The following is a 57,359-nucleotide window of genomic DNA, read 5'->3' on the forward strand; positions in this document are numbered from 1 at the left end:
GTCGGCGACAGCTTCCGGCCGAACCCGGCCTCCGCCGTGCACGCGTTCTGTCATGCGATCCCGGACCGCTGGCATCAGATGAGCGTGGTGCTGTCGGCGGCGAGCTGTTTGCGCTGGGTCTGCAAGCTCACGTCGACCGACGAGCCGACGCTGCTCGCCGAAATCGAGGCGCTGCCCGCCGAAGCCTTGACCAGCGCGCCGCTCTTTTTGCCGTATCTGTCGGGCGAGCGCACGCCGCACAACGACCCCTACGCGCAAGGCGTGTTCTTCGGCATGACTCACGCGACCGACCGCGCGCTGCTCGGCTACGCGGTGCTCGAAGGCGTGACGCTCGCGCTGACCGACGGCCTCGACGCGCTGCGCGCGGCCGGCACCGAAGCGAAGGTGCTGTCGCTGCTCGGCGGCGGCGCACGCAGCGATTACTGGGCCCAGTTGCTCGCCGATGCGCTCGACACCGTCACCGTCAAGCATGGCGGCGGCGAGACCGGCGCGGCGCTCGGCGCGGCGCGTCTCGGCTGGCTCGCGGCAGGCGGCGAGCCGGCCACCGTGCTGACCAAGCCGCCCGTCGAAAAGGAGTTCACGCCGAATCCGCGCCGCCACGCGGAATTGCGCACGCGCCTCGAAGCGTATCGCGCGCTGTATCGCCACGTACGGCCGCTGTTCGATCCCGCCCGCGCCCCGCTCGCCTGAGCGTCATCCGCGGCCGGCCTGCGCGACAGACGCGCCGCCGGCCGCTATCATCGGCACACTTCAAGCGAAATCTCATCGTGCCCAGGTCCACAGAAAAACTCGATCTCGCCACGCGCGCCGCGTGGCTTTACTACATCGCGGGCAATACCCAGAACGAAATCGCCGAGAAGCTGCAGGTGTCGCGGCCGGTCGCGCAGCGGCTCGTCGCATTCGCGGTCGAAAAGAACCTGATCCGCGTGCGGGTCGATCACAAGCTCGCCGATTGTCTGTCGCTCGCCGATCAGTTGTCGAAGCGCTACGGCCTCAGCATGTGCGAGGTCGTGCCGATCGACGGCGATACCTCCGAGGAACTCGACCGCAAGCTCGCGGTGGCCGGCGCGCAGGTGATGGAGCGTTATCTGACCGCGGAAAAGCCGATGGTCGTCGCGGTCAGCAGTGGCCGCACGCTGAAGGCCGCGGTCGATCAGATCGCGCAGCTAGACCGTCCGCAGCACCGGTTGGTATCGATGGTCGGCGCGATCGCGCAGGACGGCTCCTCGAACCGCTACGACGTCGCACTGCACATTTCTGAAAAGACCGGTGGCAAGTATTTTCTGTTGCCGGCTCCGCTGCTCGCCGACAGTGAGGCCGAGCGCGCGCAGTGGTGCAATCACCGGCTTTATCGGATCGTCGAGTCGCTGTCCGCGCAGGCGGATGTGGCATTCGTCGGCATCGGCAACATCGGCATGACCTGTCCGTTGCACGAGGACGGTTTCATCACGGAAGGCGAGGTGAAGGAACTGATGCACAACGGCGCGGTCGCCGAAATGCTGGGCCTGCCGATCGATGCGGCCGGCGCGTCCGTCGAATCGCCGACCGGCCGGCGCGTGACGAGCATCGCGCTCGACGCGCCGCCGCGCCGGCCGACTATTGGGTTTGCGGGCGGACAGCGCAAGCGTGAGGCGTTGATTGCTGTGCTTAAAGGTGGGTGGTTGTCGGGGCTGGTGACGGATGAGTTGTGTGCGCGGGCGGCGTTGGAGGCGTGAGTTTCGGATGCGTGGCGGTCGCGCTCTATCGCGTCAATGCCCGCAAGCACCTCTAGCGTTTGCCGGTCACACAAACGCCCCGCTCGATGATGGAAGCGTGACCGGAATGACGGACCGCCAAGCCGAATGTATCAAGAATTTTTAATTTCCACACCTATGAAAATCAATCTTTCCGCTATTTTTATAAAAATCTGGCTTGCTCACCCATTTATATTCTCTTGTGTTGTTAGTGTAAAATCCGATCCAATTTAAAACGAGATCACGCTCACTCTTGATTTTTATATAACCGATTCGCCTAATTCTGGAGAAATTATCCCAATCGAGACCCATACCACCTCGCCCCAGATCTAGCGGAGATTCGAAGTAGACGTTAATAATTTCATCCTCTTTAATATTTTCTTTCAAGACAGAGTTAATGACAATCTGATTTGAATTGATAGTAAATTCTGCCTGAAGATCACCATCCATCTTTATGCCCTCCAGATTGTTGCAGTCGGCGACCATCTCCCTTTTAGCTTACCGGCGGAATCGAGTGATTTTGAGTAAAAAGTCACCTCCCGGGCTGCGCAACAAGGACCCAAAAAGGCAATTACCCAAGAAGACACAAAGGAGAAAAAAAGCAATTTTTTTATCATTTTAATAAGGTGCTAACGCAGCCGCCCGCGATGTAAAGCCGTGACATCTAAGTCCCGCCCATTTCGTCCGAAATCATTTCAAGCTCGCTTGCCCTATCAAACACCGAACGCAACATGAAATCGAGGCTCGTTCCCCGCGTAGTACCGAAAGAACCTGACACATGTTCGGCGAGAAAATTATAGTTGTCATCACGCCACGTGATTCATTCGTGCTGCACCTTGTCCAAATATGTTTTATCCTCGGGTGCGAGTTTTTGGACTACATTCGCATAAGCGATATTCAGTCACTTCTTTTGCACCGCAGCGGCGACGCAATCAGTTTGTGCATCACTATTGGATGCTACTTTTTTAGTGCATCGTTCAAATTGCGGTGAATAAGTTCGCTCTGCCGCATTGACGACAGATAATAGCATCATCACACAAATGCAGAAGATTTTTAAATTTTGCATATATCATCAATCTTCATGCTTGATGGAAATGAATATATCTCAGAGTTGATTCGTTGACGGCATAAATTCCACGATTAGCCGAATAATCATAAGATGACTGAATTCCATCCGATATTCCCCCTTGAAATTGGATGCCCACTGGTGCAGCAATTGACGCCCGCTCTTTGGCGGCCGCATATTGTGCGTCGTCCACAGTGCCAACGCCGCTTTTTACAAATGCCGCAATTGCACCCCTAGCCTTGTTGATAAAATACTCTCAGAGGACGCTATTAGAAAGCACTCCAGCTAGTTAGTTGGTGCTCGGCACGTATTTTTCCCCGTCAAAAAAGTAACGCTTACGAACGCTCTCCTCGGCAGTTCCGAAATCGACGTAAATGCCAACAAGGCCTCCGCGTGACTTCCCAGCAATCGCCACACTATAGCCACCAGTCGAAAGCATGAGTGACGGATTGCCTGTTGACGGTCTTTTCACTAGCCATATGGGACCTAGTGCCGCCCCCCATCCACAAGCCTCACTAGTCGTGACAAACCATGTAGATACCGAACTACCCGATGACAGCGGAATTTTTTTCCCTTGCAGTTTACAATTCAGCGACCTATAGGGTCTGAAGGAGATGTCTGATTCGATGGCTGAGCGAATTACTTCTGGGACCGGTCCAAGGTCTTGACTCTCCACGGATACAAGAGGTTCGGAAGCGGATGCAAAACAGGTTGCACAGACCATCGCAAGAATTATCAGCATTGCTTTCATTGGCTACCCCAGTCCACCACGTTAGAACATATGTTATTCAAGATAAGATCAAATACTGGCATAACCTTGGCCTCCGAAATTTCCTTTCCGCCATAAGCCAGACTGGGGCCATCATGGTGATACGCGTATGTCATCACAAAAACATTTCTCTCAATGGCCCCGCCAGTAATCGCAAGTCGCTTATTTTCCAAATAATGCCTCACCATCGCATCGGCACCTTGTTCTGCATCGAAACGCTGACTATTTGTATCGATTCCATACGAGCTTGCTGTTTGGTCAACAAATTGACCCAAACCTGAAGCGGAAGTCGTTCCCGCGGCGGCATCTGGATTGAAGCCAGATTCGTGACGAGTCATTGCCAAAATCATCGCAATATCGTCCCTGCTCAAGTGATACTGACGACCTTTTTGAACCAAAAGATTTATGACCTTAATTTGAGAGATTTTTGACGCATCGCCGCCCCTTCGGCTATTACCGGCAATTCGACCCGGCGAGGTATCAATTGGGAGTCGATAGTGACTCCAACTCACGATTTGACTATCTTTATACGCGGGCGCCGGGTGAGGCACCCAAATCGCATCATAGTTGATACAACCACATGATTGCGTATTGATAAAATTCCCCACCAACCCAATCGGATTGATGTGATACACATCCGATCCGGGGAAGCCGGGCACGCCCGCGGCCACCTCGTCCCACCACACAAGCTTCGCGATGCGCTTCTTCTCCTCCTCATGCTCGGGCCTGTGCCCGGTGCGCTGCTCGATGGCACGGACAAGCGCCTGCCACTTCGCCGGATTGGCCCATTCACTTTCGTGTTTCGCGATGAGACGCGATGCGCGAAACGCGGCCCATGGAAATCCGGAATGCTGGGGGCTTGATCCCGCGCTGCAAAGCTCGTCTGCCGCGTAAAGACCGTCACCGCCCGGATACAGGACGCGGTAGATTGCGGCCATCAGTGGGCTTAGCTTGCCAAGTGAACCCGCATCGGATACATCGATGCCGAGTGCATAGTCCACATAGTCGCCCGTGTTTGCAAAAATGGTGTGCGTCGGATCATGGTCCTCGTCGTGACACTCGAAGTCGATCCAGCTTTGCGAAAACTCCCGCGTCACGCGACCGCCCTCGAAGCTCTGCTCACGTACCCATCCGCGAATAGAGTTGCCTCGCACATCCGCGCTGTCTACCTTCCACCAGCGCCGTTTCGTCCCGTCGCTACCGGGGTCTTTTTCCATGAACCTGTGACCGTCATCCTGCGGCAGCGCGGCAAATCGATAAGCCTGGACCACATCGGTCTGTTTCGGGTCCTTGCCGGATTGCCCATTGGCATGGTCATGGTAGAGGGTCGTTCCACGCTCCACGCGCAGAATGGTGGGCTCCGGTGGCAGGCCCAGCTCGCTCCACCGGTCCTCGTGCGCACAGTTGGCCCGAACCCAGTCACGTCCGGACTTGATGAACCGCCTGATGCCCCCGTCGCAGAACACCTCGATGTGCGCCATCCGCGTTCCGCTCGTACACGCGTTCAGCGAGTCATAGCGGCCAGGGTGCCCGATCAGGTCACCGGCCTTGACGGGAAATCCACCGGCTGTCCCCTGCGGATCGCCCGCGCTCCACGTCCGGTTCGTCGTGACAATCACCCGGTCGAACATCGAATCCGGAATGCCCTCTTTCACGACCGGCCCGCCATTCTGCGCGCCCAGGCAAATCCATCCGTCCACCGCCGCGGACGTTGCGACATAGCCGCCCGCCTCGGGCGCATACAGCGTTGCTCCGTGCAGCTCCGTTAGCTGGCCCCACGTTGCACCATGCACCGTTTCAGTCTTGCCGATGCTGACACTTGCTCCCTGCGGCAGGATGCCAACGATGGAGCCGTTCGGCGTCCTGCGCACAGGCAGACCCACCTGTGACGGATCCGCAATCTGCCCACTGCGACCCGGCCGCGGCCTGTCCTGCGCAAACTGCGTCACCTGCCACTGCCGCGACCAGTACGCCGGTTTCTGCCGCTTCGGGAAATTGTCATAGTCAGCGTTGGACATCAGGTGCATGTACAGGCTGTAGAACGTCAGCTGCGTGCCGCGCGGAAACTCCATGTCGTGCCGCACCAGGGCAAAGCCCGTGCTGTACGGAGCCTGAAGCGGCACGTTACTGCCGTCCACGCTTGCTTCGCTGACCGGATAGTCCTGGTTGGCGCGATACGCGATCAGCACACCATCCGCGATGCAGCGTAGTCCGGCGTCGAGGTCGAGCGCCTGTCCCGCGCCCGCCTCGGTGATGTGGATGCCGCCGTGCCACATGCCCTTGCGGCTGACGAGATACGCGCCGGACGACTCGTTCCCGGCGAGAAGCCGGTAGATGTCGTGCTCGTCGGTGAAACGGGTGGATGCACTGGCATTGCCTTGCGCCTTGCGCAGAAACGGAAAGGCAAAGGCCAGTTGCTTGAGGGCGGGAGGTTGCGGCGTCTGTGGGCGATGAGGTGCTGGATTGTTCGTCATTGGCTCGGTGCACTCCTGAAAGGATTCGGGCACACCACACTATGACGGGCCGGCTGACAGCGTCGATTAGCCAAACTCTGAAATTGTTCGAACAATTGTCAAGCGGAGAAGTTCGCTTGAGGTTCGCCAAGTTCACACAACTGTTCGTAAATAGGACCGCTATGGACGATTCGGCGGCCAATACGGGGCCGCAGCAACTGCTATCGCTGATCGACAGTCAGACCGCACGGTGGCACAACATCAGATAATTCCAATGTGACACAGCAAGGATGCACGGACGTGCACGGACATATATGGCACACGCCTATAGCGCACGCCGACCATCGCAATCGCGAAGAGCGGCGCCCACGCGCCGCTTTTCCATTCATCAAGCCGCCAACACCTCAACGATCTTGCGCTGAAACGCCTTCCCTTCGCTATCGAACAGATGGCAATGCTCCGGTGTCGCGCCAAGCTTCTGCGTATTGCCCTTCACATGCCTCTCGAGCGGCGGAATCCTCGCGATCAAACCGTCCGGCGCGACGCTCGACTCCGCGTACAGATACGCGGCATCGCCGAGCGATTCGACCGTCATCGTGCGTGCCTCGATACCGTCCTCGGTCGCGCTGACGTGCAGGTGCTCGGGGCGGATGCCGACCGTCACCTTGTCGCCCTGCTTCGCCGCGCCGGGCTCGACCGACACGCGCTGCGTCTCGCCGGTCTCGTAACGCACCGTGACGCCGTCGCGCGACACCGACTGCACGACGCCTTCCATGAAGTTCATCTTCGGCGAGCCGATGAAGCCGGCGACAAAGCGGTTCGCGGGCGCGTGATACAGCATCGTCGGGCTGCCGACCTGCTCCAGATTGCCCGCCGACAGCACGACGATCTTGTCGGCCAGAGTCATCGCCTCGACCTGGTCGTGCGTCACGTAAATCATCGTCGTCTTCAGCTCATCGTGCAGGCGCGCGAACTCGAGACGCATCTTCACGCGCAGCGCGGCGTCGAGATTCGACAACGGCTCGTCGAACAGGAACACCTTCGGCTTGCGCGTGATCGCGCGGCCGATCGCGACGCGCTGCCGCTGCCCGCCCGACAACTGCTTAGGCTTGCGATCGAGCAGATGGTCGATATGCAGAATCTTCGCCGCGTTGCGCACGGCCGCGTCGATCTCCGGCTTCTTCGCGCCGGCGAGCTTCAGGCCGAACGCCATGTTGTCGTACAGCGTCATGTGCGGATACAGCGCGTACGACTGGAACACCATCGCGATGCCGCGCTTGGCCGGCGGCACGTCGTTCATGCGTACCGCGTCGATGTTCAGATCGCCGCCCGTGATGTCCTCGAGGCCCGCGATCATCCGCATCAGGGTCGATTTGCCGCAACCGCTCGGCCCGACGAACACGACGAACTCGCCATCGGCGATGTCGAGATTGATGTCGCGCATCACTTCGTTGTCGTCGTAGGCCTTTCTGATGTTGCGCAAGGTTACGCTTGCCATGATGTGTCTCCGTGTAATGCTGTTCGATGCTGCTCGTCACTTCATTCTGCTACCTGATGCCGTGTCGTGTCGCGTTCGTTCGCGCTCTCATCGCGCCGCGGCCGTCGCGGACAGTGTCCATTGCGCGACGAGGTCGGGCAACTGCCGCATGTCGTCGAACACGTGACGCGCGCCCGCCGCGCGCAGACGGTCGATCTGCGCATCGCTCGCATGACCGCCGCCGATGAACCCCAGCACCGCCATGCCCGCCGTGGCCGCCGCCGTGACACCCGTCACGCTGTCCTCGACGACGAGGCACGCGGCGGGCGCAATCCCGAAGCCTTGCGCCGCCGCCAGATACACGTCCGGTGCAGGCTTCGGATTCGGCACCGCGTCGGCGCAGAACAGCCGCTCGCCGAAGAAACGCTTCAGGCCCGTGCGCGCCAGCACCGTCTCGACGTACGGCCGGAAGCTATTGCTCGCGCAGCCTTTGACGAGCGGCACCTGGGTCAGTGCCATCTCGATGCCGTCGACCGCGGGCGCCTCGATCGCCGCCGCTTCGACCGCGCGGCGGATCGCGTCGATATCGTCGACGCCGAGTTGCTGCCCGAGCTGCGTCGCGGTGTCCTGCAACACGCGCTCGATGCGCAGCCCGAGCAGCGGCAGCACGACCGGCTCGACGTCGACGCCGGGCCAGCGCGCCTCGAGTTCTCGCACCAGCATACGCGCAGCCACCGCTTCGCTGTCGATCAGCACGCCGTCGCAATCGCAGATCAACGCATATCGCGCGATGCCCGGACCCGCCGTCGGGTCCGCCATCACTTGACCGCCCCGAACGTGAGGCCGCGTACCAGCTGCTTCTGCGACAGCCAGCCGACGATCAGGATCGGCGCGACCGCCAGCAACGAAGCAGCCGACAACTTCGCCCAGAACAACCCTTCAGGACTCGAATACGATGCGATGAACACGGTCAATGGCGCGGCGTTCGAGCTCGACAGGTTGATGCTCCAGAACGCCTCGTTCCACGCCAGGATCACGAGCAGCAGCGCGGTCGACGCGAGTCCGGGCAGCGCCATCGGCATCAGCAGATAGACGATCTCCTGCCATGTCGCCGCGCCGTCGATACGCCCGGCTTCGAGAATGTCGCGCGGAATCTCAGCGAAGTACGTGAACGCCATCCACACGGCGATCGGCAGATTGATCAGCGTGTAGACGATGATCAGACCCGACACCGTATCGAGCAGGCCGCTGTTTTTCCACAGCAGATAGATCGGCACGAGCACGCCGACCGACGGCATCATCTTCGTCGACAGCATCCACAGCAGCACTTTCTGCGTGCGGTGCGTCGGGAAGAACGCCATCGCGTATGCACACGGCACCGCGAGGATCAGGCACAACAGCGTGACGCCGACCGAGATCAACACCGAGTTCCACGCGAATGCGAAGTAGTTGCTGCGCGCGAACACCTCGCGGAAGCTGTCGAGCGTCGGCATGAAAAACAGCGACGACGCGTAGGCCTGCTGCTCGGTCTTGAACGCGGTGATCGTCATCCAGAAGATCGGGAAGAACAGCAGCAACGCGACGAGCCACGCGATGACGCCGGGAATACCGCGGCGAATCGTATCGAACGGCGATTTGGTCGGCACCGCGACGGGTTGCGTCGTCGATGCCGCAGTGGAGGCAACGTGACTCATTTTTCGTACTCCCCTTTCAGGTTCTTCGCGAGCATCCGCACGAGGAAGAACGACACGATGTTGGCCAGCACGACCGCGAGAATACCGCCCGCCGATGCGAGACCGACGTCGAACTGTTGCAGGCCGAGCGAGAAGATCAGGTACGACAGCGTGGTGGTCGCGTTGCCGGGACCGCCGCCCGTGGTCGTGTAGATCTCGGCGAAGATCGACAGCAGGAAAATCGTCTCCATCATCACGACCACCGCGATCGCGCGTCTCAAATGCGGCAGTGTGATGTAGAAGAACATCGAGAACGGACCCGCACCGTCGATCTTCGCGGCTTCCTTCTGCTCCTGGTCGAGCGACTGGATCGCCGTGAACAGGATCAGGAACGCGAACGGCAGCCACTGCCACGCGACGATCATGATCACCGCGGTCAGCGGATAGTCGGCGAACCAGTCGATCGGCTGCATGCCGAGCGCACGCATGCCCTGCGCGACGAGGCCGTACACCGGGTGCAGGATCATGTTCTTCCAGATCAGCGCGCTGACGGTGGGCATCACGAAGAACGGTCCGATCGCGAGCAGGCGCGCGATGCCCTGCCCGTAGAACTTGCGATCGAACAGGATCGCCATCAGCACCCCGCCGACCACGGTGATCACGAGCACCCACACGATCAGCTCGATCGTGTGCGCAATCGACGGACCGAACGACGGATCGGTGGCGAGATAGCGGTAGTTGTCGAAACCGGCGAAACCGCGCAGATCGGGATTCAGCAGGTTGTAGTGCGAGAACGAGAACCAGATCGTCATCGCGAGCGGAATGACCATCCACAGCACGAGAACGCTGACCGACGGCGCCACGAGCCAGCGGGCCGAATTGGCCTTACGCTCCTCGCGTTCTTTTTCTGTCTGCGGATGGGCGTGCATCAAAGGTAGGCGCAAAGGACGCATGATGGACCACCTGTTCGGTAATGCGCGGAGCGTTCGCCCGAGCCGCGTGCGTGCGACGCGGCGTGCCGTGCTGAATGGCACACGGCACGCGCCGCATCGCGTACGGCGCAGACCAACGGCCGCCCTGCTTCACGAGCCGCATCGGTCGATGCGGCGGGCCTGCCGGGTTACTTCTGCGGATTCACTGCTCGCAGTTACTTCTGGTAACCCGCCTGCTTGACCGCGCGATCCGCGGCCGCGTTGCCGGCCGCGAGCGCCTGGTCGACCGTCATCTGACCGGCGATCGCGCCGGAGATGCTCTGCCCGACCACCGTGCCGAACGACTGGAACTCAGGAATTCCGACGAACTGCACACCGGTGTACGGGACCGGCTTCGAGGTCGGATGATCCGGGTCGGCGGTCTGGATCGCCTTCAGCACGAAGTCGCCGAACGGCGCGGCCTGCTTGTACTCGGGGCGCGCGTAGGTGGACTGGCGCGTGCCCGGGGGCACCGAGGCCCAGCCCTCGTCCTTCGCGACCATTTCAATGTACTCCTTCGAGGTCGCCCACTCGATGAACTTCTTCGCCGAATCGGCCTGCTTCGACGACTTCGGAATCGCCAGCGCCCACGCCCACAGCCAGTGCGAGCCCTTCGGCGTGACCGCGACCGGCGCCGCGGCGAAGCCGACCTTGTCGGCGATCTGCGACTGCTGCTTGTTGTACAGCATGCCGGCCGCGACCGTCGCGTCGATCCACATCGCGCATTTGCCGGACGACATCAGCGTCAGGTTTTCATTGAAGCCGTTCGAGCTGGCTCCCGGAGGGCCGTCCTTCTTCAGCAGATCGACATAGAACGTCATCGCCTTCTTCCATTCCGGCGAAGTCAGCTGCGCGTTCCACTTCTCGTCGAACCAGCGGCCGCCGAAGGTGTTCACGACCGTCGTGCCGTACGCCATGTTCTCGCCCCAGCCCGCCTTGCCGCGCAGGCAGATGCCGTATTGCTCCTTGGACTTGTCGGTGAGCTTGTCGGCGAATTGCGCGATCTGGTCATAGGTCGGCTGGTCGGGCATCTTCAGGCCGGCCTTGTCGAACAGATCCTTGCGGTAATAGGTCATCGAGCTTTCGACATAGAACGGCAGCGCGTACAGCTGGCCGTTCGCGGACAGGCCGTCGCGGGCCGTCTTGACGACGTCGTTCAGGTCGTAGTTCGCGGGCAGGTTCGTGATCGGCGCGAGCCAGCCGCGCTTGCCCCATTGCGGCGTTTCGTACGCACCAATTGTCATCACGTCGAACTGGCCGCTGCCGGTCGTGATGTCGGTCGTCGCGCGCTGGCGCAGCACGTTTTCCTCGAGGATCACCCAGTTCAGCTTGATGTCCGGATTCGCTTTTTCGAACGCCGGCGACAGCTTCTTCAGCTCGATCATGTCCGGATTGTTCAGCGTCGCGATCGTCACCGTCGCCGCCGATGCGCTCAGCGCAAAGCAGGTGGCCGCGCCGGCACCGGCCGCCTTCAGCGCGAATTTGAAAGCTGGTTTCATGGTTGTCTCCTTTCTCATACGTTATGTGATGCTGCGTTCGTTTGACGGAATGACGCGCCGGGCAGAGCAGCCAACGTGCCCGCTTACTGCTCTTGGCTCAGCTCATCCAGTTGCCGCCGTCGACGTTCAGCGTCTGCGCGGTGATGTAGTCGGCATCGGCAGACGCGAGGAACAGCGCGGCGCCGGTCAGGTCGTCGGGCACGCCCATGCGGCCGAGCGGCACGGCCTCGCCGACGAGGCGCTTCTTCTCGCCGAGCGGCCGGTTCTCGTAGCGTGCGAACAGCGCGTCGACCTCGTTCCACATCGGCGTGTCGACGACGCCCGGCGCGATGCCGTTTACATTGATCTTATGCGGCGCGAGCGCGAGCGCCGCGGACTGCGTATAGCTCAACACCGCCGCCTTGGTCGCGCAGTAATGCGACACGAGCGCCTCGCCGCGCCGGCCGGCCTGCGACGACATGTTGATGATCTTGCCGCCGCGGCCCTGCTCGACCATCTGCCGCGCGACCGCCTGCATCAGGAAGAACATGCCCTTCACGTTGACCGCGAACAGGCGGTCGAACACGTCCCAGGATTCGTCGAGGAGCGGGCGCATGTCGAACAGCGCCGCGTTGTTGAAAAGGATGTCGATCTGGCCGAAGCAGCCGAGCGTGCTCGTGACGATGCGCTCGATGTCCTCGCGGCGCCGGACGTCGGCGCTGACGCTCAACACGCGCTCGCCGTAGGTGCCGCGCAGCGCGCCGCCGATGCTGTCGGTCGGCTTCACGTCGACCAGCACGCAGCGCGCGCCTTCGTCGAGATAGCGCAGAGCTACCGCTTCACCGATACCGCTGGCCGCGCCCGTCAGAATGGCGACCTTGTCCTTCAATCGTGCCACTGCCTGTCTCCGGTTCGTTTTTACATTTTGGCGCGTAGTGAGCGAACGCTCGTTTTGCGATCAATTGCTCGGCTAGTGATCGAATGATCGGATACGGGCCGGGTCATGTCAAGGCACGCGGACGAATTTCGATGGTGCAGCGCGGCAGGCTTCCCACGACGCGAGGATTCGCGCCACTGACAAAAAATCGCGATACGTTATATCATTTCGACCTCGCCGCCTGCCGGGGGCTGCCACGCCAGGAGATCCACGCCGATGACTACTTCGCTCGCCGAACAGCACGCCATGCGGCTCGCGCATGCGGATGCGCACGCCGCGGCGCAGGGGCTCGCGCTGACACCGCTGCGTCGCCAGGTGTATGCGGCGATCGTCGCGAGCGAGCGGCCGGTCGGCGCGTACGAATTGCTCGACGCGCTCGCGCCCGAGCGCGGTCGCATGCCGCCTACCACCGTCTATCGCGCGCTCGATTTCCTCGTCGCGCATGGCTTCGTGCATCGGATCGAATCGAAGAACGCGTTCGTCGCCTGCTGCGAAATCGGCGTGCCGCATCGCAGCCAGTTCCTGATGTGCGACGGCTGCGGCGCGACCGTCGAGATTCCCGGCGCCGAACTCGCCGACCGCCTGTCGCACAGCGCGCCCGCGCATGGCTTCGAGGTGCATCGCCAGGTGATCGAGCTGAGCGGCCTGTGCGGGCTATGTGCGCGAGCGGCGAAGCCTGGCGGCGCCGGCGGCTCGCCAGGCGCTTCGTCGTAATCAGGCGCGCGGCGCCGCGCAGAGCTCAACGCTGTATTCGGCCTTGCCACCCCGAGTGGCTCATTCAAACTCTCAAGCAGCAGGAAACAACGATGAAAACGATCCGCTTGATGTTGTCGAGTGCGCAGCGCGTGCTGAAGCGTTCGATGTCTGTTCGCAACCATCTGTGCACCTGTCTGCTGGCGCTCGCGGCGCTCGGCTTCGGCCATGGCGCGTTCGCCGCCGACGCGAAAATCCCGGTCGTCGCCGCGGAAAACTTTTATGGCGACGTGGTGCGGCAACTCGGCGGCGATCGTGTCGACGTCACCAGCATCCTCAACAACCCGGACCAGGACCCGCATCTGTTCGAAGCCAGCCCAGCCACCGCACGCGCGTTGCAGCACGCGAGCCTGATCGTCTATAGCGGCGCCGACTACGATCCGTGGATGGCGAAGCTGCTGGCCGCGTCGAAAGGCACGCAGCGCACCGTGATCGTCGTGGCTGACCTCGTCGGCAAAAAAGGCGGCGACAATCCGCACCTGTGGTACGACCCGGCGACGATGCCAAAAGTCGCGCGCGCGGTCAGCGACGCGCTCAGCGCTGCTGACCCGGCGCACAAGTCGGCGTACGATGCGAACCTCGCGAAGTTTCTCGATTCGCTGAAGCCGATCGACGCCAAGGTCGCCGAGCTGCACGGCCGCTATGCAGGCCTGCCGGTCACGGCGACGGAGCCGGTGTTCGGCTATATGTCGGACGCGATCGGCCTGAACATGCGCAACCAGCGCTTCCAGCTCGCCGCGATGAACGACACCGAAGCGAGCGCGGCCGATATCGCCGCGTTCGAGCGCGATCTGCGCGAGCGGCGTGTGCGCGTGCTGATCTACAACAGCCAGGCCACCGAGGCGCTGACCCAACGCATGCTGAAGCTCGCGCAACAATCTAAGGTACCGACGTTGAGCGTCACCGAAACCCTGCCGGCCGGCAAGACCTATCAGACGTGGATGCTGACGCAGCTCGACGCGTTGCAGAAGGCGCTCGCGGCGGGCGACACGAACGGCGCGAACGGTGCAGCCAACGCGAAAGGAAAAACTCCATGATTCCGACTGGCCATCGAACGCCAGCAGGTGCGCTGACAGGCGCACGCACCGCGCGCGGCGACACGCCCGTGCTCGAACTCGACAACGTGACGCTCGATCTGGGCGGCCGCACGATCCTGCGCGACACCAGCTTCGTCGTGAAGCAGGGCGAGTTCATCGGTGTGCTCGGGCCGAACGGCGCGGGCAAGACGACGCTGATGCGCGCGGTACTCGGCCTCGTGCCGGCCGCGGACGGCGCGATTCGCGTGCTCGGGCAGACGGTCGAGCGCGGCAACGCGTCGATCGGCTATATGCCGCAGACGCGCAGCGCGCTCGCCGGCCGCCGTGTGCGCGGCCGCGATTTCGTCGCGATGGCCGCCGATGGTCATCGCTGGGGCTTGCCGCATGCGGATGCGAAAACGCGCGCGGACGTCGATCGGGTGCTCGAGCTCGTCGGCGGGACGAATCTCGCGAAGCGGCCGCTGTCGGAGTTGTCGGGCGGCGAACGGCAGCGGCTGCTGCTCGCGCAATGCCTGCTCGGTAATCCGAAACTGCTGCTGCTCGATGAACCGTTGATCAGTCTCGATCCGCATCATCAGAAGAGCGTCGTCGAACTCGTGCGGCGCGTGCAGCAGGAACTCGGCATCGCGGTGCTGTTCTCCGCGCACGAACTCAATCCGCTGTTGAACTCGATCGATCGCGTGCTGTATCTCGGCAGCGGCGTCGCGGCGCTCGGCACCGTCGATGAAGTGATCACGCGGCCGGTGCTGTCGCGTCTGTACGGCTCGCCGATCGATGTGATGCGCGTGAACGGCCGCATCTTCGTGATGTCGGGCGGTGTCGAAGTCGAGAAGCACGATCACGAGCACGAACACGACGAGGACGGCGGACATACGCATTCGCACGGTCACTCGCACGACCACGGCCACGGTCATTCACACGGCCACTCACACGGTGACTCAAACCCGCACGACTCACGCGACGGACACACGCACGATGTTTGAATACGATTTCATGGTGAACGCATTCGCGGCGTCGGGGATCGTCGCGGTGCTGGCCGGCGTGGTCGGCTATTTTCTGGTGATGCGCGGACAGACGTTCGCGGGCCACGCGCTGTCGCATGTCGGCTTTACTGGCGCGACCGGCGCGGTGCTGATCGGCATTTCGCCGATCTGGGGGATGATCGGCTTCACGCTCGCGGCCGGTGTCGGCATGGGTGCGCTTGGCGAGCGACTCGCTGGACGCGATGTCGCGATCGGCGTGATTCTTTCCTTGTCGCTTGGCTTCGGGCTGCTGTTTCTGCATTTCTTCACCGCGTATGCGACGCAGGTGACGGCGCTGCTGTTCGGCAACGTGCTCGGCGTCAATGCATCGACGCTCGGGGTGCTTGCAGCGCTCGGTGTGGTGAGTCTCGTGGCGCTGGCGGCCATCATGCGGCCGCTGCTGTTCGCATCGCTGCAGCCGGAGCTGGCCGAAGCGAAGGGCGTGTCGCTGCGCCGCGTGTCGGTGCTGTTTCTCGCGATCGCCGCGCTGGCCGTCGCCGCCTGCACGCAGATCGTCGGCGTGCTGCTCGTGTTCACGCTGATGGTGGGCCCGGCCGCCGCCGCGCAGAACCTGAGCACGCGGCTGTCGACGGGTCTCGTGCTCGCGGCCGTGTTCGCGCTCGCGCAGGCGTGGCTCGGGCTGACGCTCGCGTTCTATACCGATTGGCCGACGAGCTTCTGGATCACCGTGCTATCGGCGGCGGTGTATGGCGGGAGTTTGCTGAAGCGGCATTGAGCGGCGCTTGCGTCGCGATCACATGAAAAAACGGCGGCACGTGATGTGCCGCCGTTTTTTCATTTAGCGCCGCCTTTTACGACGTTTTTCAGCCGAGCAACACCTTCGCGTGATGTGCGAGATGATCCTCGATGAACGTCGAGATGAAGTAGTAGCCATGGTCGTAGCCTTCGTGCCGATGCAACGTCAACGGCTGCCCCGCGGCTTTGCACGCCGCTTCGAACACGTCGGGATTCAGCTGCGTGGGCAGGAACTGATCCGCGAGTCCCTGATCGACGAGAATCCCCGCCGCGAACTTGTGCGTCGCGTGCGCGACCAGTTCGCTCGCGTCGTACTGCTTCCACGCCTCACGGTTCTCGCCGAGGTAGCCGCTGAACGCCTTCTCGCCCCACGGACAACGCATCGGCGCCGCGATCGGCGCGAACGCCGACACCGACCGATAAATGTTCGGATTGCGCAGCGCGAGCATCAGCGCGCCGTGCCCGCCCATCGAGTGACCGAAGATGCCGAGGCGCTCGCCATCGATCGGCAGGTTCGCAAGCACCGTCTCGCGCAGTTCATCCCGCACGTATGAGTACATCCGGTAATTCCTGGACCACGGCTCCTCGGTCGCGTCGACATAAAAGCCCGCGCCGACACCGAAGTCCCATGCATCGCTCTCGCCTGGCACACCCGCGCCGCGCGGACTCGTGTCCGGCGCGATCAATGCGATGCCGTGCTGTGCCGCGAAACGCTGCGCGCCGGCCTTGATCGGAAACGTTTCTTCCGTGCAAGTCAGTCCGGCCAGATAGAACAACGCCGGCACACGTCCCGCATTCTCATGCAACGCCTGCGGCGGCAGATAGATCGAGAAGCGCATCGGCAGACCGATCGCGCGCGACTCGTGCCGGTAAAAGCGCTGCTCGCCGCCATGACAGGCGTGCGACGATAGTAGTTCGAGCATCGTGATATTCCTCGCTTAATAGAGCACGACCGAGCGGATCGACTCGCCCTTCTTTATCAGGTCAAAGCCCTCGTTGATGCACTCGAGCGGCAGACAGTGCGTGATGTAGTCGTCGGTATGGCAGATGCCCGTCGCCTTCACTTCGATCAGCACCTCACCGGCGCGCGGACCTTCGAGATCGACTTCCTCGATCGTCAACGGGGCGCCGGCTTTCCATGCGATTGCTGCTTTGCTCTTCATCATCAATGCTCCTCCGAGTGCGTGAGTGCGTGAGTGCGTGAGTGCGTGAGTGCGTGAGTGCGAAAAGGGCATCGCGTGCCAGTGACTACGTGGCGCGCGAAAAGCGTAATGGTATTGCATAGTGCGCAAAGGCTGCGCCGCCGATCGCACTCGGCGCCGCGTTCGACGCCGTCGCTGCTACTGCGCTTCGCGCGGCGCCCTGCCACCGAACCATGGCTCGACCCGGCCATACAAATCGACGAAGCGCGCATAGCGTCCGGCAAGCGCCGCATCGCCTCGTGGGCCCGCAACGCGTGTCGCGCCCGGCGCGAGCGCGGCGAGATCGCGCGTTAGCCAGTGACCGCACGCGAGACCGCCGAGGATCGCCGCGCCGCGCGGCGCTGCGTTCGGGCAATCGACCGCGTTCAATTCGACGTCGAGCGCATCGGCAAGCAGCTGTCGCCAGCGCGCATCGACGGAGCCGCCGCCCGCGAGCTTGAGCGCCGTCACCGGCGCGCCGCTCGCGCGAATCGCGTCGAGCCCCGCGCGCAACGAGAACGCGACGCCCTCGAACGCGGCGCGCATCATCGCCCCGCGCGTATGCTCGAGCGATAAACCGAGCCAGCCGCCGCGCGCCTGCGGGTTCAGCCACGGCGTGCGCTCGCCGGTCAGGTACGGCAGGAAGGTCGGCGTCGACGCCGCGTGACCCGTTGCATCAGCGGCTGCATCCGCCGCCTCGCCGAATGCCTCGCGGTAAGCGTCCGCCCACTCATACGACAGCCATCCGCGTACCCGCTCCAACGCGATGCCGACGTTCTGCATCGCCGCCATCCGATACCAGTGATCGCTCGCCGCGCGATAGCGATGCAAGCCCTTCAGCGGCGCCGGCTCGTGGTTCGCGAGCACGACGATCTGTCCGCCGCTGCCGGTCGTCAGCAGCGCGTCGCCGTCGTGCGCGAGTCCGCTGCCGAGCGCCGCGCACGGCGTGTCCGCGGCGCCGGTCGCGAGCACGATACCGGCCCGCAAGCCGAGTGCCTGCGCGGCCTGCGGCGACAGCGCGCCCGACGCCGCATACGACGGCGCCAGCGGCGCGAACCACTCGCGCGGAATCTCGAGGCGTTCCAGCAGCGCCGCGTCCCACGCGCCGGCGGGATCGGCGAGCGCGGTTGCGCACGCGTCTGACGCATCGGTCACGCACGCGCCGCCGAGCGCGACGCGCAGCCAGTCTTTCGGCTGCAGCGCCCAGCGCGTGCGGCGCGCGGCTTCCGGTTCATGCAGCACGAGCCAGCGCAGCAACGGACCGGCCATGCCGGGCGCGACCGGATTTGGTTGCGGCTCGGGCCATGCATCGAGCACGGCGAGCGCGCGCGAGTCGGGCCACAGCATCGCGCGCCGCACCGCCGCGCCGTTTGCATCGAGCAGCACGACGCCGTGCATCTGGCCGGAGAAGCCGATCGCGCGCACGCCGTCACGCAGCTCGCGCGGCAGGGCCGCCATCGCATCGACGAGCGCATTCCACCAGGTCTCGACGTCGATTTCGGCCCAACCCGCGTGCGGCGTAACCAGCGCATACGCGACGCTCGATACCGCCTGCTCGCGTCCATGTTCGTCGACGATTGCCGCTTTCAGGGAGCCGGTGCCGAGATCGATGCCGAGAAAACTCATGAGCGCAGGGACGTTGAAATGAGGATCAGGAAGGAGCCAGCGAGGCTGGCGACGAGACCGGCAAGCGAAGCAAAAAACGAGGCCGCCGCGACACCGCGAACGTTCGGCGAACGGGCCAAAACACACGCGGGAAAAAGCCCATTCGCGGGTTAACCCCCTCGTGGGGCGAGCATCGTCAAAACAGGACTATGCGTGCAGCGTGATACACGTCATTGATTCTCACACATATCCCCGCCGGCGACGAAGCCGCGCCGCGCACGCGACGCACCGCCCGCAATCGCCGCCGCATGGGGCTCTGCGCCGCTGCGCTGCCGATCCGTCCCACCCGTGGCTTTAAATTGCCTTTCAAAATAGGCCTTTGCATATCGTCGCCGGGAATGCCGGAATAGCCACGTATGGTCTTGTTGCGACTTTTCGTCCCCGCTACCTTGGAGTCATCCCAAAACGAGATGGTGGAGACAGACGACATGCAAGCGAACACGGTTCACCCGTGCGACGAGCGCCTACCGGCCGGCCAGTTGCTCACTCTCGGCATCCAGCACGTGCTGGTCATGTACGCTGGCGCGGTCGCGGTGCCGCTGATCATCGGCGCGGCGCTGAAGCTGCCGAAAGACCAGGTCGCCTTCCTGATCAGCGCCGACCTGTTTTCCTGCGGCATCGCCACGCTGATCCAGACGCTCGGACTGTGGATCTTCGGCATCCGTCTGCCCGTCATCATGGGCTGCACGTTCGCGGCCGTCGGCCCGATGCTCGCGATCGGCACCAATCCTTCGCTCGGCCTCCTCGACATCTTCGGCTCGACGATCGCGGCCGGCGTGATCGGCATTCTGCTTGCGCCCGCGGTCGGCAAGCTGCTGCGCTTCTTCCCGCCGGTCGTGATCGGCGTCGTGATTTCGGTGATCGGCTTGTCGCTGATGGAAGTCGGCATCAACTGGGCGGCCGGCGGTGTCGGCAATCCCGAATACGGCAATCCGGTCTACCTCGGCCTGTCGCTGCTCGTGCTGACGCTGATCCTGCTGATCAACAAGTTTGCCAGGGGTTTCGTCGCCAATATCTCGGTGCTGCTCGGCATCGTCGCGGGCTTCGCGATCGCGCTGCTGCTCGGCCGCGTCAACCTGGACGGCGTCATGCACGCGCCGTGGGTCGGTTTCGTGATGCCGTTCCACTTCGGTTTGCCGCACTTCGATCCGCTGTCGATCGCGACGATGGTCACCGTGATGTTCGTCACGTTCATCGAATCGACCGGCATGTTCCTCGCGGTCGGCGACATGGTCGATCGTCCGGTCGATCAGAAGACGCTGGTGCGCGGCTTGCGCGTCGATGGTCTCGGCACGCTGATCGGCGGCATCTTCAACTCGTTCCCGCATACGTCGTTCTCGCAGAACGTCGGGCTGATCGGCGTGACCGGCGTGAAGAGCCGCTTCGTCTGCGCGATGGGCGGCGTGATCCTCGTGATGCTCGGCCTGTTTCCGAAGATGGCGCAGGTGGTCGCGTCAGTGCCGGCGTTCGTGCTCGGCGGCGCGGGCATCGTGATGTTCGGCATGGTCGCGGCGAACGGCATCAAGGTGCTGTCGCGAGTCGACTTCGTCAGGAATCAGCACAACCTGTTCATCGTCGCGGTGAGCATCGGGCTCGGCCTCGTGCCGGTCGTGTCGCCGCACTTCTTCTCGCAACTGCCGCCGGCGTTGTCGCCGCTGCTGCATAGCGGGATTCTGCTCGCGTCGGTGTCGGCGGTCGTGCTGAACCTGATCTTCAACGGCGTGAAGAGCGAGAAGAAGGCGAAGAGCGAGCTTCGCCGCGCCGGGCACGATCTCGACAAGAGCGCGGCCAGCGAGCCGCAGGGCGGCGAGATGCTGCGGGCGGCGGATCTGCATTGAGCCTTTGATGCAGCGCTGACGCGGTGAGCGGCACCGAACGCCGCGCATCAACAAAAACGCCACGGCATGCCGTGGCGTTTTTGCTTTACATCAGCGGTTCATCGAGCTGAAGCGCTTACCCTGCCGTCGGCGCGGAAGTCGCGACCGGTGCGCTTGCCGCACCGTAGTCGACCGGCGCGTCGGCGGGACGCGGCTGGTCGCCGTTGTGCTCGATCCAGCCGCCGCCGAGCGCCTGGTACAGCGTGACCAGGTTCTGCAGACGTCCCATGCGCGCGGTGACCAGCGCCTGCTGCGCCACGTACAACGAGGTCTGCGCGGTCAGCACCGCCAGGTAGCTGTCGACACCGTTCGTATAACGGAGCGTCGACAGATCCAGCCGGCGCTGCTCGGCCGCGACGTCCCGCTCGAGTGCCGCGATCTGCTCGTCGTACGTGCCGCGCGCGGCCAGTCCGTCCGCCACTTCACGGAAGGCCGTCTGGATCGCCTTTTCATACGTGGCGATCTGCACGTTCTTCTCGATGTTGGCGAGATCGAGGTTGGCCATGTTCTGACCGCCCTCGAAGATCGGCAGCGTGATCGACGGCGCGAAGCTCCATGCCGCCGAACCCGGCTTGAACAGCCCGCCGAGCGTCGGGCTCAGCGTGCCGGCGCTGCCGGTCAGCGTGACCCTCGGGAAGAACGCGGCGCGCGCCGCGCCGATGTTCGCGTTGGCCGCGAGCAGATTCTCTTCGGCCTCCATGATGTCGGGACGGCGCGTCAGCAGATCGGACGGCAGGCCCGCCGGAATATCCGTGAGCAGGCTCTGGTCGTTCAGCGGCAGGCCCGTCGGCAGGTCAGCCGGCAACGGTTCGCCGATCAGCAGCACCAGCGCGTTGTCAGCCTGGGCCCGCAACCGCGTCTGCGTCTGCAGGTCCGCGCTCGCGGTCTCGACGACCGTTTGCGCCTGGCGCAGATCGAGTTCCGAACCGGTGCCGTTGTCGAACTGCAGCTTGGTGATCCGAAACGACTCCTGTGCCGTCTTCAGCGTGTTCTGCGTGACCTTCAGCAGATCGTCCAGTTCGAGCACCGTCATGTACTGGTTGGCCACCTGCGCCACCAGCGCGATTTCGGCGGCCTTGCGCGCCTGCGCGGTGCCGAGATACGTGGCCAACGCCTGGTCCTTCAGACTCTGCACGCGCCCGAAGAAGTCGATTTCCCACGACGCGTTCAAGCCCACCGAATACGTGTTGGAGATCGTCACGCCGGTGAACGTCAGGTCCTTCGGCGTGCGCGACCTGCTTTGCGAGGCCGCGGCGTCGAGCGTCGGGAACAGACCCGCGCGCACGATGCGGTACTGCGCCGCCGACGCCTGCATGTTCAGCACCGACACCCGCAGATCGCGGTTGTTCTTCAGCGCGATCTCGATCAGCTGCTGCAGACGCGGATCGACGAAGAAATTGCGCCAGCCGATGTCGGCGGCGGCCTGGCCGTTCGCGCTGCGCTCGCCCTGCGCGCCCGGCTGCTGGTCGTACACGCCGCCGGTCGGGAAGGTCGCCGTTACGGGCGCGGCGGGCCGCTGGTAGTGCGGCGCCAGCGTGCAACCCGTGGCGAGCAGCGCGACCGCCACTGCAATCAAAGAGTGTTTTTGCATCTCAATGCCCATCCTTGCCCGAGCCATTGCCATTCGACCCGTCGGTCGTGCCACCCGTCGCGCCGCCTTGCGGATCGTGCGGATGGTGCTGTTCGTAGTGGCGCAGCGCCTCATCCGGGTCTTCCTTCTCACCGCCGAACTTCGCGCGAATCACGACGAAGAACATCGGGATCATGAAGATCGCGAGGAAGGTCGCCGTCAACATGCCGCCGATCACACCGGTACCGATCGCATGCTGGCTGGCCGAGCCCGCGCCGTTACTGATCGCGAGCGGCAGCACGCCGAGAATGAACGCGAGCGAGGTCATCAGAATTGGACGCAACCGCAGACGCGCCGCTTCGAGCGCAGCCTCGATCGGGCCCATGCCTTCACTCTGCTGCAGTTCTCGCGCGAATTCGACGATCAGAATCGCGTTCTTCGCCGACAGCCCCACGGTGGTCAGCAGACCCACCTGGAAGAACACGTCGTTCTCGAGCCCGCGCAGCGTCGCGGCCAGCAGTGCGCCGATCACGCCGAGCGGCACCACCATGATCACCGAGAACGGGATCGACCAGCTTTCATACAGCGCCGCGAGACACAGGAACACGACGAGAATCGAGATGCCGTACAGGATCGGCGCCTGCGAGCCCGACTGACGCTCCTGCAGCGACAGACCCGTCCACTCGTAGCCGACACCCGCCGGCAGCTTGGTGACGATCTGCTCCATCGCCACCATCGCCTGACCGGTCGACTTGCCCGGCGCGGCCGCACCCTGGATTTCCACCGACGGGATACCGTTGTAGCGCTCGAGCTTCGGCGAACCGAAGGTCCACGCGGTGTTCGTGAAGGCCGAGAACGGCACCATCGCGCCCGCGCCGTTGCGCACGAACCAGGCATTCACGTCTTCCGGTTTCATCCGGAACGGCGCGTCGCCCTGCAGGTACACCTTCTTGATCCGGCCGTCGGTGTCGAGGAAGTTTTGCACGTACGCCGAGGCCCAGGCGATCGAGAACGTCTGGTCGATCGAGGAGAGCGACACGCCGAGCGCCGAAGCCTTCTCGTGGTCGATGCTCACCTTGAACTGCGGTGTATCGTTCAGGCCGTTCGGACGCACCTGCGCGAGCGTCGGATCTTTCGCCGCGAGACCGAGCAGCATGTTGCGCGCTTCCATCAGCTTCGCGTGACCGATACCCCCGCGGTCCTGCAACTGAAAGTCGAAGCCCGCCGCGGTGCCGAGTTCAGGAATCGACGGGGGATTGACCGGATACACGACCGCGTTCTTGTAGCCGCTGAAGTGCATGAACAGCCGCCGCACCAGTGCCTGCACCTTCTGGTCCGCATGCTGACGCTGCGCGTAGTCCTTCATCCGCACGAACACCAGACCCGCGTTCTGGCCACGACCCGCGAAGCTGAAGCCGTTCACCGTGAAGGTCGATTCGACGATCGCCTTCTCGTCGTTCAGCAGGTAGTCCGACACGTCCTTCAGCGCGCGCGCGGTGGTTTCCTGCGTGGAACCCGACGGCGTTTGCACCAGCACGAACATCGTGCCCTGGTCTTCGTCAGGCAGGAACGACTTCGGCAGACGCACGAACAGCAGCCCCACCGCGAAGATCACCACCATATAGATGATGAGCCAGCGGCCCGAGCGCTTGATCACGTGGTGCACGCCCGAGTGATACTTGTCGCGGCTCGTGTTGAAGGTACGGTTGAACCAGCCGAAGAAGCCGGTGGCTTTTTCGTGGTGACCCTTCGGAATCGGCTTCAGAATCGTCGCGCACAGCGCCGGCGTCAGAACCAACGCGACGAGCACGGACAGCACCATCGCCGCGACGATCGTCAGCGAGAACTGCCGGTATATCGCCCCGACCGAACCGCCCGAGAACGCCACCGGCACGAACACCGCCGACAGCACGAGCGCCACGCCGACGAGCGCGCCGGTGATCTGGTCCATCGCCTTGCGGGTTGCCTCGCGAGGCGATAAGCCCTCCTCCTGCATCACCCGCTCGACGTTTTCCACCACCACGATCGCGTCGTCCACCAACAGACCGATTGCGAGCACGAGACCGAACATCGACAGCACGTTGATCGAGAAGCCGACCACGCTCATGATCGCGAACGTACCGAGCAGCACCACCGGCACCGCGATCGTGGGGATCAGCGTGGCGCGCAGGTTCTGCAGGAACAGGTACATGACGAGGAACACCAGCACGATACCTTCGAGCAGCGTCTTGACCACTTCCTCGATCGACAGGCGCACGAACGGCGTCGTGTCGTACGGGTACTGCACCACCAGGCCGTGCGGGAAGTACTTCGACAGTTCCGCGATCTTCGTGCGCACCGCCTTCGCGGTGGCGAGCGCGTTCGCGCCCGTGGCGAGCTGGATACCGAAGCCTGCCGTCGGCTGACCGTTGTACTTGGTGTCGAAGTTGTAGTTTTCGCCGCCGAGCTCGATGTGCGACACGTCGCGCAGACGCACCTGCGAGCCGTCCTGATTCACCTTCAGCAGAATGTTGCCGAACTGCTCGGGCGTATTGAGCAGCGTGGCCTGCGTAATCGTGGCCTGCAGCACCTGACCCGGCACCGACGGCGTGCCGCCGAGCGCGCCACCCGCGACCTGCACGTTCTGCGCCTGCAGCGCGGCTTGGACATCGAGCGGCGTCAAGCTGAAGTTATTCAGCTTGTTGGCATCGAGCCAGACCCGCATCGCGTACTGCGAGCCGAACAGCGTCACCGTACCCACACCGTCGATACGGCTGATCGGATCCTGGATGTTCGACGCGACGTAGTTCGCGAGGTCGTACTTGTTCATGCTGCCGTCGGTCGACACGAACGCCATCACCAGCAGGAAGCTGCTGCTCGACTTCGTGACCCGGGTGCCGAGCTGCTGCACCGCCTGCGGCAGCAGCGGCGTGGCGAGCTGCAGCTTGTTCTGCACCTGCACCTGCGCGATGTCAGGGTTGGTGCCGGCAGCGAACGTCAGCGTGATGGTGGCCGTGCCCGAGTCGTCCGAGGTCGACGCGAGGTACAGCAGGTGGTCCAGACCGCTCATCTGCTGCTCGATCACCTGCGTGACGGTGTTTTGCACCGTCTCCGCCGAAGCACCCGGATAGGTTGCGCTGATCTGGATGGCCGGCGGCGCGATGGTCGGGTATTGCGCGATCGGCAATGTGAACACCGACGCGAGACCCGCGAGCATCAGGATGATGGCGATCACCCATGCAAAAATCGGGCGATCAATAAAGAACTTTGCCATGAGGCGGGCTCCCTGTTATTACGCGCCCGAAGCGGCGGAGGCAGGCTGAGCCGCGGGTTGACCTGTCTGGGCGCCGCCAGCGGCCGCGTTGGAAGCCGGGGTGCCGGGGAGTTGCGCCGGCACGGGCTTGACCTGCTGGCCGGGACGCGCCTTTTCGGTGCCCTGGACGATCACGCGGTCACCCGGCTTCAGCCCGTTCGACACCACCCAGTACGAGCCGAAGGTGCCAGTGGTGACGAGCTGACGCAGCTCGACCTTGTTGTCGTTGTCGACGACGAGCGCGGTGGGCTGACCCTTCTGGTCGTGCGTGACGCCAACTTGCGGCACGATCAGCGCGTTCTGGTTCACGCCCTCTTCGATCTTCGCGCGCACGAACATGCCCGGCAGCAGCACGTGGTTCGGGTTCTTGAAGATCGCGCGCACCGTGACCGAGCCGGTGCCCGGGTCGACGGTCACGTCGGTGAACTGCAGCTTGCCCTTCTCGGAATAGATGCGGCCGTCCTCCAGCACCAGCGAGACCTGCGCGGCGCCCGGGCCGGTCGTCTTCAGACGCCCTTCCTGCATGTCGCGGCGCAGCTTCAGACCATCGAGGCTCGATTGCGTGAGGTCGACGTACATCGGGTCGAGCTGCTGGACCGTGGCCATCAGCGTGGCCGCGCTCTGTTGCACGAAGGCGCCCGGCGTGACCTGCGACACGCCGATCTGGCCGGTCACGGGCGAGGTCACGTCGGTATAGCCGAGGTTGATCTGCGCGGTATCGACCGCGGCCTTGCCGGCGGCGACGTCGGCGGCGGCCTGGCCTTCGGCGGCGACCGCGTTGTCGTAGTCCTGCTTGCTGACCGCGTTCGCTGCGACCAGCACCTTGTAGCGACTGGCCTGCGCAGTGGTTGTCACGAGGTTCGCCTGCGCCTTCGCGAGCGATGCCTTCGCGTTGTTCAACGACGCGATGAAGGGCGCCGGATCGATCTTGTACAGACGCTGGCCTGCCTTGACCTCGCTACCCTCGGTGAACTCGCGGCGCAGCACGATGCCATCGACCCGCGCACGCACTTGCGCGACGAGGAAGGCACTGGTACGACCGGGGAGTTCGGTGACGACGGGCACGGTCGTCGGCTGGAGGGTGACGACGCCGACTTCGGGCGTCTGGGGCGGCGGGGCAGATTGTTTTGGTCCGCACGCCGCCAGCAAGATGGCAGCCGTCGCGGCACTGATTAAGCGGAATGGAACCCGTTCGACGCGCATGGAGCGACCTCTGTCAAAGACTGAGAATGAAAAAGTGCGCGCATCCCTACCCCGGGGACGACAGCGCACACAGGCGTCTCTCGACGCTCAACCGGAAGCCCACGGATGCAAACCTGCGCCTGCAGGGCACCCTGCTACGAATGCGCCATACCGGGGAATGCCGCACAGCACCGCCGTTTGGCGGTTGCGATAGCGTTCTGGAAGACAACAGTGACGGATATTAACCGGTCGTCACGGCTTGGGCTATCCGATCGTGGGGTGCTATTATATATACATTCACGAATGCATGTAAAAGTGCGTTTATATCTTCCAAGGGTCGGGGGCTGCAAGTTCGCGTCGCAATTCGGTTCAGAAATAGTCAAATTGTCATCAGGCCGACTTAAAAACGCCAGCATAAACCCCAGGATCAGCGCAGGTCATACCAATATGGTCAGAAGAACCAAAGAAGAGGCGCTGGAGACGCGCAACCGCATTCTCGACGCGGCCGAACGGATCTTCTTTCAGAAGGGCGTCTCGCGCACTTCGCTGGCCGATATCGCCCAGGCCGCGGGCGTTACGCGCGGCGCCATTTATTGGCATTTCGCGCACAAGAGCGAGCTCTTTACTGAAATGTTCGACCGCGTGCTGCTGCCGCTCGACGAACTGAAGGCGGCATCGCTCGATCCCAACGAAACCGATCCGCTCGGGCGCATCATGGAAATCTGCGTGGTCTGCCTGCGCGACACCGCCAACGATCCCCGCCGCCGCCGCGTGTTCGACATCCTGTTCCTGAAGTGCGAGCTGGTCGAGGAGATGGGGCCAGTGATGGAGCGGTATCAGACCAACATGCGCGAGGGGCTCGCGAAGCTCGAGGGGGGTCTGCGCAACGCGATCTCGAAAGGCCAGATGCCCGCCGACCTCGACACGAAGCTTGCCGCGGCGATGGTGCACGCGTTCGTCGGCGGCTCGTTGCGCGACATGCTGTTTTTACCCGACGCGACCGACTTCGGCGCGCACGCGCAGCGGATGGTGGAAGTGATATTCGACGGCTTGCGCGTCAGTCCGGCATTGCGCAGAAAGGCGGCGTAGAAGGCGCGCAAGGGTTGAGGATTGGCGCAGCGGGCGGTTCAGTGAACCGCCCGTTTCTATTTGTGGACCGGACCGCCCGCCCCCGCGCCGGGTTCAGGCAACCGCCCGGCGCGCTCGCGCCGCCTGATTCGACGCATAGATGTTGCCGCGCTCGAGCGGCGCGCCGCTCTTGAGCGCCGCGATCCACTGGTCGGTGCTCGCGACCGCCGCGAAGCGCGACTGCAGCACCACGCTGAACACGCGATGAATCTCTTCCGCGCTCGCGAAGCCCGCACTGTTTTCATACGGCACCGAGCCGGTTGCATCGTGCAGGAACTCGACGGCGAGGCCGGCATGCACCGCGTGGTTGATCGTCGACGCATCGCAGTTGTGGGTCATGTAGCCGGTGACCGTCAGCGTATCGATCTGCCGTGCGGCGAGCCAGTCGGCCAGATCGGTGCCGGCGAATGCGCTCGGCAGCGATTTCTCGACGAAATGATCATGAGCGCGCGAGCTCACGACCGTGTGCAGTTCCGCGCCCGCGCTGCCGCGCGCGAACAGCGGCGAGGTGGCGGGCGCGACGTTCTGCACGACGACGACCGGCACGCTGGCGGCGCGCGCCGCATCGATCGCGCGGCCGATGTTGGCGAGCGACGTGCGCACGTCCGGAAATTCGATCGGCAGGTCGCCGCTCACGTATTCGTTCTGCACGTCGATGACGATCAGCGCACGGCGCGGCGCGGGTGTGCTCATGGCATGGCTCCTTGTCAGAAAACGGTCGATGGCGCGCGCCCAGCTCAATGGCCGCGGCGTGACGACAATGACGGCATTGTTGCTCCGCTGCCCGTCCGCCGACAGCGGCCCGAATGACAAGCTTCGCTAGAATCGGGCCATACTGGTGATATTCATGAACGAGGCACCCCGCATGTCCGCCTTTGCATCTTCCGACGTTATCGCCGACCAGGTGCCGCGCCACGTCGTCGCCGTCGTCGCGTTCGACCGCATCAGCCCGTTCCATCTGTCGGTGCCGTGCGTCGTGTTCGGCGAGGACCGTCGCGGCGGCGGCGTTCCCGCCTTCGACTTCCGCGTCTGCGCCGCGGAAACCGGCGCGCTCGCGACGACCGCGGGCTTCTCGATCGCGGTCACGCACGGACTCGAAGCGCTTGCGGACGCGCAGACGATCATCGTGCCGAGCTGGCGCGATCCCGACGAAACGCCGCCCGCCGCGCTTCTCGACGCGCTGACGGCCGCGCACGCGCGCGGCGCGCTGCTCGTCGGCCTGTGCCTCGGCGCTTTCGTGCTGGCCGCGGCGGGCATCCTCGATGGACGGCCCGCTTCGACGCACTGGGCCTGGGCCGACGACTTCGCGCGCCGCTACCCGCGCGTGCGGCTGGACCCCGACGTGCTGTACGTCGACGACGGCAACGTGCTGACCTCGGCCGGCACCGCCGCCGGTCTCGACTGCTGCCTGCATGTGCTGCGCAAGATTTGCGGCGCGCGGGTGGCGAACCACGTTGCACGCCGGCTGGTCGTGTCGCCGCATCGTCAGGGTGGCCAGGCGCAATACGTGCAGCAGCCGATGCCGCCGAACCCACGCGGAGATCGTCTGTCTGGCCTGCTTGACTGGGTGAGCGGCAACCTCGCCGCGCCGCATACGCTCGACACGCTCGCCGCGCGTGCGTTGATGAGCCGCCGCACCTTCACGCGACGCTTCCGGCTCGCGACCGGCAGCACCGTCGGTGCCTGGTTGCTCGCGCAGCGGCTCGCGCGGGCGCAACAACTGCTGGAAAGCACCGACGAGTCGGTCGAAGCGATCGCGGCGAGCGCCGGTTTCGGCTCGGCCGCATCGCTGCGGCAGCATTTCGCGGACGCGTTTCGGACGTCACCGAGCGCATGGCGGCGGGAGTTTCGCGGGGATTAGGCGGGGGGAGCACCGCTAATTCGTAGGGCGCCGCCGGGATTTCGTAGTCGCGCAGGGATGTTTATCGCGCGGTCCAACAGGCGGTGCGCGCGACGCTAATGCTCGCTGAACCAGCGGGCGACATACAACAACAGCGCGACCAGAAAGATCATTCCAGCCCACGCCCAGTACGGCACGACATGCTGACCAGGCTCTTGATGCGGCACGCCATGCGACCAGCTATGCGACGCGCTCGCCGCGCGTCCCGGCAGCGCCTGGCCGTGCTCGATGCGCGTGCGCCGCGCGATGCCGCCGAGTGTGATCGGCCGCAAAAACACGTACTGGCGACGCGGCGCCGTGCCGCTCGCGCGGTTCGGCCCCTTGCCGTGCTTGGCGCGCACGACGGCGTCGAACTCGGCGAAAAAGTCGTCGGCGATCTGACGCAAGGCGTTCTCGAGTTGGCGCGTCGGCAGCTCGGCGAGCGGACCCGACGACGTCGCCCACAACGTGTAATCGATGCGCGTGCCGCGCTCACGCCCCTCGTCCGCGCGCAAACGCACTTCGATCTGACCGCGCAACGCGCCGATGCCTTCTGCCCGTGCCTTGAAGTTGATGGTGCGGCGCTGCGCGTCCGCCGGGCCGGAATCCTGACCGGCAACATGCGCGCGCGCCTGGTAATGCGCGCGCAACGGGCCGAGCGGCACGGTCATCGTCAGCGCGTATTCGCCGTGGGCGAGACGCACGAACGATTCACAGTTGTCGAGGCTGGCACGCAACAGCGCGAGGTCCTGCAACGCGTCCCAGACCTCGGACGGCGGCAGCGGAATCCGTAACGCGTCGTTCAGTTCCATGACAACCTCCCCGATGAACGCTCCGACTGCGGGATCAGGACGTCTGATCGATGCGGTCGACGCGCGATGCGTAAAAAGCGAGATAGCCCTTGATTCGACTAACCTGCTCGAACGGCGCTTCGTAACACCACACCGCGTTCTCGATCACGCCATCTTCGGTGCGCAGATGGAAGTACGACGCGTCGCCCTTGAACGGGCAATGCGACGTGTGCGTCGAGCGTTCGAGCCGGGCCATGTTCACGTGCTCGCGCGGGAAATAGAACACGTCGGCGAGGCCGGTCTCCGATAGCGTCAGCGCGGCCTGGGTGTCGGCCATCGTCACGCCGCCGTGAATCACGCGCACGCGATGGCCGTTGTCGCGAATCACGATGGTATGGCCGTCCGGCCGTTCCGCAGATGTCGACGCATCGCTCATGTCCAGGCTCCGTGATGGGGGTGGGCGCTGCACTACCGGCTGTTGCCTGGGAACGGCAAAGCCGCGGGACACGCCCGTGGCTTCATTATCGGCCAAACTTCGGCCGATTGCGCGCGCTTCCTGCGCAGCGGCGGACGGATCGAACCGTTACTTCACGTTCCAGGTGAACGCGGATTTGACGTTGCCGTGCGCCGGCACGCTGACCGAGCGCGTCTGTTCGCTGTCGTTGTAGTTCGCGTGCACCGTATAGCGGCCGGGGCTCAGGCGCACCAGCATGAACGGTCCGCGCGACGTCGTGTTCAGCACTTCGCTGTTATGCGCATCGACGATGCGCACGTGCACATCGGCGAGAAACTCGGCGTTGGGTCCGGTGAAACGCAGCGTCAAGGGCCACTGGGTTTGCGCTTGTCGCAGTGCTCGCGATTCGTCAAGGCCGACACCGCCCGACACGTACGATACGTCGCCCTGCTGCTGGATTTGCGGCAGACCGCCGCCGTTGGTGTTGCCCGCGCTGGTGTTGTCGGTCGTCGATCCACCGGTCACGCCCGCCTGCTGCGCGTTCGCGCCGCCCGCCAGTCCGAGCGTGAGCGCCGCGCACAGCGCGGCGGCTACGATCCTTTGCTGCTTGCGTTGGGTTTTCATCGATTCTCTCTCCTTGCTTCAGTCCTCGCCGAGCCCCCTGAACGGCTGAAGCAACCGATGTGCCAATTGCCCCGGCTGCATCGACGGACGATGCGGGACCATCGTGCCCCCAAGCCACCTGACGCCCTTCTGTTAGTCCGCGCCGCTCGCGGCAGCACGGTTCGGACAGGCGAAAAAAAGCCGGTCCTTGCAGTAAATGCAATGGACCGGCAATCGCTACTACAGCTCAAACTGGGGTGGGCGATCCGTTCGAATCGCCCGGATAACTGGATCAGCCGAGGTCGACAGGCACGAAAATCTGCGCGTTGTCCCGCTGGATCAGCAGCGCAACGCTGTTGCCTGCGCCCGAAACCATCTGCTTCAACTGATCGATGTTGGTGACTGGACGACCGTTGACCGCGAGAATCACGTCGCCCGCCTGAATGCCGGCGCTCGCCGCCGCACCGCCCGCCTGCTGCACGAGCAGACCGTGCGACACCGACGCGCCGCTCTTCTCTTCCGGCGTCAGCGGTCGCACCGCGACGCCGAGACGGCCTTGCAACTGGGTCGGCTGATCGGTCTTGCTCGCCGACGCCACCTTCGCGTCCGAGAACGAGCCAATCGTCACCTTCACGTCCTTGCTGGCCTTATCGCGCCACACTTTCAGCGTCGCCGAGCTGCCCGGCGCCAGGCCTGCGATCTTCGACGGCAGATCCGTCGAATCGCTGACTTCGTCGCCATTCACCGACAGGATCACGTCGCCCGGCTGCAAGCCAGCCTTGGCCGCCGGACCGTTGGCGTCCACCGAGCTGACCAGCGCGCCTTGCGGCTTCTGCATGCCGAACGACTCGGCGAGCGTCTGGTTCAAGGCCTGCACCGCGACGCCGAGGCGGCCGCGGCTCACGTGACCGGTCTTTACGAGATCGTCCTTGACCTTGATCGCCTCGCTGATGGGGATCGCGAACGACAGGCCCTGGAAGCCGCCCGTCTGCGAGTAGATCATCGAGTTGATGCCGATGACTTCGCCTTGCAGATTAAAGAGCGGACCGCCCGAGTTGCCCGGGTTCACCGGCACATCGGTCTGGATGAACGGCGTGTAGTTTTCGTTGGGCAGCGTGCGCGACTTCGCGCTGATGATGCCCGAGGTCACGGTGTTGTCGAAGCCGTACGGCGAGCCGATCGCGACGACCCACTGACCAACCTTGCTCTGGCGCGGATCGCCGATCTTCACGGACGGCAAATCGCTCGCGTCGATCTTGAGCACGGCGACGTCGGACTGCTTGTCGGCGCCAACCACCTTCGCCTTGAACTCGCGTTTGTCGGTGAGCTTCACGGTGACGACGTTCGCGCCATCGACCACGTGTGCGTTCGTCAGAATGTAGCCGTCATTGCTGATGATGAAGCCCGAGCCGAGGCTCGCGCTCGGCTGGTCAGGCAGGTCGCCGCCATCACCGCCATCGCCGCCCTGCATGCCGGGCACGCCGCCGAAGAACCGCTTGTAGAACTGATAGAAAGGATCGTTCGGATCTATCGGCAACTGATGGCCATTGCGGCTGCCGCCATTACCGCGCATCGCAGCTTGCTTCACGACGTGCTTCGCGCTGATGTTGACGACGGCCGGACCATAGGTCTCGACGAGACCGGAGAAATCAGGGATACCGGTTTTGGCGGCAGCTTCTGCTGGCATCATCGCGGCGGCTTCCGCCGGCGAGATGATCTGCGGTGCGGGCACATCGCGATGGCCCGCCACGTAGCCGGCTGAAAGCGCAGCGGCCACAGCTACCGCAACGGCGCCGCGGGACAAGGTTTTCGCGTTCATCATGAGCTCCTGACTGGAGAAAGTAACTTTGAATGTCGAGGAGCGTAAGCGGCATCACTTAAAAGAGGCTTAAGCAGCGCCAGATCGCGGGAACCTTATCGGACCGGCCGCAACAGCCCGTCGCGACAGCATTAGCGCCGGTTTGGCCGAACAGCAAACCACGATGTTCAGAAGCGCACGATGACCTGCAAACCACCGGCCGGCGATTCATCGAGCGAGACTTGCGCATGATGTTGCGTGGCAATCCGGCGCACGATCGCGAGACCGAGTCCGCTGCCCGCCACGTCGGTGCGCGCGCGATTCGCGCCCGCTCCCGCGCGATAGAAGCGGTCGAACACGCGCTCGCGATCGGCCGGATCGATACCGGGGCCGCTATCGGCGATCCGCACCACCGGACGGCCGTCCTCGACGCGCAGGCTGACGTCGACACTGCCGCCGCGCGGCGTGTACTTGGTCGCGTTGTCCAAGAGGTTATTGAACATGACGCGCAGCGCTTCGGCGTCGCCGGTCACGCTGGCGGGCTCGCTCGCCTCGATGCCGAGGTCGACGCCGCGATTCACCGCGAGCGGCGCGTAGGTCGCGACGCACTCCTGAAGCAGCTCGCGCAGATCGAGCGTCCCGACGACGGCGGCGCCGTCCGGCTCGGCGCGCGCGAGCGCGAGCAGTTGCTCGGCGAGGCGCGTCGCGCGCGTGACGCCCGCCTGCAAATCGGCGAGCGCTTCGCCGCGGGCCGTGTCGTCCTTGGCGCGCGCGACCAGTTGCGCCTGAATCTGTACCGCGGCAAGCGGCGTGCGCAATTCGTGCGCGGCATCGGCGACAAACGCCTTCTGGATATCGAGCGCGGTCGCGAGCCGTTGCAGCAGCCCGTTCAACGCCCGCACGAGCGGCCGCACTTCGAGCGGCAAGCGCTGATCGGGCAATGGATCGAGGGCTTCGGGATGACGCGTGTCGAGCGCGCTCGTCACGCGCCGCAGCGGCTGCAGGCCACGGCCGACAATCACCCACACCGCGAGTCCGAGCAGCGGCAGCAGCACGATCAGCGGCCACAGCGTGCGCAGCGCGACGTTAGCGGCGAGCCGGTTGCGCACCGACAGCGGCTGCGCGAGCTGTACGACGTTATCGCCGACGATCGCGCCATACACGCGCCATTCGCCGCGGTCGGTACGCTCGGTCGAAAAACCCAGCTCGGCGCGTGGCGCGAGCGGCGCGCGCGGCCGCGAGTAATACATCAGCATGCCGTTGCGGTTCCAGATCTGCAGCACGATTCCCTCGTCGCCGGTATCGCGGCCGAGCACCTGCGAGAACGGTTCCGCCGGCAGCGCCGCGGCGATTTGCTCTAGCTGGTAGTCGAACAGCTCGTTCGCTTCGGCGAGCGCCTGCCGGTAGATCAGCCAGCCCGCTATGCCGACGCCGAGCAGCATGAGCGCGAGCAGCCAGAACAACAGTTGTCGGCGAATCGAGCGCATCGGCTCAGGCGTCCTTCGCGATCATGTAGCCCAGCCCGCGCACGTTGCGGATCAGATCGGCGCCGAGCTTCTTGCGCAGCGCGTGGATATACACCTCGACGGTGTTGCTGCCGATCTCCTCGCCCCAGCCGTACATCTTTTCCTCGAGTTGGCTCTTGGACAGCACCGCGCCGGGCCGCGCGAGCAGCGCTTCGAGCAACGCGAATTCCCGCGCGGATAGCGCGACCGGCGCGCCATCGAGCGTCACCTGGTGCGACGCGGGATCGAGGGTCAAGTTGCCGTGGCGAATCGTCGAATCGCTGCGGCCGGACTGGCGCCGGATCAGCGCTCTCATGCGGGCGCCGAGCTCGTCGAGATCGAAAGGTTTGACAAGGTAATCGTCAGCGCCGGCGTCGAGGCCTTTGACACGATCGGCGACCGCGTCGCGCGCGGTGACGATCAACACCGGCAGCGCATTGCCGCGCGCGCGCAGTGCGCGCAGCACCTCGAGACCGTCGCGCTTGGGCAGACCGAGATCGAGCAACGCGAGGTCGTAAGGCTGGGCGGCCGCCGCGTGCAGCGCCGCTTCCCCATCCTCGACCCAATCGACGGCGAAGCCTTCGCCGCGCAGCGCCTTGCGCACGCCTTCGGCGATCATCCGGTCATCTTCGACTAGCAGGATGCGCATGGTTGTCCGTTCCAAATGATTGGATGATGCCGCATTCTAGCGCCCGCTTCCGGCCTGCGCGGCGTGTGGCGCTTTTTTCACCGCAGCGTCGCGGCATGTCACTACAATGGGCGCTTTGCGTCGCGCGATGGCCGTCGGGTAGCGCGACGGCGCACTACCGCGCCGTCGAACCGCCCAGCTTGCCGTTTCATTGTCCCGCGCACGATGCACGCCGCACACCTTGAAATCCCGCTCGTCCGTTTGCCCGTTCACCCGTTCATGACGCACGCTTTTCTGTCTTCCGTCGCACGCCGTATGGCGCTGCGCTCGCGCCGTATGCTTCGTCGCGCAGTCTTCATGCCTAACCGCCTCGCGACGCGCGCGGCCGTCTGGCTCTGCGCCGCCGCGCTCGGCGCGGGCGCGCTGCTGCCGCTGGACGCGCAGGCACGCATCAAGGCCACACATCCGAGCGTCAACGTCACGACGGTACTGCCGCAACCGGTGATGGTCGGTCTGCACCGCGCGCACGTGCCGTTGTCGTCGATCAGCGTGGTTGTCGAAAAGGTCGGCGATCGCACACCGATCCTGGCGCTGAACGCCGGCAAGCCAATGATGCCCGCCTCGACGATGAAGCTCGTCACCACCTATTCAGGCCTGTCGATCCTCGGCCCCGGCTACCGCTGGCGCACCAGCGCGTACGCGGACGGCCCGCTCGACGCGAGCGGCGTGCTGCACGGCAATCTGTACATCCAAGGCACCGGCGACCCGAAGCTCGTGCCCGAAGAACTGATCGACCTCGTGCAGAAGATTCACAAGGCGGGCATCAACGGCATCGACGGCGCGCTGGTGCTCGACAAGCGCTACTTCGATCCGTCGACCCGCGACCTGCCCGCGTTCGACGACGACGTGAACGCACCGTACAACGTCGGCCCCGATCCGTTGCTGTACGCGTTCAAATCGCTGTCGTTCACGCTGACGCCATCGCCGGACGGCACGGTGGCGATCGACGTGTTGCCCTCGCTCGCTCAGCTGCACGTCGAAAACCAGTTGCGCGCGACCAACGGCCCATGCCGCGGCGAACTGCCGACGCCGACCGTCACGCCGCAGCCCGACGGCACGCTCGTTGCGTCGTTCATCGGCGACCTTCCGGTGCGCTGCGACACACGCACGATCAACGTCGCCGTGCTCGATCACTCGACGTTCTTCGCGCGCGGCTTCCTCGCGCTGTGGCAGCAGACTGGCGGCACCTTCACCGGCACGACCCGCGAAGGCCCGGTACCCGTCGGCGCGAAGCTCGTCGCGACGCACGAGGGGCCGATGCTGTCGGACATCGTTCGCGACATCAACAAGTTCAGCAACAACGCGATGGCGCGCAACCTGTTCCTGACGATCGGCGCCGCCGAGGAAAGAGCGCCCGCCACGCCCGCGAAAGCCGCGCGCGCGGTCGAAGCTTTCCTGACGCGCGACAGCCTGAACACCGAATACCTGTCGCTCGACAACGGCTCGGGCCTGTCGCGCGACGAGCACATCACCGCGCTCGCGCTCGCCGATCTGCTGCAGCGCGCGAACGCGAGCCCGGTCGCGCAGGTGTTCGTCGATTCGCTGCCGATCGCCGGTGTCGACGGCACGATGCGCAACCGTCTGACCAGCCAGGGCGCGGGCGGCAACGCGCACATCAAGACCGGCACGCTGCGCGACGTACGCGCCATCGCAGGCTACGTCGCGTCGGCCGACGGCAATAGCTACATCGTCGTCAGCCTGATCAACGATCCGCATTCGGAAGCGGCGCGCGTCGCGCATGATGCTCTGCTCGAATGGGTATACGAAGGCCCGTCGCAAGGCTTCACCAAGGTCTCCGCGCCTATCGGGGAAGTGCGCGAGAAGCCCAGGAAAAACCCGCGCAAGCGCGGCGGCCACTGAGTATTCCTTCTAGCGATGCCGCGCGCGGCAAGCTTCTAACCGTGTACGCTGTCGGGCAACATGCGGTTCGCGACATCACGCGCTTGCCGCGTAGGGCGCCGGTCGTTCGGACCGCGCAACCTTCACCAACGATAACGACACCACCCGCCGCGTACCGCGCGGCGGTCAGGGACCAGGAAGGGAGACACGATGCAATTCGATGCCGAATTGCTGCTGCTCGCCATGGCGCCCGTCTTTCTTGCCTGCATCGGCTGGGAGGCGTGGCACGTGAGCCGCACGCGCCCGGCCGAGCGGCTCTATAGCTGGCGCGATACCCTGTGCAACGCCGCGCTCGCGCTGCTGCAGCAGGTCGCCGACAAGCTCGCGTGGCTCGCGATCATCCCTGTCTACGCGTTCTTCTACGAGCACTACCGCATTCATACATGGCCGGCGACGTGGCTGTCGTTCGTGGTGCTGTTCGTCGCCCAGGACCTGCTCTACTACGTGTTTCATCGCTGCAGTCATCGCGTGCGCTGGCTGTGGGCTGCGCACGTCGTGCATCATTCGTCGGAGCGGATGAATTTTTCGACCGCGTTCCGCCAGAGCCTGATGTACCCGATCGCCGGGATGTGGCTGTTCTGGATTCCGCTCGCGTTCCTCGGCTTTGCGCCGAAGCAGATCGTCGCGATCGTGCTGATCAATCTCGGCTTCCAGTTCTTCGTGCATACGCAGGTGATCGGCAAGCTCGGCTGGCTCGAGTACGTGTTCAATACGCCGTCGATCCATCGTGTGCATCATGCGCGCAACGATCGCTATATCGATCGCAATTACGCAGGTGTACTGGTGATCTGGGATCGCCTGTTCGGCAGCTACGTCGATGAAGATCCGCACGAGGCGCCACGGTACGGCATCGTCGAGCCGCTTTACACGTACAACCCGCTGAAGGCGACGTTTCACGAATGGGCGTCGATGGCCGCGGACTTCGCGAGCGTGCGCGGCTGGCGCAACAAGTGGCGCGCGCTGTTCGCGCCGCCCGCCTGGTCTGCCGCTTATCATGCGCAGCGCGCGGTAGTGCCTAGGGGCAGCGGCGAGCTCCACGCGCAATCGAACGCGCATACGCATTCGGGTAAAGACAGCACCATGAGCAAAGCCACCCCCGAACTACCCGGCTTGAACCCAAACCATACGGCCGCTCTTAGGACATCGCGCAGGCCGTAGAAGATTCTGTAAGCTGTCGTCACGCCGCCAACGCGGTGGACGCCGCCTGCAACACATGGCATCAAGGGCCACACATACGAGGAGATGCAGTCAACATGAATCAAACCGCTTCGAAGAAACAGCAATGGATGCGCGTCACGCAGATCGCCGTGGCGAGCGCAGTGTTCGCCGCGCTCGCGGCATGCGGCGGTGGCGGCGACAACAATAATTCGAGCAGCAACACGCCGCCGGGGGGCGTCTCGCTGCAGGTCGTGTCGTTCGGCGACAGCCTCTCGGATGTCGGCACCTACCAGGCGGCGGTTCAGGCGAACGTCGGCACGGGCGGCGGCCGCTTCACGACGAATCCGGGCGAAGTCTGGACGCAGAAAGTCGCCGAGTACTACGGCGGCACGCTCACCCCGGCCTATGTCGGCGGCTTCGGCAACCCGCTCACCGCGGCGGGCGGTCTCGGTTATGCGCAGGGCGGCTCGCGTGTCGATCTGCAACCGGGCGTCGGCTTCGCGCCAAACAACATGGCTGCGACTACGGTGCCGGTCACGACACAGGTCAGCGAGTATCTGTCTGCGCACAACAACAGCTTCAATTCGAACCAGCTCGTGCTGATCAACGGCGGCGCGAACGACATCTTCATCGCGGTGCAAACGATCTCGGCTGCCAGCACGCAAGCGGCGGCAACGGCGGCGGCGGCGATCGCAAACGGCGCCGACCCAACCACCGCGCAGGCGACGGCAAATGCCACGATCCTGGCGGTGACGAACGCCCAAGGAGCGGCGATCGTGACCGCGGCGACCAAGTTCGTCGGCGCGGTGCAAAAGATCGTCGCCGCAGGCGCGCAGCATGTGGTGGTGTCAAACGTGCCGGATATCGCGAAAACGCCGCAAGGCATCGCCGCGGGCGCACAAGGCCAGGCCCTCATCGACGGGCTCGTGCAGGCCTACAACAACGTGCTGAAGCAAGGTCTCGCGTCGACCTCGCAGGTCATTTACCTGGACTCGTACACGTTGCTGGACCAGACGTTGGCCAACTATCAGGCGCTCGGCTTCACCGTGTCGAATACGGGCACCGCGTGTAACCTGACGTCGATGGCTGCGGCCGCGACCACGTACGCGACGAAGAACCCGAGCGTGCTCGCATCCGGCCAGACGGCGGCGGCGTTCGGCAACTCGCTCGCGTCGTCGCTGTTCTGCTCGCCGGAAACCTACACGGTGGCCGGCGCGGACCAGACCTACATTTTCGCCGACCTCGTCCATCCGAGCACCCATATGGGCGCGCTGATCGCGCAGCAGGTCGAGAAGCAGGTCGCTGCTAGCGGGCTTGGCAAGTAACGCGGCGTCAAGCTTGCCTGGATAGCAAAAGGCCCGGCTCGTTGGACGAGCCGGGCCTTTGCCTTTTCCGGTAGCCACGCTATGCCACTCAGCTAGCCGAACACGTCAGCGCTGCGCTTCGAATGCCGCCGCCGCGCGCCCGAGACGATCGTTGACCGCAATCCATTCGATCGTGTCCGGCAACTTCTCGATCAGAATCCGCGTCACGTTCGCGCGATCCAGCGCGCGCAGCAAGCCGTAGAGTTCGCGTGCATAGACGTGCGGATCTTCCGGCGCGGCGACGAAATGCACGCCGTCGGCATCGGCCCACTGTCCTGCACGCGACGCACGCGCGACCAGCGCGACGCGCTCGCCCGGCTCGCGCACCGCGAGCAGCGGCTCCAGTTCGCCGAACGGCAGCAGCGCGAGCGGTGTGCGCGGCGCGTAATGCGCTTTCAACGTGCCCGACGCGCGCGGCGCGGTCGCGTCCGACCCGTCGGGCAAACGCGGCGCCTCGCCGAGCACGTCGGCGATATCCTGCGGCGTCACGCGCCCGGGCCTCAGCAGCGCCGGAAAGCCGCGCGACAGATCCAGAATCGTCGACTCGATACCGACATCCGACGCGCCGCCATCGAGCACATGAATCGCGTTGCCGAACTCGTCGCGCACATGCTGCGCGGTGGTCGGGCTCACATGTCCGAAGCGGTTCGCCGACGGCGCGGCGACGCCGCCATGCCCACCGCGCAACGCGCTGAACGCTTCGAGCAACGCCTGCGCAACCGGATGCGACGGGCAGCGCAAGCCCACCGAGTCCTGCCCGCCGCTGACCGCCGCGGGAATGCGCGCGGCGCGCTTCAGGATCAGCGTCAGCGGTCCGGGCCAGAATGCGTCGATTAGGCGCTGCGCATCCGCCGGCAAATGCTCGACCCAGTAGTTCGGATCGCCATGTGGCGCGAGATGCACGATCACCGGATGATTGGCCGGCCGCCCCTTCGCCGCGTAAATGCGCGCGACAGCGTCCGGGTTCTCGGCATCGCCACCGAGGCCGTACACGGTCTCCGTCGGAAACGCGACCAGTCCACCCGCGTCGAGCAAGGCCGCCGCGTGCTCGATCTGCGCGGCGCTGACCGGCAACACGCTGGTAGCGTCCTCGGCGGGTTTCTGTTGATCCGGCATGGCGCGCGCTTCAGCTGGTAGCGATATGCAGCAGCCGCGCGCAATCGCGCGCCGCCGTGCGGGCTTCTTCGAGCGTCGGCGCGGTGAAGTTCACGTGACCCATCTTGCGGCCGCAACGCGCCTCTTCCTTGCCGTACAGATGCAGGCGCGCGGCCGGCATCGCGGCGACTTCCTGCCATGGCGGCGTGACCGCCGCGCGCTTCGGACCGTCCGGGAACCACACGTCGCCGAGAATGTTCAGCATCACCGCCGGCGAATGCTGGCGTGTGTCGCCGAGCGGCATGCTGGTCATCGCCCGCACCTGCTGCTCGAACTGGCTGGTCGCGCAGGCGTCGACCGTATAGTGGCCGGAGTTGTGCGGACGCGGCGCCATTTCGTTGGCGACTAGCGAGCCGTCTTCGAGAATGAAGAACTCGACGCACAGCACGCCGACATAGCCGAGCTTCTCGGCGATCTGCAGCGCGGCCTGTTGAGCCTGCTGCACGAGCGTGGGCGACGCGTCCGGCGCGGGAACGATGGTGTGCGACAGCACGCCGTCGCGATGGGTGTTCTGGGCGAGGGGATAGACGACCGACGCCCCGCTCGCCGCGCGTGCGATCAGCGCCGACACCTCGAACTTCAGCGGCAGGCGCTTCTCGAGCACACACGGCACGCCGCCGAGCGCCGCGTGCGCCTCGCGCACTTCCTCGGCGTTGCGCACGCGAACCTGGCCCTTGCCGTCGTAACCCATGCGCGCCGTTTTCAGGATGCCGGGCAGCACCGCTTCGAGCTCGGCGTCGCCCAGCGCCGCAAGCGCATCCGACGACTCGATCACGACGTGCGGCGCAACCGTCACGCCCGACGATGCGATAAAGCGCTTCTCGGCGATCCGGTCTTGCGCGACGGCGACGCAACGCCCCGCCGGGCTCACGAAGGTGGTCTTGCCGAGAAAGTTGAGGCTCGCAGCCGGCACGTTCTCGAATTCGGTCGACACCGCCGCGCACAGCCGCGCGAGTTCGGTCAGCGACGCTTCGTCGTCGTAGGCCGCGCGCAGGTGGCGATCCGCGACCGCGCCGGCCGGGCTGGTTTCGTCCGGATCGAGCACAGCGACGCGATAGCCCATCGCCTGGGCGGCAAAACAGAACATGCGGCCGAGCTGGCCGCCACCGACCATGCCAAGCCATGCGCCGGGCAGAATCGGTGAAACCGGTGTGTTGTCAGGGTTCATCTTGGTGGTCGGTCGCGGCCGGATACGCGTCGCGCTCGCATACAGAGCGGCGGGCACCCGGCCGGGGGTCGGACAGGGGACGTCTAATAAAACAACCGGCGCGCTTACAGCGCCGGCAATACCATCGCGTGAGCCGCTTCGTTCTGGCGCACGCGGAATGCAGCGAGCTTGTCCGCGTATTCGGCGCTCGTGCCGGACAGCAGCGACACCGCGAACAGTGCCGCGTTCGCGGCACCCGCTTCGCCGATCGCAAACGTCGCGACCGGCACGCCCTTGGGCATCTGCACGATCGAATGCAGCGAATCGACGCCCTTCAGATACTTGCTCGCGACCGGTACGCCGAGCACCGGCACCGTGGTTTTCGCGGCCAGCATGCCCGGCAGATGCGCGGCGCCGCCCGCGCCCGCGATGATTGCACGAATGCCGCGCTCGCGCGCGCTTTCAGCATAGGCGAACATTTCGTCGGGCATGCGGTGCGCGGACACGACCTTCGCTTCGTACGGCACGCCGAATTCCTGCAGGATCGCAACGGCGTTTTTCATCACTTCCCAGTCGGAACTGGAGCCCATCAATACGCCGACGACCGGCGCATCATGCTTATGGGCGGTTTGTGCTTCACTCATCTTTACGGCTTCCTTGTTTCCGGGCGATGCGCGCCTGACCCCGGCGCGCAATCAGATCAGTCGAGCTTGTGCCCGGTCAGACGCTCGAGCGCTTCCTGGTACTTCTCGCCCGTCTTTGCGACCACGTCGTCAGGTAGCTTCGGCGCCGGCGGCTCTTTCTTCCACGGCTGGGTTTCGAGCCAGTCGCGCACGAACTGCTTGTCGAACGACGGCGGGTTGGTGCCGACCTGGTACTGGTCCGCCGGCCAGAAGCGCGACGAATCGGCGGTGAGTGCCTCGTCCATCAGGTACAGCTTGCCGTGGTTGTCGAGACCGAATTCGAACTTCGTGTCCGCGATGATGATGCCGCGGGTCGCGGCGTAATCAGCGGCTTCCTTGTACAGACGGATCGAGATGTCGCGGATCGTGGCCGACAGCTCGGTGCCGATGCGGCGTTCCATCTCGTCGTAGGTGATGTTTTCGTCGTGGTGACCCATCTCGGCCTTGGCGGCCGGCGTGAAGATCGGCTCAGGCAGCTTCTGCGCGTTCTGCAGACCCGCCGGCAGCTGCACGCCGCAGACCGAACCGGTGGCCTGGTAATCCTTCCAGCCGCTGCCAGCCAGATAGCCGCGCACCACCGCTTCGACGAGGATCGGCTCGAGACGCTTGACGACCACCGCGCGCCCCTTGACCTGCTCGACTTCGTCCGGCGCGACCACCGATTCGGGCGCGACGCCCGTCAGGTGGTTCGGCACCACATGCTGCAGTTTCTCGAACCAGAAGTTCGCCATCGCGTTGAGCACGCGGCCCTTGTTCGGAATCGGCTCGCCCATGATCACGTCGAACGCCGACAGACGGTCGGTCGTGACGATCAGCAACTGGTCGTTGCCCACCGCATAGTTGTCGCGGACTTTGCCGCGGCCGAGCAGCGGCAGCGAGCGGAGCGTGGATTCGTAGAGGGTAGACATCGTCGTGGTTCGCTAAAAATGGGGCAAAAAATATGACCGGAACAAAAGGGAAACGCCGTTCCCCCGATGATGCGGGAACGGCGATCGGACGACAACCTGGCCAAACGGCCAGGCGCGGAGCCAAAACTACAGCTTAGCGGACGACTTGCGCGAGCTCGCCCGACTTGTACTTCTCCGCAATTTTATCAAGCGAAACCGGCTTGATCTTGCCAGCCTGGCCTTCGCAGCCGAATTGCATGTAACGGTCGATACAGATCTTCATCGCCGCTTCGCGCGCCGGCTTCAGGTAATCACGCGGATCGAACTTGCTCGGGTTGGTCGCCATGTAGCGGCGGATCGCGCCCGTGATCGCCAGACGCAGGTCGGTGTCGATGTTGACCTTGCGCACGCCGTGACGGATACCTTCCTGGATTTCCTCGACCGGCACGCCGTAGGTTTCCTTCATGTCGCCGCCGAATTCGCGGATTTCCGCGAGCAGCTCCTGCGGCACCGACGACGAGCCGTGCATCACGAGGTGCGTGTTCGGAATGCGCTGATGGATTTCCTTGATGCGCTGGATCGACAGGATGTCTCCCGTCGGCTTCTTGCTGAACTTGTATGCGCCGTGCGAGGTGCCGATCGCGATGGCCAGCGCGTCGCACTGGGTCAGCTTGACGAAGTCGGCGGCCTGCTCCGGATCGGTCAGCAGCTGCTCACGCGTCATCGTGCCTTCGGCGCCGTGGCCGTCTTCCTTGTCGCCCTTCATGGTTTCGAGCGAACCGAGCACGCCCAGCTCCGCCTCAACGGTGACGCCGATCGAGTGCGCCGCTTCGACGACCTTGCGCGACACTTCGACGTTGTACTCGTACGATGCGACCGTCTTGCCGTCGGCTTCGAGCGAACCGTCCATCATCACGCTGGTGAAACCGCTGCGGATCGCCGCCATACACACTGCCGGCGACTGACCGTGATCCTGGTGCATCACGACCGGAATGTGCGGATACGACTCGACCGCCGCTTCGATCAGATGACGCAGGAACGGCTCGCCCGCGTACTTACGCGCACCAGCCGACGCCTGCATGATGACCGGGGCGTTGACCTTGTCGGCCGCGGCCATGATCGCCTGCACCTGCTCCAGGTTGTTCACGTTGAATGCCGGAAGGCCATAGCCGTTTTCCGCGGCATGGTCCAGCAGTTGACGCATTGATACGAGAGGCATGCTTAAACTCCTTGGATTGAAACGAATTCTTTTGCCGTCGGCATCTTTTGCGGCGATTTTATCGCGAAGCAGGCGGCGTTCCCGCAGCGACACCGGCGCTTTGGTGCGCCGTCGCACATGGACCGTGCGGGTTTCGCCGCCCTGCTTCGCTCAATCGAGCCCGTGCCGATCGAGCAGTCCTTCCTGATCAGTACGGTTCACCGACCCGCACGATCTTCAACGTATTGGTGCCGCCCGCCTGACCCATCGGCTCGCCGACCGTCAGCACGACCATGTCGCCATGCGACGCGTAGCCCTTGCCGACCACGGTTTCGAGCGCTTGCTGCAGCGCCGTGTCGCGGTCGGTGTTGGTGTCCAGATGCAGCGACGTCACGTTGCGGTACAGCGCCATCGCCCGTTCGCTGCCGACGCGCGGCGTCAGCGCGAAGATCGGCACGTGGGTCCAGTGGCGCGACATCCACAGCGCCGTCGAGCCCGACTCGGTCAGCGCGACGATCGCCTTGGCGCCGAGGTGGTAGGCGGTGAACAGCGCGCCCATCGCGATCGACTGGTCGATCCGCGTGAACGTGCGGTCGAGGAAGTCCTTGTCGAGCTCCGACTGCTCGGACTTTTCCGCTTCGACGCAGATCGCGGCCATCGTCTCGATGGTCTGTACCGGGTACTTGCCCGCCGCCGATTCCGCCGACAGCATCACCGCGTCCGTGCCGTCGAGCACCGCATTGGCGACGTCCGACACTTCCGCGCGAGTCGGCACCGGCGCGTGGATCATCGACTCCATCATCTGCGTCGCGGTGATCACGAACTTGTTCGACTCGCGCGCCATGCGGATCATGCGCTTTTGCAGCGCCGGCACGGCGGCATTGCCGACTTCCACGGCCAGGTCGCCACGCGCGACCATGATGCCGTCCGAAGCGTCGAGGATGCCTTGCAGCGCCGGAATCGCTTCCGCGCGCTCGATCTTCGCGATCATCTTCGGCTTGATGCCGTACGGCGCGCCGGCGATGTTCGCGAGCTGGCGGGCCATTTCCATGTCGGTCGCGTTCTTCGGGAACGACACCGCGATGAAATCGACGCCGAGCGACATCGCCGTGCGGATGTCCTCCATGTCCTTCGCGGTCAGCGCGGGCGCCGACAGACCGCCGCCCTGGCGGTTGATGCCCTTGTTGTTCGACAGCTCACCGCCGATCTTCACGATCGTATGGATCTCCTGGCCGATCACGCGCTGCACGTTGAGCACGATCAGGCCGTCGTTGAGCAGCAGCACGTCGCCCGGCTTCAGGTCGCGCGGCAGGTCCTTGTAGTCGAGGCCGACGCGCTCGTCGTTGCCGAGCTCGCATTCCGCATCGAGGATGAAAGGATTTCCGGTGACGAGTGTCGTGCGGCCGTTCTCGAATTTGCCGACACGAATCTTCGGGCCTTGCAGGTCCGCCATGATGGCGACTTCGCGGCCGGCCTGGCGGGCCGCCTCGCGAACGTATTCGGCGCGCTGGCGATGGTCGTCGGCGGTGCCGTGTGAGAAATTGAGCCGCACCACGTCCAATCCTGCCTGAATCATTTGCAGCAGGATTTCCGGCGTACTGGAAGCCGGACCGACAGTAGCGACAATCTTGGTGGCGCGATGCATGAGTCTCCTCGTCTGGATAGGATCGCTGGAAAGAGCGCTGCGGGGCTGCTGCGGAGGTCGCGCATCGAAAGATGCTACGTGGGGTCGCGCGCCGGTTGTGGCCGGTGTCGCTTTGTGGAGTGAGGCGGGTGATGCGGTATTAGAGACCGGCGCCTCGCGCGCCGGAGATTTCCTGTCCGGCTTGCCGGAGGGCTGTTCCGGCTGGGCCGAATCGCGTTCAGCAGATTCGGCATGTGCCGTTGGCGGCTGCTCCGCTTCGGCCGCCGCGGGCGCTACCAGCGCCTCGGCGGCCGCGCGTTTCGCGCGCTCCCTTGCCGGTGTCGCCGCGTTGCCGCGCGGCGCTTTCGCGCCACGCGCCTTGGTCGACTTCGCCGCTGGGGAGCGCGTCGCCACGTTAAGCCCGCGATTCCAGAACTTCGACCGCCGGCAGCTTCTTGCCCTCGAGGAACTCGAGGAATGCGCCGCCGCCCGTCGAAATGTAGCTGACCTGATCGTGGATGCCGTACTTGGCGATTGCCGCGAGCGTGTCGCCGCCGCCTGCGATCGAGAACGCCGCCGAGCGCGCGATCGCGTCCGCGAGCGTCTTCGTGCCGTTGCCGAACTGGTCGAACTCGAACACGCCGACCGGGCCGTTCCACACGATCGTGCCGGCCTTCTCGAGCTGTGCGGCGAGCACCTTGGCCGTTTCCGGGCCGATGTCGAGGATCATGTCGTCGTCCTGCACATCGGCGACGGCCTTCACTTCGGCCTTCGCGGTCGGCGAGAACTCCTTGGCCGTGACCACGTCGGTCGGGATCGGCACCGAGGCGCCGCGGGCCTTCGCCGCGTCGATGATCGCCTTCGCTTCGGCGACGAGATCGGCTTCTGCGAGCGACTTGCCGATCTTCAGGCCGGCCGCGAGCATGAACGTATTGGCGATGCCGCCACCGACGATCAGCTGGTCGACCTTCTCAGCGAGCGACTTCAGGATGGTCAGCTTGGTCGACACCTTCGAACCCGCGACGATCGCCACGAGCGGACGCTTCGGCGCGCCGAGCGCCTTGCCGAGCGCTTCGAGCTCAGCCGCGAGCAGCGGACCCGCGCAGGCAACCGGCGCGTACTTCGCGATGCCGTGCGTGGTCGCTTCGGCGCGGTGCGCGGTGCCGAACGCGTCGTTCACGTAGATATCGCAGAGCTTGGCCATTTTCTGCGCGAGCCCGTCGGAATCTTTCTTTTCGCCCTTGTTGACGCGGCAGTTTTCGAGCAGCACGACCGAGCCCGGCGCGACATTCACGCCGTTTTCGACCCAGTTCGCGACGAGCGGCACGTCACGGCCGAGCAGCTCGGCGAGACGCTTCGCCACCGGTGCGAGCGAGTCTTCCGGTTTGAAGTCGCCTTCGGTCGGACGGCCAAGGTGCGAGGTGACCATCACCGCGGCGCCGGCGTCGAGCGCGGCCTTGATGGCCGGCACGGAAGCGCGGATGCGGGTGTCTTCGGTGATGTTTCCTTGATCGTCCTGCGGCACGTTCAGATCGGCGCGGATGAACACGCGTTTGCCGGACAGCTTGCCTTCGGCGATCAGGTCGGAGAGACGCAATACCTTGTTCATGGGCTTGAGTATGCGAGTTGATGAGAAGGCGGTGGCGGACAGCGCGCGGGGACGAGGCGCAGCGAACTCCAGCGCTTCGGCCCAACGGCTCCGCGGGATCGGGCGCCGGCGGCCGGCCGCGGCACTAGGCGCCTTGCTGCGGCGCGCTCAACCCGGAAAAAGGCATTTTAACTGATCCCAACGGCCTTCTGACCGCGACGCGGCGAATGTCGCGTATTTGACCGCGAGGCCGTCGATGCCGCGCGGCACCATCGCCACATCGCGGGCCGGACCGTCACAGGAAGACGCGCATCAGCGTGAACACGACCATCCCGGTCACGATCGTGCCGAGCATGGTGCGGCGCCACAAAAACCAGCCGAGGCCGGCGAGGGTCGCATAGAGCTCATGGTTGGAAGCCGCGAACGACAGTCCGTCGGGCGTCGTCAGCACGTCGGGCACCACCACGGCGGCGAGCGCGGCGGCCGGCGCGTAGCGCAGCATCTTCTGCACGCGCGGCGGCAACACCGTGCGCTCGCCGCCGATCAGGAACATCGCGCGCGTGAGCGCGGTGACGAAGGTCATGCCGAAAATGGCGAGCCAGATTTGCGTTGAGGTCATCGGGAGTCTCCGGCGCGATCGTTCACGCCGCGGATGCGGCGCAGGTCCGCGCGCTCGATCATCAGGTCGGCTGCGCTGCCGGCGACGATCGCCGCGATCACCGCGAACGGCAGCGCGAGCCGGTACGGCAGATCGAGCGCGAGCAGCGCCACGACTGCAGCCACGCTGACCGCGGCCAGCGTGGAGCGCGTCGCGACCGCGGACACCATGATGGGCAACAACGCGAGCGTGCCGGCGAGCGCGAGCCCCCAGTTATCGGGAATCAGGCTCGCGAGCAGGATGCCGACGATCGACGATACCTGCCACGACAGCCAGCTCGCCACCGCCATGCCCCAGAAATACGCCTCCTTGCCAGGCACGTAGCCGGTCGGAAAGTTCTTTTTGACGAACAGCAGATAGATCACGTCGCCGTTGAAGTAGCCGAGCACGATGCGCCGCCACATCGGCAGATACGAGAAGTGGGGCGCGAGGCCGACACTGAAGATCACGAAGCGGGTGTTGACCATCGCCGCGGTCAGCAGCACGGTCCACACCGGCAGTTTCGCGGCGAGCAGCGGCAGCACCGCCAGCTGCGACGAACCGGCGTAGCACAGCAGCGACATCGTGAGCGCCTGTGGCAGCGTCAGCACGGACTTGCTCATCGCGATGCCCGTCACGAGGCCCCAGGAAAAAATCGCCATCAGCGTGGGAGCATAGGCGCGCGCGCCTTCACGGAAAGCGCGGCGATCGGTGTCGGACAGTCGAGCGAGCATCGGGCGAAGGGTGCGGGGGCAAGAAACCCCGTCAAGAAGGCCGGGCCGGCACCAGCTTGCGAGACCACCCGCTGGCGCATCCGGATTTGATTTATGCGTGTGCTGGATTATAGCGTCCGGGGTGCGCCCAAACGCCCGTTGTATGTGCAAAAGACGCTAAAATAGCGCTCCCGGCTATGTCCTGCGCTCATGGCCGCACCTCATAACGCACCTGCTGGAGAACCGTATGTCAATGGCCGACCGCGACGGCAAGATCTGGATGGATGGCAAGCTCATCGAGTGGCGCGATGCCAAAATCCACGTGCTCACCCACACGCTGCACTATGGCATGGGCGTGTTCGAGGGCGTGCGCGCTTACAAGACCGCCGACGGCGCCACCGCGATTTTCCGCCTGCAGGAGCACACCAAGCGCCTGCTGAACTCGGCGAAGATCTTCCAGATGGACGTGCCGTTCGACCATGAAACGCTCGCCGCCGCGCAGCGCGAAGTGGTCCGCGAGAACAAGCTCGACTCCTGCTATCTGCGCCCGATCATCTGGGTCGGCTCGGAAAAGCTCGGCGTGTCGGCCAAGGGCAACACGATTCACGTCGCGATCGCCGCGTGGCCGTGGGGCGCGTACCTCGGCGAAGACGGCATCACCAAGGGTATCCGCGTGAAGACGTCGTCGTTCACGCGCCATCACGTGAACGTGTCGATGGTGCGCGCGAAGGCGTCGGGCTGGTACGTGAACTCGATCCTCGCGAACCAGGAAGCGATCGCCGACGGCTACGACGAAGCGCTGCTGCTCGACGTCGACGGCTACGTGTCGGAAGGCTCGGGCGAGAACTTCTTCCTCGTCAACAACGGCAAGCTGTACACGCCCGACCTATCGTCGTGCCTCGACGGCATCACGCGCGACACCGTGATCACGCTCGCGCGCGACATGGGCATCCAGGTGATCGAAAAGCGCATCACGCGCGACGAAGTCTATACCTGCGACGAAGCGTTCTTCACCGGCACGGCAGCCGAAGTCACGCCGATCCGCGAACTCGACAACCGCAAGATCGGCGCCGGCGTGCGCGGCCCTATTACCGAAAAGCTGCAGTCCGCCTTCTTCGACGTCGTGAACGGCAAGGGCGAGAAGTACGCGCACTGGCTCACGAAGATCTGAGCGACGTTTTGAGATGCGCCGCGCCGCCCATCGGCGGCGCACTGCAAGCACCCCGCATACAACGAGAAAGTGTCATGAGCGAAATCAAGGAAATGCCGCTGGTCGAACTGACGGCAAAAGATCTGCCGGCGTATTGTCCGAACCCGGCCATGCCGCGCTGGAGTGCGCATCCGCGCGTCTTCATCGACGTGTCGCACGGCGAAGCGCGTTGCCCGTATTGCAGCACACGCTACAAGCTGCGCGACGGCGAAGTGATCAAGGGCCATTGATCCAACGCATCGAGCGGTCCTGAGCCGGCTTCAGCGGCACGAGGCGCGGGTTTCGGATCGCGCGCTCGGCCGCGCCGCAGGCTCGATCGCACGACCCGCGAGGCCCACGCGCCGCGCGGCTTTCCGCTTTCCCCTTTACCCATCCGAGTGCCGCGCGCATCGCGCGCGCGGCGCTTGTTATCGACACCGGACACTCACTCTGATGCGTCGCGCGTTGGTTATCGCACCGAATTGGATCGGTGACGCATTGATGGCGCAGCCGCTGTTTGCGCGCCTCGTGAAATTGCATCCGCGCATCGTCATCGACGCGGTCGCGCCCAGCTGGGTCGCGCCCGTGCTCGAACGCATGCCGGAAATCCGCGACGTCTACGCGACCGATCTCGCCCACGGCAAGCTGCAGATGCTGCGCCGCTGGCAGCTGTCGAGCGATCTGCGCGACGTCGGCTACGACGCGGCCTACGTGCTGCCGAACTCGTTCAAGTCGGCGCTGATTCCGTGGCTGGCGGGCATTCCGCTGCGCATCGGCTACACCGGCGAGAGTCGCTACGGCATGCTGAACGTGCGTCACGCGAATCCGCGCAAGGACGCGCGTCCGCCGATGGTCGGCCACTACGCCGCCCTCGCCTACGCGCCCGGTGCCAAGGTCCCCGAAGATCTGCCGATGCCGCGTCTCGATACGGATCTGAACGAGGCGTCGCGCGTGTCGGCGCGCTTCAATCTCGATACCCGCGTGCCGCTGCTGGTGTTCTGCCCGGGCGCCGAGTACGGTCCCGCCAAGCGCTGGCCGCCCGAGCACTTCGCGGCGCTCGCGCAGATGGTCGGCCAGTCGTTCCCGTACACGCAGATCGTCGCGCTCGGTTCGCCGAAAGACGCGCCGCTCGCGCAGGCAATCGCCGAAAAGGCGCCGAACGTGCGCAACCTGTGCGGCCAGACCGCGCTCGGCGAGGCCTGCGCGCTGATCTCGCGGGCCAACGCGGTCGTCACCAACGACTCCGGCCTGATGCACGTCGCCGCCGCGCTGCGCCGCCCGCTCGTGGCCGTTTTCGGTTCGACCGATCCGCGCCACACCCCGCCCTTGTCCGAGCTCGCGAAGGTACAATGGCTTCATCTCGAATGCAGCCCCTGTTTTGAGCGCGAGTGCCCGCTCGGTCATCTGAACTGTCTGAAGCAGCTGAGCGCCGAGCAGGTTTTCGGCGATTTGCGCGGCATGCTGCTCGCGCAGCGCTGAGCCGACTGGTACTTGCACGCAACACCGCACGCCCCCGAGCGCGTCGCGTCACGTTCGCGCCTTGCGGCACGGGCAAGCTGACGCCGGGGGCGATGGTCCGGCGCTCTGGACCGTCCCGCTATCGCTGACCCGCAACCGCGCGCCGCGCACTAGAGACTGACGAGCCATGCCACGTTTTGCCCATATCTTCGAAGCCGCCGCCGATACCCTGAACGCCTACTATCAGGCCGTCGCCGAGGTCAATATCGACAGCTTGATGGGCTTGTGGATCGACGAGGAGTTCGTCAGCTGCATCTGCGCGGACGGCTCGCACCTGCACGGTCTCGAAAACATCCGCAATGGCTTGCAGACTCAGCTCGAAGCGATGCCGGTGTCGATCGAGCCGCTCGACATCCGCGTGTACGACAGCCTCGGCACCGTCGTCTATGCGATTGCCGAAGCGCATCGTCCGGCCGATCCGACCGCCACGCCGGCGATGGTCTTCACCACCTACGTGATGGTCCACGAACGCGGCGAATGGCGCATTGCGCATATTCACGCGAGCCCGATGCCGAACGAGACCGCCAGCCAGTTCGCGACCAAGATGCGGCATGGCCAGGGCCCGCTGCACTGACGCGCGGCAGACCGACAGATTCAGATTCACGCTTTCTCGCTTTTCCGCCGGTATGAGTTCGACGCCACATAAACCCGCTTCCTCCGGTACGGCCCCCGCCAGGGTGGCGGCCGCCGTCGAGGCGACCGTCGAGCTGCTGTACCGCGCGCCGCTGTGGCTGCCCAACCGGCATGTGCAGACGATCGTCCCGTCGCTGTTCGCGCGACGCCCCGCCGTGTCGTTTCGCCGCGAGCGCTGGGACACACCGGACGGCGATTTCATCGATCTCGACTGGGTCGCGCACGATACTCCGCTCACCGAGACCGCCCCGCTCTTCGTGCTGTTCCACGGCCTCGAAGGCAGTTCGTCGTCGCACTACGCGGTGGCGCTGATGGCCGCCGCGCGCGAATACGGCTGGCACGGCGTGGTGCCGCACTTTCGCAGCTGCAGCGGCCCGCTGAACCGGCTACCGCGCTTCTACCATCTGGCCGACAGCAACGAAGTGGACTGGATCCTGCGCCGCCTGCGCGCCGCGCATCGCGGGCCGGTGGTCGCGGCGGGCGTGTCGCTCGGCGGCAACGTGCTGCTGCGCTGGCTCGGCGAGCGGCAACACGATGCGGCGCAGGTGGTAGCCGCCGCCGCCGCGATTTCGACGCCGATCGACGTCCATGCGGGCGGCCGCGCGCTGTCGCAGGGCTTCGGCCTCGTCTACACGCGCAGCTTCCTGAAGACGCTGAAGCACAAGGCCAATCAGAAGCTCGAGCAGTTCCCGGGCCTGTTCGATCGCGACGCGATGCTCGCGAGCCGCACGATGTACGAGTTCGACAACGTCGTGACCGCGCCGCTGCACGGCTTTCGCAATACCGACGACTACTGGAGCACCGCAACCACCCGCCCGCTGCTGCCGCACATTCAGGTGCCCACGCTGGTGCTCAACGCGCGCAACGACCCGTTCCTGCCGGCCGAAGCGCTGCCGTCGCGGCACGAGGTGTCGGCGGCGGTCGAGCTGTATCAGCCTGAGCACGGCGGCCACGCGGGTTTCATGACCGGGCCGTTCCCGGGCCGCATCGACTGGCTGTCGCGGCGCGTGTTCGGCTATATGGAGCGACACGTCGATCATGGATGACATCGTCAAACAGTCGCTCGCCAAATGGCCGAACGTGCCGAGTTGCACCGGCTGGTTGATGCTCGACCGGCGCGGCAACTGGCGCATGCGCGACGAAGCGGCCCAGGCGAGCGGCGCGCACGGCGTGCCGATCCGGCACGAGGCGCTGCTTGGCTTCATCAACCGGAACTACGAGGCCGATGAACGCGGGCAGTGGTTTTTCCAGAACGGACCGCAGCGCGTGTATGTCGAGCTGGATTACACGCCGTGGGTGGTCAGATTGTCCGCGCACGCGGATGGAACGCTCGCGTTGCACGACCAGGGCGGCGGCACGTTCGAGCCGTCGGCGGTGTTCGTCGATGAAGACGGCGGCATTCTGTTCGCCGATCGCTCGCAGCCGGCACGCATCGCGGCGCTGCACGATCACGACCTCGAGATCTTCTCCGATCACGCGACGCTCGCCGACGATGGCTCATTGAGCGGCGCATTCCACTGGAGCGCTCAACTCACACTGCCGCTGCAAAGCGTGCGACGCGATCAGGTGGCCGCGCGCTTCGGCTTCGTCGCGAGCCCGGCGGCGCAGGTCTGACGCACGCGCCGGCGTGCGCCGGCGTCCACCCTAGCCCTTCTCGTCGAGCCGCTCCTCCTTGTAGCGGCTTTCCATCTCATGCAGGCGCGCGTCGACGGTTGCCAGGTCGTAATAGCCGATCGTCTTCAGGTCGCGCGCGTCCTTCAACTGCCGGATCGCCGATGGCCACGCGCCCTCCAGCGCGAATTTCTCCGCCATCGCGCGATGCTGCGTCAGTGCATCGCCACTGCCGGCGCTCGCCTGCGCGAGATACAGCCACCACGCGGGTTGATCGGGGTGCGCGCGGGTTTCCTGCTTCGCGAGCGCCTGTGCGTCGGTGAAACGGTGCAGCGTCAACAGCGTGCGGATATGGATGTCGATCGCGGCGTTCGACTGCGGCCAGCGCTTCTGCGCGAACTCGGCGAGACGCGCGGCTTCGTCGGCGTGACCGGCGCTGCGGGCGATGTCGGTCGCGAGCACGTCGAGGCTCGGCGAATCGCGCTCCGGCTCGCCCTCTGTACGCGCGCCCGAGACGAAGGTCGCGCGCGCGTTCGCTAGCGAGGCGGCCGCGTCGTCGTAGCGCTCGAGCAGCATCTGCCCATACGCGATGCCGTACCAGTTCGCCGCGACGTTCAGCGCGGTGCGGTCCTCGATTTCCGAGCGCAAACGCGAAATCTCGTCCGCGTATTCGCTGCGCGAATGGCCCTGCAACAGACCCGCGCGCGCCCGCACGAAGCCGTACTCGGGGTCTTGATGCGGCTGTCGGTACGGCGCGCGGCGCGCGCGGTCGTCCATGTCGGCGATCCGTTCACCGGTCAGCGGATGTGTGCGCGCGTAGGCCGGAATGCCGTTGTCGTTCAGCGCCGCGCGGTCGAGCCGATGGAAGAACGTCGGCATCGCGTAGGGATCGTAGCCGGCGCCGGCGAGCAGCAGAAAGCCGACGCGGTCCGCCTCCTGCTCGGCCGATCGCGAGAAGCGCAACTGGCTGTCGACCGCATACGCCTGGCTGCCGAGCGCGATCGCGCTGCCGAGGTCGCCGCTATGCGCGAGTACGCCTGCCAGCACGCCGAACAGCACGCCGACGAGCGCCGCGTAGCCGCTGCGCTCGCCGTTCGAGATCATCCGCGAGATGTGCCGCTGCAACACGTGCCCCATCTCGTGGCCCAGCACCGCCGCGAGCTCTGATTCGGTCTGCGTCGCGACGATCAGCCCCGTGTTCACGCCGATGAAACCGCCCGGCAGCGAAAACGCGTTGATCTGCGCGTCGCGCACCCCGAACAGTTCGAAATCCGGACGATAACCGCCGATATACAACGCGCTGGCCGCTGCCGCGAGCTTGGCGGCGACCGAATTCAGGTAGTCGCGCACGAGCCAGTCGTCGAGATAATCGGGGTCGCGGCGTATGTCGCGCATCACGCGCTCGCCGAGCTTGCGTTCGGCCTGCGGAGTCAGCGAGCCGGCGCCGCCGCTGCCGAGATCGGGCAACTGCTGCGCGACGATCGGCGCGCGCCAGTCGTTGCTGCCGGTTTTGCCGCCATTGCTGCCGTTAGCGCCGCCATTGGAAAAACGGCTCTGCGCGCCGCCGTAGGTGCCGAACACGCCGCGCGCGATGTCGGGCGGCAGGATCGGATCGGCATGCGCGTCGCTCGGACCGCTAACGAGCGGCGCCTCGGACGATGAGGTTCCCGGCGCGATGGCCGCCCTGCCGGTCGATTGCGCGAACGCGCCGGGCGGCATCGCGAGCGCGACGGATAGCAATGCAGCGAGGAATCGTTTTGGATGCATCGCGAAGCCGGTCTGACGAAGTCGAAAAACGCCGCCCGTGGCCCGGACTAAGATAACGGGCAAGGTACGACACTGCGCAAGTGTAACCAGTCGCCGCGACGATTCGGGGCCGCGCCGCACTGCTATGATAGGCGCCCTCTGAAGGAGTCAACCATGCCTGAACTCACTCATTTCGATGCGTCTGGTGACGCGCATATGGTGGACGTCGGCGGCAAGCAGGAGACCAGGCGCATCGCGATCGCGCGCGGCTCGATCCGCATGCTGCCCGACACGTTCGCGCTGATCCGCGACGGCAACGCCAAAAAGGGCGACGTGATCGGCGTCGCACGAATCGCGGCGATCCAGGCCTCGAAGCGCACCGCCGATCTGATTCCGCTGTGCCACCCGCTCGCGCTGACACGCGTGAAGGCCGATTTCGAGCTCGACGAGCAGATGCCCGGCGTGCATTGCACGGTCCAGGTCGAGACGTTTGGACGCACGGGCGTCGAAATGGAAGCGCTCACCGCCGTTCAGGTCGGGCTGCTGACCGTGTACGACATGTGCAAGGCCGTCGATCGCGGCATGACTATCACCGATGTGAAGGTGATGGAAAAGCACGGCGGGAAATCGGGGGATTGGGTCGCGCAAGCTTGAAGCGCGGTTAGGCAACTATCCGGGTAGCACCATGACCATCGACGAACTGCTCAAGCAGCTACTTGCGTTTCGCGACGCGCGCGACTGGCGGCAGTTTCATACGCTGCGCAACCTGATCGTCTCCACCGGCATCGAAGCCGGCGAGCTTCTGGAGACGATTCAATGGAAGTCCGACGCGCAGATCGACGCGCTGCTCACCGATCCCGAGCAAATGACG

The 57,359-nt window shown here is 64.7% G+C and carries 50 protein-coding genes and 1 pseudogene (1 of these 51 running past the window's edge); 20 read left to right on the forward strand and 31 right to left on the reverse strand.

The features are described from left to right. Together GCT19_RS15010 and GCT19_RS15015 are read left to right on the forward strand one after the other, a co-directional pair. On the forward strand, positions 1-690 hold a 690-nt coding region (locus tag GCT19_RS15010), incomplete at its 5' end, for a xylulokinase (protein WP_265334619.1). 77 nt (positions 691-767) lie between these two features. Continuing rightward, positions 768-1,715 (forward strand): sugar-binding transcriptional regulator, encoded by a 948-nt coding sequence (locus tag GCT19_RS15015; RefSeq protein WP_026229140.1) that lies wholly within the window; start codon positions 768-770, stop codon positions 1,713-1,715. 141 nt (positions 1,716-1,856) lie between these two features. On the opposite strand, the gene GCT19_RS15020 is transcribed toward GCT19_RS15015, so the two are convergent. The 8 genes from GCT19_RS15020 to GCT19_RS15055 form a co-directional block, all read right to left on the reverse strand. Continuing rightward, complete coding sequence (locus tag GCT19_RS15020; RefSeq protein ID WP_152852407.1) at positions 1,857-2,183, reverse strand: hypothetical protein; 327 nt, start codon at positions 2,181-2,183, stop codon at positions 1,857-1,859. A gap of 1,363 nt (positions 2,184-3,546) precedes the next feature. After that, on the reverse strand, positions 3,547-6,042 hold the full coding sequence (locus tag GCT19_RS15025) for a lytic transglycosylase domain-containing protein (protein ID WP_152852409.1): 2,496 nt from the start codon (positions 6,040-6,042) through the stop codon (positions 3,547-3,549). 367 nt (positions 6,043-6,409) lie between these two features. Further along, positions 6,410-7,519, reverse strand: a complete 1,110-nt coding sequence (locus GCT19_RS15030) for an ABC transporter ATP-binding protein (RefSeq protein WP_152852411.1) — start codon at positions 7,517-7,519, stop codon at positions 6,410-6,412. A gap of 87 nt (positions 7,520-7,606) precedes the next feature. Beyond that, positions 7,607-8,317 (reverse strand): HAD family hydrolase, encoded by a 711-nt coding sequence (locus GCT19_RS15035; RefSeq protein ID WP_018437788.1) that lies wholly within the window; start codon positions 8,315-8,317, stop codon positions 7,607-7,609. After that, entirely contained in the window at positions 8,317-9,192 is an 876-nt protein-coding gene (locus GCT19_RS15040; protein ID WP_013090394.1) for a carbohydrate ABC transporter permease, read from the reverse strand. Before GCT19_RS15040 ends, GCT19_RS15035 begins: the two co-directional genes overlap by 1 nt. Beyond that, on the reverse strand, positions 9,189-10,124 hold the full coding sequence (locus GCT19_RS15045; RefSeq protein ID WP_026229139.1) for a carbohydrate ABC transporter permease: 936 nt from the start codon (positions 10,122-10,124) through the stop codon (positions 9,189-9,191). The genes GCT19_RS15040 and GCT19_RS15045 overlap by 4 nt, the downstream gene beginning before the upstream one ends. A gap of 194 nt (positions 10,125-10,318) precedes the next feature. Then, the gene (locus GCT19_RS15050) at positions 10,319-11,641 is read right to left on the reverse strand and encodes an ABC transporter substrate-binding protein (RefSeq protein ID WP_013090396.1); all 1,323 of its coding nucleotides are present in this window, start codon (positions 11,639-11,641) and stop codon (positions 10,319-10,321) included. A gap of 97 nt (positions 11,642-11,738) precedes the next feature. Continuing rightward, on the reverse strand, positions 11,739-12,518 hold the full coding sequence (locus GCT19_RS15055; protein WP_035492167.1) for an L-iditol 2-dehydrogenase: 780 nt from the start codon (positions 12,516-12,518) through the stop codon (positions 11,739-11,741). 255 nt (positions 12,519-12,773) lie between these two features. Between GCT19_RS15055 and GCT19_RS15060 the strand changes: the two genes are divergently transcribed. The 4 genes from GCT19_RS15060 to GCT19_RS15075 all read left to right on the forward strand — a co-directional run bounded on the left by GCT19_RS15060 (position 12,774) and on the right by GCT19_RS15075 (position 16,105). Further along, complete coding sequence (locus GCT19_RS15060) at positions 12,774-13,271, forward strand: Fur family transcriptional regulator (protein ID WP_018437784.1); 498 nt, start codon at positions 12,774-12,776, stop codon at positions 13,269-13,271. 92 nt (positions 13,272-13,363) lie between these two features. Next, positions 13,364-14,347, forward strand: coding sequence for a metal ABC transporter solute-binding protein (locus GCT19_RS15065; RefSeq protein WP_152852413.1), 984 nt, complete (start codon positions 13,364-13,366; stop codon positions 14,345-14,347). After that, positions 14,344-15,330 (forward strand): ABC transporter ATP-binding protein, encoded by a 987-nt coding sequence (locus GCT19_RS15070; RefSeq protein ID WP_152852415.1) that lies wholly within the window; start codon positions 14,344-14,346, stop codon positions 15,328-15,330. Before GCT19_RS15065 ends, GCT19_RS15070 begins: the two co-directional genes overlap by 4 nt. After that, positions 15,323-16,105 carry a metal ABC transporter permease gene (locus GCT19_RS15075; protein WP_013090401.1) on the forward strand — a complete coding sequence of 261 codons (783 nt, stop codon included), beginning with the start codon at positions 15,323-15,325 and terminating at the stop codon, positions 16,103-16,105. Before GCT19_RS15070 ends, GCT19_RS15075 begins: the two co-directional genes overlap by 8 nt. A gap of 88 nt (positions 16,106-16,193) precedes the next feature. Here the strand turns inward: GCT19_RS15075 and fghA are convergent, their stop codons facing one another. The 3 genes and pseudogenes from fghA to GCT19_RS15090 all read right to left on the reverse strand — a co-directional run bounded on the left by fghA (position 16,194) and on the right by GCT19_RS15090 (position 18,932). Next, complete coding sequence (gene fghA, locus GCT19_RS15080; RefSeq protein ID WP_013090402.1) at positions 16,194-17,048, reverse strand: S-formylglutathione hydrolase; 855 nt, start codon at positions 17,046-17,048, stop codon at positions 16,194-16,196. A 105-nt stretch (positions 17,049-17,153) separates the two neighbouring features. Further along, positions 17,154-17,288: pseudogene (locus GCT19_RS43345) on the reverse strand (zinc-binding alcohol dehydrogenase); the annotation flags it as partial. 177 nt (positions 17,289-17,465) lie between these two features. Continuing rightward, positions 17,466-18,932 carry a xylulokinase gene (locus tag GCT19_RS15090; RefSeq protein ID WP_152852417.1) on the reverse strand — a complete coding sequence of 489 codons (1,467 nt, stop codon included), beginning with the start codon at positions 18,930-18,932 and terminating at the stop codon, positions 17,466-17,468. A gap of 467 nt (positions 18,933-19,399) precedes the next feature. Here GCT19_RS15090 and GCT19_RS15095 point away from each other — a divergent pair, with 467 nt between their 5' ends. Beyond that, positions 19,400-20,809 carry a nucleobase:cation symporter-2 family protein gene (locus GCT19_RS15095; protein WP_152852418.1) on the forward strand — a complete coding sequence of 470 codons (1,410 nt, stop codon included), beginning with the start codon at positions 19,400-19,402 and terminating at the stop codon, positions 20,807-20,809. 115 nt (positions 20,810-20,924) lie between these two features. Here the strand turns inward: GCT19_RS15095 and GCT19_RS15100 are convergent, their stop codons facing one another. The 3 genes from GCT19_RS15100 to GCT19_RS15110 are packed head-to-tail and all read right to left on the reverse strand — an operon-like array spanning position 20,925 to position 26,913. Continuing rightward, on the reverse strand, positions 20,925-22,439 hold the full coding sequence (locus tag GCT19_RS15100; protein ID WP_152852419.1) for an efflux transporter outer membrane subunit: 1,515 nt from the start codon (positions 22,437-22,439) through the stop codon (positions 20,925-20,927). A gap of 1 nt (position 22,440) precedes the next feature. Next, on the reverse strand, positions 22,441-25,671 hold the full coding sequence (locus GCT19_RS15105; RefSeq protein WP_152852420.1) for an efflux RND transporter permease subunit: 3,231 nt from the start codon (positions 25,669-25,671) through the stop codon (positions 22,441-22,443). Positions 25,672-25,689: 18 nt separating this feature from the next. Continuing rightward, positions 25,690-26,913: an efflux RND transporter periplasmic adaptor subunit gene (locus tag GCT19_RS15110; protein ID WP_013090408.1), complete on the reverse strand. Its 1,224-nt coding sequence runs from the start codon at positions 26,911-26,913 to the stop codon at positions 25,690-25,692. A 426-nt stretch (positions 26,914-27,339) separates the two neighbouring features. Here GCT19_RS15110 and GCT19_RS15115 point away from each other — a divergent pair, with 426 nt between their 5' ends. Continuing rightward, on the forward strand, positions 27,340-27,981 hold the full coding sequence (locus GCT19_RS15115) for a TetR family transcriptional regulator (RefSeq protein WP_018437774.1): 642 nt from the start codon (positions 27,340-27,342) through the stop codon (positions 27,979-27,981). A 93-nt stretch (positions 27,982-28,074) separates the two neighbouring features. On the opposite strand, the gene GCT19_RS15120 is transcribed toward GCT19_RS15115, so the two are convergent. Beyond that, a complete protein-coding gene (locus tag GCT19_RS15120) occupies positions 28,075-28,713 on the reverse strand; it encodes a cysteine hydrolase family protein (protein WP_018437773.1) in 639 nt (212 codons plus the stop codon). 172 nt (positions 28,714-28,885) lie between these two features. Here GCT19_RS15120 and GCT19_RS15125 point away from each other — a divergent pair, with 172 nt between their 5' ends. Beyond that, positions 28,886-29,881 carry a helix-turn-helix domain-containing protein gene (locus GCT19_RS15125; protein WP_152852505.1) on the forward strand — a complete coding sequence of 332 codons (996 nt, stop codon included), beginning with the start codon at positions 28,886-28,888 and terminating at the stop codon, positions 29,879-29,881. Positions 29,882-29,976: 95 nt separating this feature from the next. Here the strand turns inward: GCT19_RS15125 and GCT19_RS15130 are convergent, their stop codons facing one another. The 6 genes from GCT19_RS15130 to GCT19_RS15155 all read right to left on the reverse strand — a co-directional run bounded on the left by GCT19_RS15130 (position 29,977) and on the right by GCT19_RS15155 (position 35,699). Further along, a complete protein-coding gene (locus GCT19_RS15130) occupies positions 29,977-30,711 on the reverse strand; it encodes a CoxG family protein (RefSeq protein WP_152852421.1) in 735 nt (244 codons plus the stop codon). Between the two features lie 34 nt (positions 30,712-30,745). Then, positions 30,746-31,126 (reverse strand): DUF427 domain-containing protein, encoded by a 381-nt coding sequence (locus tag GCT19_RS15135; protein ID WP_013090413.1) that lies wholly within the window; start codon positions 31,124-31,126, stop codon positions 30,746-30,748. A 147-nt stretch (positions 31,127-31,273) separates the two neighbouring features. Then, entirely contained in the window at positions 31,274-31,768 is a 495-nt protein-coding gene (locus GCT19_RS15140) for a hypothetical protein (protein WP_018437769.1), read from the reverse strand. Positions 31,769-32,039: 271 nt separating this feature from the next. After that, positions 32,040-33,566 carry a DegQ family serine endoprotease gene (locus GCT19_RS15145; protein WP_152852422.1) on the reverse strand — a complete coding sequence of 509 codons (1,527 nt, stop codon included), beginning with the start codon at positions 33,564-33,566 and terminating at the stop codon, positions 32,040-32,042. Positions 33,567-33,733: 167 nt separating this feature from the next. Beyond that, complete coding sequence (locus GCT19_RS15150) at positions 33,734-35,032, reverse strand: ATP-binding protein (protein WP_018437767.1); 1,299 nt, start codon at positions 35,030-35,032, stop codon at positions 33,734-33,736. A gap of 4 nt (positions 35,033-35,036) precedes the next feature. Next, positions 35,037-35,699 carry a response regulator gene (locus GCT19_RS15155; protein WP_013090417.1) on the reverse strand — a complete coding sequence of 221 codons (663 nt, stop codon included), beginning with the start codon at positions 35,697-35,699 and terminating at the stop codon, positions 35,037-35,039. A gap of 294 nt (positions 35,700-35,993) precedes the next feature. Between GCT19_RS15155 and dacB the strand changes: the two genes are divergently transcribed. The 3 genes from dacB (at position 35,994) to GCT19_RS15170 (ending at position 40,120) form a co-directional block, all read left to right on the forward strand. Then, positions 35,994-37,598, forward strand: coding sequence for a D-alanyl-D-alanine carboxypeptidase/D-alanyl-D-alanine endopeptidase (dacB, locus tag GCT19_RS15160; protein WP_456299581.1), 1,605 nt, complete (start codon positions 35,994-35,996; stop codon positions 37,596-37,598). 189 nt (positions 37,599-37,787) lie between these two features. Then, positions 37,788-38,795 carry a sterol desaturase family protein gene (locus GCT19_RS15165; protein WP_152852424.1) on the forward strand — a complete coding sequence of 336 codons (1,008 nt, stop codon included), beginning with the start codon at positions 37,788-37,790 and terminating at the stop codon, positions 38,793-38,795. 95 nt (positions 38,796-38,890) lie between these two features. Further along, entirely contained in the window at positions 38,891-40,120 is a 1,230-nt protein-coding gene (locus GCT19_RS15170) for an SGNH/GDSL hydrolase family protein (protein WP_152852425.1), read from the forward strand. A 105-nt stretch (positions 40,121-40,225) separates the two neighbouring features. On the opposite strand, the gene GCT19_RS15175 is transcribed toward GCT19_RS15170, so the two are convergent. The 9 genes from GCT19_RS15175 to GCT19_RS15215 form a co-directional block, all read right to left on the reverse strand. After that, positions 40,226-41,275: an L-threonylcarbamoyladenylate synthase gene (locus tag GCT19_RS15175; RefSeq protein WP_018437763.1), complete on the reverse strand. Its 1,050-nt coding sequence runs from the start codon at positions 41,273-41,275 to the stop codon at positions 40,226-40,228. 10 nt (positions 41,276-41,285) lie between these two features. After that, on the reverse strand, positions 41,286-42,482 hold the full coding sequence (locus GCT19_RS15180; RefSeq protein ID WP_152852426.1) for a 5-(carboxyamino)imidazole ribonucleotide synthase: 1,197 nt from the start codon (positions 42,480-42,482) through the stop codon (positions 41,286-41,288). Between the two features lie 104 nt (positions 42,483-42,586). Beyond that, a complete protein-coding gene (gene purE, locus GCT19_RS15185) occupies positions 42,587-43,105 on the reverse strand; it encodes a 5-(carboxyamino)imidazole ribonucleotide mutase (RefSeq protein WP_013090423.1) in 519 nt (172 codons plus the stop codon). Positions 43,106-43,161: 56 nt separating this feature from the next. Then, complete coding sequence (locus GCT19_RS15190; protein ID WP_013090424.1) at positions 43,162-44,052, reverse strand: phosphoribosylaminoimidazolesuccinocarboxamide synthase; 891 nt, start codon at positions 44,050-44,052, stop codon at positions 43,162-43,164. 133 nt (positions 44,053-44,185) lie between these two features. Continuing rightward, positions 44,186-45,250, reverse strand: a complete 1,065-nt coding sequence (fba, locus tag GCT19_RS15195; protein WP_008920440.1) for a class II fructose-bisphosphate aldolase — start codon at positions 45,248-45,250, stop codon at positions 44,186-44,188. Positions 45,251-45,437: 187 nt separating this feature from the next. Beyond that, positions 45,438-46,874: a pyruvate kinase gene (gene pyk / locus GCT19_RS15200; protein ID WP_013090425.1), complete on the reverse strand. Its 1,437-nt coding sequence runs from the start codon at positions 46,872-46,874 to the stop codon at positions 45,438-45,440. Positions 46,875-47,268: 394 nt separating this feature from the next. Further along, positions 47,269-48,462 (reverse strand): phosphoglycerate kinase, encoded by a 1,194-nt coding sequence (locus GCT19_RS15205; RefSeq protein WP_152852427.1) that lies wholly within the window; start codon positions 48,460-48,462, stop codon positions 47,269-47,271. Between the two features lie 274 nt (positions 48,463-48,736). After that, complete coding sequence (locus GCT19_RS15210) at positions 48,737-49,060, reverse strand: AzlD domain-containing protein (protein WP_013090427.1); 324 nt, start codon at positions 49,058-49,060, stop codon at positions 48,737-48,739. Then, a complete protein-coding gene (locus GCT19_RS15215; RefSeq protein WP_013090428.1) occupies positions 49,057-49,812 on the reverse strand; it encodes an AzlC family ABC transporter permease in 756 nt (251 codons plus the stop codon). The genes GCT19_RS15210 and GCT19_RS15215 overlap by 4 nt, the downstream gene beginning before the upstream one ends. Positions 49,813-50,038: 226 nt before the next feature. Here GCT19_RS15215 and GCT19_RS15220 point away from each other — a divergent pair, with 226 nt between their 5' ends. The 6 genes from GCT19_RS15220 (at position 50,039) to GCT19_RS15245 (ending at position 54,745) form a co-directional block, all read left to right on the forward strand. After that, entirely contained in the window at positions 50,039-50,962 is a 924-nt protein-coding gene (locus GCT19_RS15220) for a branched-chain amino acid transaminase (protein ID WP_013090429.1), read from the forward strand. 74 nt (positions 50,963-51,036) lie between these two features. Next, complete coding sequence (locus tag GCT19_RS15225; RefSeq protein WP_013090430.1) at positions 51,037-51,231, forward strand: zinc-finger domain-containing protein; 195 nt, start codon at positions 51,037-51,039, stop codon at positions 51,229-51,231. A 202-nt stretch (positions 51,232-51,433) separates the two neighbouring features. Next, positions 51,434-52,459 (forward strand): lipopolysaccharide heptosyltransferase II, encoded by a 1,026-nt coding sequence (gene waaF, locus GCT19_RS15230; RefSeq protein WP_018437757.1) that lies wholly within the window; start codon positions 51,434-51,436, stop codon positions 52,457-52,459. Positions 52,460-52,625: 166 nt separating this feature from the next. Continuing rightward, positions 52,626-53,072, forward strand: coding sequence for a nuclear transport factor 2 family protein (locus GCT19_RS15235; protein ID WP_013090432.1), 447 nt, complete (start codon positions 52,626-52,628; stop codon positions 53,070-53,072). Positions 53,073-53,124: 52 nt separating this feature from the next. Beyond that, positions 53,125-54,177: a hydrolase gene (locus tag GCT19_RS15240; protein ID WP_152852428.1), complete on the forward strand. Its 1,053-nt coding sequence runs from the start codon at positions 53,125-53,127 to the stop codon at positions 54,175-54,177. Beyond that, entirely contained in the window at positions 54,170-54,745 is a 576-nt protein-coding gene (locus GCT19_RS15245) for a DUF2946 family protein (protein ID WP_013090434.1), read from the forward strand. The genes GCT19_RS15240 and GCT19_RS15245 overlap by 8 nt, the downstream gene beginning before the upstream one ends. A 30-nt stretch (positions 54,746-54,775) precedes the next feature. Here the strand turns inward: GCT19_RS15245 and GCT19_RS15250 are convergent, their stop codons facing one another. Further along, on the reverse strand, positions 54,776-56,509 hold the full coding sequence (locus GCT19_RS15250; RefSeq protein WP_152852429.1) for a M48 family metalloprotease: 1,734 nt from the start codon (positions 56,507-56,509) through the stop codon (positions 54,776-54,778). A gap of 153 nt (positions 56,510-56,662) precedes the next feature. Between GCT19_RS15250 and moaC the strand changes: the two genes are divergently transcribed. Further along, complete coding sequence (gene moaC / locus GCT19_RS15255; RefSeq protein ID WP_018437753.1) at positions 56,663-57,142, forward strand: cyclic pyranopterin monophosphate synthase MoaC; 480 nt, start codon at positions 56,663-56,665, stop codon at positions 57,140-57,142. 31 nt (positions 57,143-57,173) lie between these two features. After that, on the forward strand, positions 57,174-57,359 hold the 5' portion of the coding sequence (locus tag GCT19_RS15260; protein ID WP_018437752.1) for a nucleotide pyrophosphohydrolase. 165 nt of this gene lie beyond the right edge of the window; only the first 186 of its 351 coding nucleotides appear in the window; its start codon is at positions 57,174-57,176; its stop codon lies beyond the right edge, outside the window.

Origin of the sequence: Paraburkholderia atlantica (assembly GCF_009362785.1) — a bacterium.
Lineage (GTDB): Bacteria > Pseudomonadota > Gammaproteobacteria > Burkholderiales > Burkholderiaceae > Paraburkholderia > Paraburkholderia atlantica.

Bases quoted from the DNA above. Each gene is read 5' to 3' on its own strand.
- GCT19_RS15165 (WP_152852424.1), top strand. From the start codon at position 37,788: ATGCAATTCGATGCCGAATTGCTGCTGCTCGCCATGGCGCCCGTCTTT.
- GCT19_RS15210 (WP_013090427.1), bottom strand. From the start codon at position 49,060: ATGACCTCAACGCAAATCTGGCTCGCCATTTTCGGCATGACCTTCGTC.
- GCT19_RS15025 (WP_152852409.1), bottom strand. From the start codon at position 6,042: ATGACGAACAATCCAGCACCTCATCGCCCACAGACGCCGCAACCTCCC.
- GCT19_RS15190 (WP_013090424.1), bottom strand. From the start codon at position 44,052: ATGTCTACCCTCTACGAATCCACGCTCCGCTCGCTGCCGCTGCTCGGC.
- GCT19_RS15215 (WP_013090428.1), bottom strand. From the start codon at position 49,812: ATGCTCGCTCGACTGTCCGACACCGATCGCCGCGCTTTCCGTGAAGGC.
- GCT19_RS15145 (WP_152852422.1), bottom strand. From the start codon at position 33,566: ATGAACGCGAAAACCTTGTCCCGCGGCGCCGTTGCGGTAGCTGTGGCC.
- GCT19_RS15100 (WP_152852419.1), bottom strand. From the start codon at position 22,439: ATGCAAAAACACTCTTTGATTGCAGTGGCGGTCGCGCTGCTCGCCACG.
- GCT19_RS15130 (WP_152852421.1), bottom strand. From the start codon at position 30,711: ATGGAACTGAACGACGCGTTACGGATTCCGCTGCCGCCGTCCGAGGTC.
- GCT19_RS15040 (WP_013090394.1), bottom strand. From the start codon at position 9,192: ATGAGTCACGTTGCCTCCACTGCGGCATCGACGACGCAACCCGTCGCG.
- GCT19_RS15120 (WP_018437773.1), bottom strand. From the start codon at position 28,713: ATGAGCACACCCGCGCCGCGCCGTGCGCTGATCGTCATCGACGTGCAG.
- GCT19_RS15235 (WP_013090432.1), top strand. From the start codon at position 52,626: ATGCCACGTTTTGCCCATATCTTCGAAGCCGCCGCCGATACCCTGAAC.
- GCT19_RS15030 (WP_152852411.1), bottom strand. From the start codon at position 7,519: ATGGCAAGCGTAACCTTGCGCAACATCAGAAAGGCCTACGACGACAAC.
- GCT19_RS15020 (WP_152852407.1), bottom strand. From the start codon at position 2,183: ATGGATGGTGATCTTCAGGCAGAATTTACTATCAATTCAAATCAGATT.
- GCT19_RS15045 (WP_026229139.1), bottom strand. From the start codon at position 10,124: ATGCGTCCTTTGCGCCTACCTTTGATGCACGCCCATCCGCAGACAGAA.
- GCT19_RS15075 (WP_013090401.1), top strand. From the start codon at position 15,323: ATGTTTGAATACGATTTCATGGTGAACGCATTCGCGGCGTCGGGGATC.
- GCT19_RS15050 (WP_013090396.1), bottom strand. From the start codon at position 11,641: ATGAAACCAGCTTTCAAATTCGCGCTGAAGGCGGCCGGTGCCGGCGCG.
- GCT19_RS15105 (WP_152852420.1), bottom strand. From the start codon at position 25,671: ATGGCAAAGTTCTTTATTGATCGCCCGATTTTTGCATGGGTGATCGCC.
- GCT19_RS15240 (WP_152852428.1), top strand. From the start codon at position 53,125: ATGAGTTCGACGCCACATAAACCCGCTTCCTCCGGTACGGCCCCCGCC.
- GCT19_RS15035 (WP_018437788.1), bottom strand. From the start codon at position 8,317: ATGGCGGACCCGACGGCGGGTCCGGGCATCGCGCGATATGCGTTGATC.
- GCT19_RS15125 (WP_152852505.1), top strand. From the start codon at position 28,886: ATGTCCGCCTTTGCATCTTCCGACGTTATCGCCGACCAGGTGCCGCGC.
- waaF (WP_018437757.1), top strand. From the start codon at position 51,434: ATGCGTCGCGCGTTGGTTATCGCACCGAATTGGATCGGTGACGCATTG.
- GCT19_RS15140 (WP_018437769.1), bottom strand. From the start codon at position 31,768: ATGAAAACCCAACGCAAGCAGCAAAGGATCGTAGCCGCCGCGCTGTGC.
- GCT19_RS15065 (WP_152852413.1), top strand. From the start codon at position 13,364: ATGAAAACGATCCGCTTGATGTTGTCGAGTGCGCAGCGCGTGCTGAAG.
- GCT19_RS15070 (WP_152852415.1), top strand. From the start codon at position 14,344: ATGATTCCGACTGGCCATCGAACGCCAGCAGGTGCGCTGACAGGCGCA.
- GCT19_RS15060 (WP_018437784.1), top strand. From the start codon at position 12,774: ATGACTACTTCGCTCGCCGAACAGCACGCCATGCGGCTCGCGCATGCG.
- GCT19_RS15115 (WP_018437774.1), top strand. From the start codon at position 27,340: ATGGTCAGAAGAACCAAAGAAGAGGCGCTGGAGACGCGCAACCGCATT.
- GCT19_RS15220 (WP_013090429.1), top strand. From the start codon at position 50,039: ATGTCAATGGCCGACCGCGACGGCAAGATCTGGATGGATGGCAAGCTC.
- dacB (WP_456299581.1), top strand. From the start codon at position 35,994: ATGGCGCTGCGCTCGCGCCGTATGCTTCGTCGCGCAGTCTTCATGCCT.
- GCT19_RS15090 (WP_152852417.1), bottom strand. From the start codon at position 18,932: ATGAGTTTTCTCGGCATCGATCTCGGCACCGGCTCCCTGAAAGCGGCA.
- pyk (WP_013090425.1), bottom strand. From the start codon at position 46,874: ATGCATCGCGCCACCAAGATTGTCGCTACTGTCGGTCCGGCTTCCAGT.
- GCT19_RS15110 (WP_013090408.1), bottom strand. From the start codon at position 26,913: ATGCGCGTCGAACGGGTTCCATTCCGCTTAATCAGTGCCGCGACGGCT.
- GCT19_RS15175 (WP_018437763.1), bottom strand. From the start codon at position 41,275: ATGCCGGATCAACAGAAACCCGCCGAGGACGCTACCAGCGTGTTGCCG.
- GCT19_RS15205 (WP_152852427.1), bottom strand. From the start codon at position 48,462: ATGAACAAGGTATTGCGTCTCTCCGACCTGATCGCCGAAGGCAAGCTG.
- GCT19_RS15095 (WP_152852418.1), top strand. From the start codon at position 19,400: ATGCAAGCGAACACGGTTCACCCGTGCGACGAGCGCCTACCGGCCGGC.
- GCT19_RS15245 (WP_013090434.1), top strand. From the start codon at position 54,170: ATGGATGACATCGTCAAACAGTCGCTCGCCAAATGGCCGAACGTGCCG.
- moaC (WP_018437753.1), top strand. From the start codon at position 56,663: ATGCCTGAACTCACTCATTTCGATGCGTCTGGTGACGCGCATATGGTG.
- GCT19_RS15135 (WP_013090413.1), bottom strand. From the start codon at position 31,126: ATGAGCGATGCGTCGACATCTGCGGAACGGCCGGACGGCCATACCATC.
- fghA (WP_013090402.1), bottom strand. From the start codon at position 17,048: ATGCTCGAACTACTATCGTCGCACGCCTGTCATGGCGGCGAGCAGCGC.
- GCT19_RS15225 (WP_013090430.1), top strand. From the start codon at position 51,037: ATGAGCGAAATCAAGGAAATGCCGCTGGTCGAACTGACGGCAAAAGAT.
- GCT19_RS15155 (WP_013090417.1), bottom strand. From the start codon at position 35,699: ATGCGCATCCTGCTAGTCGAAGATGACCGGATGATCGCCGAAGGCGTG.
- fba (WP_008920440.1), bottom strand. From the start codon at position 45,250: ATGCCTCTCGTATCAATGCGTCAACTGCTGGACCATGCCGCGGAAAAC.
- GCT19_RS15180 (WP_152852426.1), bottom strand. From the start codon at position 42,482: ATGAACCCTGACAACACACCGGTTTCACCGATTCTGCCCGGCGCATGG.
- purE (WP_013090423.1), bottom strand. From the start codon at position 43,105: ATGAGTGAAGCACAAACCGCCCATAAGCATGATGCGCCGGTCGTCGGC.
- GCT19_RS15150 (WP_018437767.1), bottom strand. From the start codon at position 35,032: ATGCGCTCGATTCGCCGACAACTGTTGTTCTGGCTGCTCGCGCTCATG.
- GCT19_RS15250 (WP_152852429.1), bottom strand. From the start codon at position 56,509: ATGCATCCAAAACGATTCCTCGCTGCATTGCTATCCGTCGCGCTCGCG.
- GCT19_RS15170 (WP_152852425.1), top strand. From the start codon at position 38,891: ATGAATCAAACCGCTTCGAAGAAACAGCAATGGATGCGCGTCACGCAG.